At 43.8% G+C, this 57,671-nt stretch carries 52 protein-coding genes and 1 tRNA gene (2 of these 53 only partly in view); 18 read left to right on the top strand and 35 right to left on the bottom strand.

Annotated elements, in window-relative coordinates; all coding sequences use genetic code 11:
- The 7 genes from cysE to FTU87_RS01465 form a co-directional block, all read left to right on the top strand.
- Positions 1-523: the 3' portion of a serine O-acetyltransferase gene (gene cysE / locus FTU87_RS01495; protein WP_180096560.1), read on the top strand. Its footprint begins 287 nt before the window's first position; 523 of the gene's 810 nt are visible here — the last part of the coding sequence; the start codon falls outside the window, past its left edge; its stop codon occupies positions 521-523.
- Between the two features lie 120 nt (positions 524-643).
- Positions 644-1,585, top strand: coding sequence for an ABUW_2363 family tetratricopeptide repeat lipoprotein (locus tag FTU87_RS01490; protein ID WP_005171266.1), 942 nt, complete (start codon positions 644-646; stop codon positions 1,583-1,585).
- A 123-nt stretch (positions 1,586-1,708) separates the two neighbouring features.
- Positions 1,709-3,715 (top strand): triacylglycerol lipase, encoded by a 2,007-nt coding sequence (locus tag FTU87_RS01485; RefSeq protein ID WP_180096559.1) that lies wholly within the window; start codon positions 1,709-1,711, stop codon positions 3,713-3,715.
- Between the two features lie 336 nt (positions 3,716-4,051).
- Positions 4,052-6,694 (top strand): DNA mismatch repair protein MutS, encoded by a 2,643-nt coding sequence (gene mutS / locus FTU87_RS01480; RefSeq protein WP_180096558.1) that lies wholly within the window; start codon positions 4,052-4,054, stop codon positions 6,692-6,694.
- A gap of 196 nt (positions 6,695-6,890) precedes the next feature.
- Entirely contained in the window at positions 6,891-7,214 is a 324-nt protein-coding gene (fdxA, locus tag FTU87_RS01475) for a ferredoxin FdxA (RefSeq protein WP_004279936.1), read from the top strand.
- Between the two features lie 136 nt (positions 7,215-7,350).
- Complete coding sequence (locus FTU87_RS01470; RefSeq protein ID WP_074382876.1) at positions 7,351-8,067, top strand: D-Ala-D-Ala carboxypeptidase family metallohydrolase; 717 nt, start codon at positions 7,351-7,353, stop codon at positions 8,065-8,067.
- 133 nt (positions 8,068-8,200) lie between these two features.
- Entirely contained in the window at positions 8,201-8,866 is a 666-nt protein-coding gene (locus FTU87_RS01465; RefSeq protein ID WP_005096677.1) for an O-methyltransferase, read from the top strand.
- Between the two features lie 170 nt (positions 8,867-9,036).
- Here the strand turns inward: FTU87_RS01465 and FTU87_RS01460 are convergent, their stop codons facing one another.
- The 11 genes from FTU87_RS01460 to FTU87_RS01410 all read right to left on the bottom strand — a co-directional run bounded on the left by FTU87_RS01460 (position 9,037) and on the right by FTU87_RS01410 (position 20,030).
- Positions 9,037-9,879, bottom strand: a complete 843-nt coding sequence (locus FTU87_RS01460) for a universal stress protein (protein WP_159515871.1) — start codon at positions 9,877-9,879, stop codon at positions 9,037-9,039.
- A 410-nt stretch (positions 9,880-10,289) separates the two neighbouring features.
- Positions 10,290-10,907 carry an acyltransferase gene (locus FTU87_RS01455; protein ID WP_100328714.1) on the bottom strand — a complete coding sequence of 206 codons (618 nt, stop codon included), beginning with the start codon at positions 10,905-10,907 and terminating at the stop codon, positions 10,290-10,292.
- Positions 10,900-11,499, bottom strand: coding sequence for a YigZ family protein (locus FTU87_RS01450; protein ID WP_100357109.1), 600 nt, complete (start codon positions 11,497-11,499; stop codon positions 10,900-10,902). Before FTU87_RS01450 ends, FTU87_RS01455 begins: the two co-directional genes overlap by 8 nt.
- Before the next feature lie 118 nt (positions 11,500-11,617).
- Positions 11,618-12,805, bottom strand: coding sequence for an HlyD family efflux transporter periplasmic adaptor subunit (locus tag FTU87_RS01445; RefSeq protein WP_005096673.1), 1,188 nt, complete (start codon positions 12,803-12,805; stop codon positions 11,618-11,620).
- Positions 12,802-14,940, bottom strand: coding sequence for a type I secretion system permease/ATPase (locus tag FTU87_RS01440; RefSeq protein WP_005096672.1), 2,139 nt, complete (start codon positions 14,938-14,940; stop codon positions 12,802-12,804). Before FTU87_RS01440 ends, FTU87_RS01445 begins: the two co-directional genes overlap by 4 nt.
- The gene (locus FTU87_RS01435; RefSeq protein WP_253134782.1) at positions 14,937-16,412 is read right to left on the bottom strand and encodes a TolC family protein; all 1,476 of its coding nucleotides are present in this window, start codon (positions 16,410-16,412) and stop codon (positions 14,937-14,939) included. Before FTU87_RS01435 ends, FTU87_RS01440 begins: the two co-directional genes overlap by 4 nt.
- Before the next feature lie 207 nt (positions 16,413-16,619).
- Entirely contained in the window at positions 16,620-17,363 is a 744-nt protein-coding gene (gene lptB, locus FTU87_RS01430; protein ID WP_005096670.1) for an LPS export ABC transporter ATP-binding protein, read from the bottom strand.
- On the bottom strand, positions 17,363-17,929 hold the full coding sequence (gene lptA / locus FTU87_RS01425; protein ID WP_180096557.1) for a lipopolysaccharide transport periplasmic protein LptA: 567 nt from the start codon (positions 17,927-17,929) through the stop codon (positions 17,363-17,365). Before lptA ends, lptB begins: the two co-directional genes overlap by 1 nt.
- Positions 17,913-18,461: an LPS export ABC transporter periplasmic protein LptC gene (lptC, locus tag FTU87_RS01420; protein WP_180096556.1), complete on the bottom strand. Its 549-nt coding sequence runs from the start codon at positions 18,459-18,461 to the stop codon at positions 17,913-17,915. The genes lptA and lptC overlap by 17 nt, the downstream gene beginning before the upstream one ends.
- Positions 18,462-18,494: 33 nt before the next feature.
- Positions 18,495-19,034, bottom strand: a complete 540-nt coding sequence (locus tag FTU87_RS01415) for an HAD family hydrolase (RefSeq protein WP_005096667.1) — start codon at positions 19,032-19,034, stop codon at positions 18,495-18,497.
- A gap of 3 nt (positions 19,035-19,037) precedes the next feature.
- Entirely contained in the window at positions 19,038-20,030 is a 993-nt protein-coding gene (locus FTU87_RS01410; protein ID WP_005171296.1) for a KpsF/GutQ family sugar-phosphate isomerase, read from the bottom strand.
- Between the two features lie 484 nt (positions 20,031-20,514).
- Between FTU87_RS01410 and cysS the strand changes: the two genes are divergently transcribed.
- The 4 genes from cysS to FTU87_RS01390 all read left to right on the top strand — a co-directional run bounded on the left by cysS (position 20,515) and on the right by FTU87_RS01390 (position 24,124).
- On the top strand, positions 20,515-21,936 hold the full coding sequence (gene cysS, locus FTU87_RS01405; protein WP_005171297.1) for a cysteine--tRNA ligase: 1,422 nt from the start codon (positions 20,515-20,517) through the stop codon (positions 21,934-21,936).
- A gap of 62 nt (positions 21,937-21,998) precedes the next feature.
- Positions 21,999-22,074: transfer RNA gene (locus tag FTU87_RS01400), tRNA-Gly, on the top strand.
- A 189-nt stretch (positions 22,075-22,263) separates the two neighbouring features.
- The gene (locus FTU87_RS01395) at positions 22,264-23,052 is read left to right on the top strand and encodes a PaaX family transcriptional regulator C-terminal domain-containing protein (protein WP_159138181.1); all 789 of its coding nucleotides are present in this window, start codon (positions 22,264-22,266) and stop codon (positions 23,050-23,052) included.
- 91 nt (positions 23,053-23,143) lie between these two features.
- Positions 23,144-24,124 carry a fatty acid desaturase family protein gene (locus tag FTU87_RS01390; protein WP_180096555.1) on the top strand — a complete coding sequence of 327 codons (981 nt, stop codon included), beginning with the start codon at positions 23,144-23,146 and terminating at the stop codon, positions 24,122-24,124.
- Positions 24,125-24,151: 27 nt separating this feature from the next.
- On the opposite strand, the gene FTU87_RS01385 is transcribed toward FTU87_RS01390, so the two are convergent.
- Together FTU87_RS01385 and yfcF are read right to left on the bottom strand one after the other, a co-directional pair.
- Complete coding sequence (locus FTU87_RS01385; protein ID WP_180096554.1) at positions 24,152-25,069, bottom strand: cation diffusion facilitator family transporter; 918 nt, start codon at positions 25,067-25,069, stop codon at positions 24,152-24,154.
- A 133-nt stretch (positions 25,070-25,202) separates the two neighbouring features.
- Positions 25,203-25,838, bottom strand: a complete 636-nt coding sequence (yfcF, locus tag FTU87_RS01380) for a glutathione transferase (protein WP_180096553.1) — start codon at positions 25,836-25,838, stop codon at positions 25,203-25,205.
- A gap of 227 nt (positions 25,839-26,065) precedes the next feature.
- Between yfcF and FTU87_RS01375 the strand changes: the two genes are divergently transcribed.
- On the top strand, positions 26,066-26,785 hold the full coding sequence (locus FTU87_RS01375; protein WP_180096552.1) for a glutamine amidotransferase: 720 nt from the start codon (positions 26,066-26,068) through the stop codon (positions 26,783-26,785).
- A 50-nt stretch (positions 26,786-26,835) separates the two neighbouring features.
- Positions 26,836-27,468: a LysE family transporter gene (locus FTU87_RS01370; protein ID WP_100357102.1), complete on the top strand. Its 633-nt coding sequence runs from the start codon at positions 26,836-26,838 to the stop codon at positions 27,466-27,468.
- Between the two features lie 71 nt (positions 27,469-27,539).
- On the opposite strand, the gene FTU87_RS01365 is transcribed toward FTU87_RS01370, so the two are convergent.
- The 5 genes from FTU87_RS01365 to FTU87_RS01345 all read right to left on the bottom strand — a co-directional run bounded on the left by FTU87_RS01365 (position 27,540) and on the right by FTU87_RS01345 (position 32,062).
- Positions 27,540-28,130 (bottom strand): YceI family protein, encoded by a 591-nt coding sequence (locus tag FTU87_RS01365; RefSeq protein WP_005171307.1) that lies wholly within the window; start codon positions 28,128-28,130, stop codon positions 27,540-27,542.
- 128 nt (positions 28,131-28,258) lie between these two features.
- Positions 28,259-28,714, bottom strand: coding sequence for a GNAT family N-acetyltransferase (locus FTU87_RS01360; protein ID WP_005171309.1), 456 nt, complete (start codon positions 28,712-28,714; stop codon positions 28,259-28,261).
- Positions 28,715-28,888: 174 nt separating this feature from the next.
- Complete coding sequence (locus FTU87_RS01355) at positions 28,889-29,104, bottom strand: hypothetical protein (RefSeq protein WP_005096650.1); 216 nt, start codon at positions 29,102-29,104, stop codon at positions 28,889-28,891.
- A 134-nt stretch (positions 29,105-29,238) separates the two neighbouring features.
- Complete coding sequence (gene tkt / locus FTU87_RS01350; protein ID WP_074382885.1) at positions 29,239-31,227, bottom strand: transketolase; 1,989 nt, start codon at positions 31,225-31,227, stop codon at positions 29,239-29,241.
- 451 nt (positions 31,228-31,678) lie between these two features.
- On the bottom strand, positions 31,679-32,062 hold the full coding sequence (locus tag FTU87_RS01345) for a prepilin-type N-terminal cleavage/methylation domain-containing protein (RefSeq protein WP_035337922.1): 384 nt from the start codon (positions 32,060-32,062) through the stop codon (positions 31,679-31,681).
- A gap of 472 nt (positions 32,063-32,534) precedes the next feature.
- Here FTU87_RS01345 and metK point away from each other — a divergent pair, with 472 nt between their 5' ends.
- From metK to FTU87_RS01330, 3 genes are all read left to right on the top strand, one after another.
- Entirely contained in the window at positions 32,535-33,701 is a 1,167-nt protein-coding gene (gene metK, locus FTU87_RS01340; protein ID WP_005096646.1) for a methionine adenosyltransferase, read from the top strand.
- Between the two features lie 353 nt (positions 33,702-34,054).
- Positions 34,055-34,399, top strand: coding sequence for a hypothetical protein (locus tag FTU87_RS01335; RefSeq protein ID WP_159515885.1), 345 nt, complete (start codon positions 34,055-34,057; stop codon positions 34,397-34,399).
- 347 nt (positions 34,400-34,746) lie between these two features.
- Positions 34,747-35,958: a YeeE/YedE family protein gene (locus FTU87_RS01330; protein ID WP_074382887.1), complete on the top strand. Its 1,212-nt coding sequence runs from the start codon at positions 34,747-34,749 to the stop codon at positions 35,956-35,958.
- A 52-nt stretch (positions 35,959-36,010) separates the two neighbouring features.
- On the opposite strand, the gene FTU87_RS01325 is transcribed toward FTU87_RS01330, so the two are convergent.
- The 3 genes from FTU87_RS01325 to FTU87_RS01315 all read right to left on the bottom strand — a co-directional run bounded on the left by FTU87_RS01325 (position 36,011) and on the right by FTU87_RS01315 (position 38,620).
- The gene (locus FTU87_RS01325) at positions 36,011-36,520 is read right to left on the bottom strand and encodes a hypothetical protein (RefSeq protein ID WP_005096639.1); all 510 of its coding nucleotides are present in this window, start codon (positions 36,518-36,520) and stop codon (positions 36,011-36,013) included.
- A gap of 61 nt (positions 36,521-36,581) precedes the next feature.
- Positions 36,582-37,361 carry a TIGR03915 family putative DNA repair protein gene (locus tag FTU87_RS01320; RefSeq protein ID WP_100328722.1) on the bottom strand — a complete coding sequence of 260 codons (780 nt, stop codon included), beginning with the start codon at positions 37,359-37,361 and terminating at the stop codon, positions 36,582-36,584.
- The gene (locus FTU87_RS01315; protein WP_180096551.1) at positions 37,361-38,620 is read right to left on the bottom strand and encodes a putative DNA modification/repair radical SAM protein; all 1,260 of its coding nucleotides are present in this window, start codon (positions 38,618-38,620) and stop codon (positions 37,361-37,363) included. Before FTU87_RS01315 ends, FTU87_RS01320 begins: the two co-directional genes overlap by 1 nt.
- 206 nt (positions 38,621-38,826) lie before the next feature.
- Between FTU87_RS01315 and FTU87_RS01310 the strand changes: the two genes are divergently transcribed.
- A complete protein-coding gene (locus tag FTU87_RS01310) occupies positions 38,827-39,870 on the top strand; it encodes a nitronate monooxygenase family protein (RefSeq protein WP_180096550.1) in 1,044 nt (347 codons plus the stop codon).
- A gap of 55 nt (positions 39,871-39,925) precedes the next feature.
- Here FTU87_RS01310 and FTU87_RS01305 read toward each other — a convergent pair whose 3' ends face one another.
- Both FTU87_RS01305 and dusB read right to left on the bottom strand, forming a co-directional pair.
- Entirely contained in the window at positions 39,926-40,603 is a 678-nt protein-coding gene (locus FTU87_RS01305; RefSeq protein WP_005171321.1) for a hypothetical protein, read from the bottom strand.
- Positions 40,604-40,851: 248 nt separating this feature from the next.
- A complete protein-coding gene (gene dusB / locus FTU87_RS01300) occupies positions 40,852-41,871 on the bottom strand; it encodes a tRNA dihydrouridine synthase DusB (RefSeq protein ID WP_034609040.1) in 1,020 nt (339 codons plus the stop codon).
- Between the two features lie 129 nt (positions 41,872-42,000).
- Between dusB and FTU87_RS01295 the strand changes: the two genes are divergently transcribed.
- Complete coding sequence (locus FTU87_RS01295; RefSeq protein WP_074382893.1) at positions 42,001-43,596, top strand: tyrosine-type recombinase/integrase; 1,596 nt, start codon at positions 42,001-42,003, stop codon at positions 43,594-43,596.
- A 161-nt stretch (positions 43,597-43,757) separates the two neighbouring features.
- Here FTU87_RS01295 and FTU87_RS01290 read toward each other — a convergent pair whose 3' ends face one another.
- The 12 genes in view from FTU87_RS01290 to FTU87_RS01235 are tightly spaced (at most 58 nt apart) and all read right to left on the bottom strand, a layout consistent with a single transcriptional unit that may run on beyond the window.
- Complete coding sequence (locus tag FTU87_RS01290; protein WP_180096549.1) at positions 43,758-44,054, bottom strand: DUF6527 family protein; 297 nt, start codon at positions 44,052-44,054, stop codon at positions 43,758-43,760.
- On the bottom strand, positions 44,051-44,797 hold the full coding sequence (locus FTU87_RS01285) for an N-acetylmuramoyl-L-alanine amidase (RefSeq protein ID WP_180096548.1): 747 nt from the start codon (positions 44,795-44,797) through the stop codon (positions 44,051-44,053). The genes FTU87_RS01290 and FTU87_RS01285 overlap by 4 nt, the downstream gene beginning before the upstream one ends.
- A complete protein-coding gene (locus tag FTU87_RS01280; protein ID WP_180096547.1) occupies positions 44,794-45,153 on the bottom strand; it encodes a hypothetical protein in 360 nt (119 codons plus the stop codon). The genes FTU87_RS01285 and FTU87_RS01280 overlap by 4 nt, the downstream gene beginning before the upstream one ends.
- Before the next feature lie 58 nt (positions 45,154-45,211).
- On the bottom strand, positions 45,212-45,445 hold the full coding sequence (locus tag FTU87_RS01275; protein ID WP_180096657.1) for a hypothetical protein: 234 nt from the start codon (positions 45,443-45,445) through the stop codon (positions 45,212-45,214).
- Positions 45,438-47,525, bottom strand: a complete 2,088-nt coding sequence (locus FTU87_RS01270; protein ID WP_180096546.1) for a hypothetical protein — start codon at positions 47,523-47,525, stop codon at positions 45,438-45,440. Before FTU87_RS01270 ends, FTU87_RS01275 begins: the two co-directional genes overlap by 8 nt.
- A 17-nt stretch (positions 47,526-47,542) precedes the next feature.
- Positions 47,543-47,929 (bottom strand): hypothetical protein, encoded by a 387-nt coding sequence (locus FTU87_RS01265; RefSeq protein WP_180096545.1) that lies wholly within the window; start codon positions 47,927-47,929, stop codon positions 47,543-47,545.
- Entirely contained in the window at positions 47,926-48,186 is a 261-nt protein-coding gene (locus FTU87_RS01260) for a hypothetical protein (RefSeq protein ID WP_180096544.1), read from the bottom strand. The genes FTU87_RS01265 and FTU87_RS01260 overlap by 4 nt, the downstream gene beginning before the upstream one ends.
- Positions 48,183-49,436, bottom strand: a complete 1,254-nt coding sequence (locus FTU87_RS01255; protein WP_180096543.1) for a hypothetical protein — start codon at positions 49,434-49,436, stop codon at positions 48,183-48,185. Before FTU87_RS01255 ends, FTU87_RS01260 begins: the two co-directional genes overlap by 4 nt.
- 53 nt (positions 49,437-49,489) lie before the next feature.
- Entirely contained in the window at positions 49,490-51,103 is a 1,614-nt protein-coding gene (locus FTU87_RS01250; RefSeq protein WP_180096542.1) for a hypothetical protein, read from the bottom strand.
- A gap of 9 nt (positions 51,104-51,112) precedes the next feature.
- On the bottom strand, positions 51,113-53,074 hold the full coding sequence (locus tag FTU87_RS01245) for a hypothetical protein (RefSeq protein ID WP_180096541.1): 1,962 nt from the start codon (positions 53,072-53,074) through the stop codon (positions 51,113-51,115).
- Positions 53,064-53,483: a hypothetical protein gene (locus tag FTU87_RS01240; protein ID WP_180096540.1), complete on the bottom strand. Its 420-nt coding sequence runs from the start codon at positions 53,481-53,483 to the stop codon at positions 53,064-53,066. Before FTU87_RS01240 ends, FTU87_RS01245 begins: the two co-directional genes overlap by 11 nt.
- Positions 53,480-57,671 carry the 3' portion of a tape measure protein gene (locus tag FTU87_RS01235; protein WP_180096539.1) on the bottom strand. The gene runs 92 nt beyond the window's last position, so 4,192 of the gene's 4,284 nt are visible here — the last part of the coding sequence; the start codon falls outside the window, past its right edge; its stop codon occupies positions 53,480-53,482. Before FTU87_RS01235 ends, FTU87_RS01240 begins: the two co-directional genes overlap by 4 nt.

Raw genomic sequence — 57,671 nt, 5'->3', positions numbered from 1 at the left:
TGATGTTACCCTCTATCATGGGGTGACTTTGGGTGGAACGACCTGGAATAAAGGCAAACGCCATCCAACTTTAGAAGATGGCGTGGTGGTTGGCGCTGGTGCCAAGATTTTAGGGCCATTTACTGTCGGTAAAAATGCCAAGGTCGGTTCTAATGCGGTCGTGACTAAAGCAGTTCCTGAAAACACGACGGCTGTGGGTAACCCTGCACGCTTTATTACCAAAAATAAACCGAAGGATGATGCAGAAACCCGTCGTCGTGATTATGCAGAAAGTATCGGCTTCCAGCCCTATGCTGCAACTGAAGACCAGTCTGATCCAATTCTGGAGGGTATGCGCATTCTGCTGGACCGTATTCAGCAAAATGAAAAACGCATGAACAACTTGTGCAACCGTCTTTCTTTGCTGGATCCGACCTTTAATAAACAGCAACAAGATGGTCAGCCTTTAAGCAAAAAAGAATTACAGATTCTGGAAGAAGCGCGCCGTGAATGTGAAGCTCAAACCAGTCAGTCTAAAGCCTGAATAGAGCGTTCAATTCTGTAACATGCATTTACTTGCATGATCGTTAGAGTTTTCATAGACTGACGGTCATGTGATTTTTGTACTAGCTGTTTTAAAAAATAACACGAATGGATGAATATTATGACCTTTAAGCCCTTGGCACTTGCTTGTTTAGCATTCACAATGACTGCATGTTCGACCGTCTCTCAGAAGTCTGCTGAGAAACCTGTGGATCAAGTGGTTTTTGTAGAACCTGAATTAAGTCCGCCATTTTATGCATTAAATCCATTCAATTATAATGAACCACCTCCGTTTGAGGTGCATTTGCAAAAAGCTGCGGCTCAACCCGTGACCAAAATGGTCGTGACTCATCCAAATGATCCATCCAAGCAATTGACCCTGGATGTCAATAAACTGATTATTCCCATTGTAGACAGCAATACACGTTCAATGCGTTATGCGGCTCTGGCAAATACCAATGAAATCGACATCACCGAGATTGATGATTTCCTGCAAATGGTGGAAGGTAAAGCACGTCATTATCCACCACGTTTTAGCGATCGTCAGGAACGTCGTGGCTTTGAAGCCAAACTGCGTGAAGTCACTCAACAGCTGGATACTTTAGCTGCACGTGAAAATGCCTCTTTCGATGTTCTGGTACGTGCATTTAAAGCCAGTGTCATGGCACGTAATCTGGATCTGGGTTCAGTCTATACCACCAAATCCCTGACCTATGCACAACGGATTCTTAAGATCAACCAAGATGATCCTGAAGTGAACTTCTGGTTCGGCTTTGGCCTGTCCGAAGGTGGCGGTCAACGTGAAGCGATCCCTTATCTGGACAAAGCCATGAAAGCTGGCGTTCAGGAAGCCTATCTTGCTGCAGCCAATAATTATATTGCGCTGGAACAGAAAAAAAATGCGGCTCAAACCTTGGCAAACTATAAAGTGAAATACCCGCAAGAAGCTGAAGTGGCAGACCGTCTGATTCAGGAAATTGAGAAACAAGGTCGCTGGAATGTTTGGCAAGTTCTGCAAACCGCAAATCAAGCTCCAGCTGCTGCAACGCCTAAAACGCCATAATCAAAATTTATCTTCTTTCTCTGATTACAAATAGACTGCTACGGCGGTCTATTTTTATGAGAAAAAATTAGTAAAATACAAACCATTATCCAAACTTACAACTTAAATTCAGTGAAAGGTTTTATGCACGAAAAAATAAATAAAAGATTAATACTGTGCACTTTAGTCATCACCAGCGTGCTGAGCGGCTGTCAGGTGGTCAGTGTTAAGGAACAGGCACTTAATGTCACACTCAGCAATGAGCGTGACAGTATTTTGACGCGCGACAAACTGAGCGAAGCCAGTCTGAATGTGTTGTCCATGACGGGGCGTGAAGCCCAGATCTGTATTGACCAGCCCGAAGAATGTGTAAAGGATCTTAAAAAGATTCCCCAGATTTTAGATGAACAATTACTTTCTACAGCAAGTGAGTTGTATCTCGCCAATTCTTTACAGAATGCCAAGTCAGCCGAGTGCAACACCAGTGTTTTGAGCAAGACCCAATCTCAGGAAAAGCAACAGCTGCAAAAACAGAATATCCAGAAATGTCTGGATCAGCAGCTCAGCATGCTGGATAAAAGCATTCGTTATAGTTATGCCTACCTGTTTAAAACCGAGCGTGCCCCGCAAGACCGTATTTTCGACAACCGTCAGGTTCAGATTCGTGATTTTTACAACCTGGCGATTGCTCATCTGATTCAACGCTATGCTGAACGTTATGAAACCAAGCGTTCCGGCCAACGGATTCAGGTGGGTAACAGTGTATATAGTATTGATCTGGAAAATTTTCCGCAGCTGAAAAACCAGCCCATTGAGCAACTATTATCCACCTACAACATGAACTTCTCTGGGCTTCGTTCAATTACCCGTCGTGACGGTTTTGGTTCAGAGTTTTTAGTGGTTCTACCGGAGCAGCAACCATCCGAAAAAGATAAAAAATATGTTACTGACCCACTCAATCACAAATATCCGAATGGTATCAATCCCAATATCCACGCAGCACGATATCTGGCCACCACGATCACCGCTGTACCTAAATCAGCCAATAGTACTGAACAGATTTTATCGACCTCCGAATTTCATCTGAAACTCTATGATCCCTATAAATATGAAAAAATTAAGGTCGCTTCTAAGGAATATGCTCTGGCAGCCAATTTTTCAGCACCTTATGGTTTATGGCTGGCCGAGAACAATCTGGGGCGTCTGGCCTATCTGACCCTGATTGATCGGGATGATAGTCTGAGCATGCCCCACCTGTATATGCTGGAACCTTATAATCCGAACAAGAAGATCCTGGTATTGGTCCATGGTCTGGCCAGCAGCCCCGAAGCCTGGATTCGTATGACCAACGATATTATGGGTGATCCGGTTCTAAGAGAAAACTTTCAGGTCTGGCAGGTGTTTTATTCTACCAACATGCCGATTCTGGAAAGCCGTTTTCAAATCAATGCACTGGTTCAGCAAGGATTTGCCCAGGTCGCGAACAATGCCGCAGCTAAAAAAGATGCAGTACTGGTCGGACATAGTATGGGCGGCGTGATTGCCCGTTTGATGGTCAGCAATGCCGATATCAGCCAAGATGCTTTTAAACTGGTACAAAATACCCGTATTGAACAGTTTAAGGATAAACCGCTGTTTCAAGCACGCCTGCAAATGCAGCCGATTCCAAATTTTAGTCGGGCGATTTTCTTGGCCACACCGCATCGTGGCACAGAATATGCCAATCGCTGGCATACCAAACTGGCGCGTAAAATTATTCGGGTTCCAGGTGCATTTTTAGGTGCCTTTGCTGATACTTTACAAGGCGAAATCGGATTAAAAGAATTTGTCAAAGAACTGGGACATGACCTGATTCAAAATGGCCCGAGTGATTTGAGTGAAAATTCGAAATTCAATGTGCTGACTAAAAACATTCAGCCCTATACCGGCTTCAAATTTCACTCCATCATCGGTAATACCGTAGATACTACAGAACCTCAACTGATGAGTGATGGGATTGTTTCCTACGAAAGTGCTTATTTGCAAGGTGCGGTATCCAGTAAAGTGATCAAGGGTGGCCATTCCATTCAGGAAACCCCTGAGGCTGTACTGGAATTGCGCCGGATTCTCAGATTACACCTGTCTGACCTTGGTCTTTATGATCCCGAATAAACAATTCCCTTAATTTAAATCAACCACTGCATGTTCACATCCAGTGGTTTGTTTTTTAAAATTGGAAATCATGCTGAATAAAAACTCAGACCGACAGATCTGTCGCATGACTTAAACATTCATCTGGAATTTCATTTCTTTCTAAAAATTAAATTTGATAGACTTGTTTCAATCTTGATTTAAAGCACCCTAAGATAAGCGACCTCATTCACTATGCTCCTGAGCAGATCCTCGATAAAATATTTTTATAGATCTGTTTAGATGTGCTTTAATTTTTTGTGCATACGCTGCTTATCAGTATTTGCATTTCTCTCTTGTTGAAAGGATTTATTTTTAATGACCAGTTCGGAAATTATGGCTGATCTTTCTACCTTAACGCCCATGATGCAGCAATACATGTCGGTGAAAGTGCAGCATCCACACTCATTGATGTTTTATCGTATGGGTGATTTTTATGAACTGTTCTTTGAAGATGCACACAAGGCAGCCAAAATTTTAGGCATTACCCTGACCCATCGCGGTAAAGCCAATGGTCAGCCGATCCCGATGGCAGGTGTGCCTTACCATGCAGCCGAAGGCTATCTGGCCCGTCTGGTCAAAAAAGGCGAAACGGTGGTGATCTGTGAGCAGATTGGTGAGGGCGAGAGCACTCGCGGTAAGGCTCCCATGGAGCGCGGCGTGGTAAGGATTATCACCCCGGGCACCCTGACCGATGATGCCATGCTCGGTGCACATCAAAGCTCTAATCTGGTGGCTTTATGTATTCAGCAAAATCAGATCGGGATTGCACTGCTCGATCTCAGTGCCGGCTTATTTAAAGTACAGCAGCAGGATTATGATCTTAACCAGCTCATGATTGAACTGGCGCGCTTAATGCCAAGCGAAATTTTGCTGGATGAAAATACCGCTGATCCGATGCTGACCGAGCAACTCAAGCAGCAACTTGATATTTCCGTGACGAAGCGTCCCAATGTGGACTTTAGCCTGAACAATGCACAAAAAACCTTGTGCGACCAGTTTGCCGTCAGCACACTTTCCGGTTTCGGGATTGATCATTTGCCGTTGGCAAAAGCTGCCGCTGCGGCACTAATTCACTATGCCAAAGAAACCCAGAAAACCGCTTTACCACATATTCGTTCGATTCAGCTAGAACAGAGTTCCGACTTTATTGCCCTAGATCCAGTGACACGTCGCAATCTGGAACTGATTGAGCCTTTATTTGAGCATGGTACTTCACTGTTTCAGTTAATTAATGATTGCCAGACGGCTATGGGTGGACGCTTGCTGAGTCGCACCCTGATGCAGCCTTTGCGTGACACTGCCTTGCTGGATGAACGTTTAGATGCCATCCAGGCCCTGCTACAAGGTTTCCATGAAGCACCTGTACGTTTGGTACTTAAGGAAATTAGCGATATTGAACGTGTCCTGAGCCGAATTGCTTTGGGCAGTGCCCGACCGCGGGATCTGGTACAACTACGTCAGGCCTGTGCGCAAATTCCATTTTTACGCCATGCCCTACAGCCGATTGTCAGTCAACAACAGTCTGAGCTATTAATCCAGCTAAATGAAGAACTCGGAGATTTCCATGGCCTGCATCAACGCTTGATGTCTGCCATCGTAGAAAATCCGCCGGTATTGCTGCGTGATGGGAATGTGATTGCCGAAGGCTTTGATAGTGAACTGGATGAATTACGTCAGATTCGTGATCACGCCAGCCAGTTCCTGATTGATCTGGAAATTAAAGAACGTGAAGCCAGCGGAATTCCGGGACTGAAAATTGGTTATAACCGAGTGAGTGGTTATTATATTGAACTCTCACGTGCTCAGGCCGAACAGGCACCCGAGCACTATATCCGCCGTCAGACTCTGAAAAATGCCGAACGCTATATCACACCTGAACTGAAAGCCTTTGAAGATAAGGTTTTATCCAGTGAATCCCGTGCTCTGGCGCGTGAAAAAATGCTGTTTGAAATGTTGCTGGATGAATTACGTCAGGATATCGGCAATTTACAGATGATGAGCAGTGCCATTGCCCAGATTGATCTGGTGGCAAACTTTGCCCATCAGGCACGTTTACGCAACTGGTCACGTCCAAAATTCAGCCCTGAAGTCGGTGTAAGTATCACTGCTGGCCGTCATCCGGTGGTGGAAGCTTTAAGCAAAACTGCTTTTACACCGAACGATACGCGACTGGACTTTTCCCATCGCATGGCGATTATTACCGGACCCAATATGGGCGGTAAATCGACCTTTATGCGCCAGACCGCATTGATCGTCTTGCTGGCGTATTGCGGGGCTTATGTACCTGCACAAGCTGCGACTTTAGGGCCTATTGACCGGGTTTTCACCCGTATTGGTTCTGCCGATGATTTATCAACTGGCAAATCGACCTTTATGGTGGAAATGACCGAGACTTCGCAAATTCTGCATCATGCCACCAGTCAGTCGCTGGTACTAATGGATGAAGTCGGTCGTGGCACCAGTACCTATGATGGCCTGTCTCTGGCCTGGGCCTGTGTGCTGGATCTGAGCAAACGCATTCAATGCCTGTGTCTATTCGCAACCCATTATTTTGAGCTGACCGAACTCGATAAAGAAAGCGGCATTGATAACTACCATGTCACGGCTAAAGAACTGAATGGCAATCTGATTTTGTTACATAAGGTACAACATGGCCCTGCCAGCCAGAGTCATGGCTTACAGGTGGCGAAACTTGCCGGTATTCCGGCATCAGTCATTAAAGAAGCACAAAACCGCTTAAAGATTCTGGAAAAGCAACAACTGGTCAAACCAAAGAGTCTACAACATGATCTATTTGCACTGCCGGAAATTGTAGAGCCAGTGGAACGTATTGTCGAAATTGAGAAAGAATCTCCAGCTCTCGAATTACTTGAGGACATCGATGTAGACAACCTGAGTCCACGCGAAGCCTTAGCACAATTATATGCACTAAAAGATTTACTCAAACAGCCGGGGTAATTCTCTGAGCCATAGACCTCATCCCGTATGGGGTCTAGCACTGATTTATACTTGAATTTAGCCCTATTCCGGCTTTTTTCAAATTTAACAGCCCTATATATAACAAATATCAATAAAAGGAATTGTTAGTTCCCCCTGTTTTTGCCTAAAATACAGTATTCGTAAATAGAACCATATTTTTTAGGTAGCTGTCGCCATGACCTTCGTTGTCACTGAAAATTGTATTAAATGTAAATATCAAGACTGTGTTGAAGTTTGCCCTGTAGACTGTTTCTATGAAGGTCCTAACTTCCTGGTGATTAACCCGGACGAGTGCATCGATTGTGCCTTATGCGAACCTGAATGTCCGGCGAATGCAATTTTCTCTGAAGATGAATTACCAGAAGGCCAAGAAGTATTTATTGAATTGAATGCTGACCTGTCGCAAAAATGGCCAAATATCACACAAATTGGTGACCAGCCAGCAGATCGTGAAGAATGGAATGGTAAAGCTGACAAATTACAATATCTTGAAAAGTAATTAATTTCAGTTAAAAAAGATCAGCACATGCTGATCTTTTTTATACTCAATCCACACATTTTATTGCAATATTCTCCAAATTTCTCCGTATATTTAGTCTAAAATGGCGCTATTTATAAATATCTGATTTCTATAAATGAAGAATTTTGCAAAGGGATTATTGAGTCTGTGTGTAATCCCTCTCGTTTTTGTGGGTTGTACCACGACCACAAAACCACCGGGACAGACCGTGCCCGATGGAAAGCGGATTTATATTCCCCAAGAACGTGTTCAATACGACCGCAAAGTCCAACCCAAAACTGTACCTTATCTGTATACCCACTGGGTCTCTGCGCTGGATAATTTATCACGTGTACGTGAGTACGAAGTGTTTCTGGAACGCAATGGCGTAGGTAATATTATTCCCAGTTTTGAATTAATGCGCACCGCGCGAGACTGGGCCAAATGTGGTCGTTCACAGTACATGATTCCAAGCCGTGAATTATGGGCCAATCAGGTTCCAACCTTGCGTGTATTTAAATATTTAGTAGCCGCCAATGTCCTGACTGATTTTGAAGTCACTTCCGTCTATCGTGACCTGCCTTTAAACCAGTGTGCCGGTGGCGCCAATTCTTCACGCCATCTGTATAATTCTGCCATCGATTTTCGTATTGGCCCAGAATATCCACAAGCGCAAGACTATAGTTATATTGAAAATACCAAGTTCAAACTGTGCCAGTTCTGGGCGCAACATGGTCAAAGTCTGAATATGGGACTCGGCATGTATGCTTCTGGTCAGATCCACATCGATACCCAAGGTTACCGTACCTGGGGGCCAAGTCTGGGGCGAAACTCCTCAATGTGTAATTACTAAGTCATGACAACGGCTATACAAAGTTCATTTAGGACTTTATGTAGCCTAAAAAAACAGCAGCTATAGCACAATAAATTGCGCTATGCCGCGAAAAGTTTAAAATGCACCCATCGCAATTGATGGTGCTAAAACTATGCAACACATGTGGACAGACATTGACAACTACATTGAGTCACATTTAATTCCTGAAGATCCCATCCTGAACCAGACGCTGGAAAATACTGCTGCGCATGGTCTGCCAGATCATCTGGCTGTAGCAGCAAATCAAGGCATGTTGTTGCAGATGCTGATCCAGATGAATCAATGTAAACGTGTACTGGAACTCGGAACATTTGCCGCATACAGCACCATGTGGTTGGCACGTGCTTTGCCCGATGATGGCTATATCCTCACAATTGAAGGACGTGATACCCACGCGGCAATGGGTCAGGAAAATATTGACCGTGCCCAGCTCAAGCAAACTGTTGAACTGAAATGTGGTCGTGCAGCAGATGTACTCAAAGCTCTACCCGCAGAGACCGAGGCTTTTGATTTTATCTTCATTGATGCAGACAAACAGAGTTATCCGGAATATCTGGAACTCAGTTTAAATCTGTCGCATTCAGGTACACTTATTTTTCTGGACAATGTAATCCGTGCAGGCGAGATTATCAATCCGGACAATCACAAGCCAAGTATTGAAGGCATCCGTGCCATGTTTAAAGCGCTGCAAAATCATCCACGTATCTTGTCTTGTACCGCTTTACAGACTGTAGGCAGTAAAGGACATGATGGTTTTGCACTTGCGATTGTCAAATAAAATCAGAAGAACAAAAATTACCCAGCGCCATATTTATTATATATAACATTAACTTAAAAACATTAACCACAGAGTTATCCACAATATATGAGGATAACTCTGATCATTTTTAAATCAAGCTGTAACAATTTACGTTTAAATTTTAATTTTGTTTGCTTTTTAGGCAATCCTCACTTTGCGACCAGTAAAGGCACCTTGGAATTACGGAAAATTGTGGTGGCAATACTACCGAGGAAAAACTGATGGATTTTGCTGTGACTAAATGCGCCCAGAACAATCAGTTGAATACCCATCTCCTGTTGATAGGTCAAAATATTCTCGGCGACATCGCCATAGCGATATTGCGGCACTACATCTAGACCCGCTTGAGTCAGATATTGCAGCGGCTCAGTTAAAATTTCGGCATGATCGCCAATATATAACAGGTGACATTGTAATAAACGCAGCAGATCACTTTCCGCAATCCGTCTCATCATTTTGATACAGGTCGGAGAATATTCATAGGCAAAAATAAATCGTGTTGGCGGTTTAAACTGCTCCCCAACGGTCATCACGGTACAATTGGCGCCACGAATAAAGTTTTCGACATTGGTGCCGATCGGTTTGTTTTTTTCCGCTGAGCGTTCACCGAGCAATCCGATGACGGCGATATCATCAGGCTGCAGAATCTGGAAACTTTGCTCCAGAAAATCCCCTTTTTCCTGAATATGTGTGGTTTGAATACCATGTTCGGCTAAAATCCGCTCGGAAATATGTTGCAGCAGATTATTGCTATAATCCAAGGCAATTTCGCTTTGTTTTTGTTCAAGCTCGGCCAATTCCTTCAGCAACATGGCATTGCTTTCAAACCCGATTACCCCACTGATCTCGCCCAGATGATAACTGGCCGGGTAATAATCCAAGACCTGTAACAAAACCAGTTCACGTCCAGTCTGTTTGGCAATCCATGCAGCCGCGTCTGCCAGCGCGTTTATACATGGTGAAGAGTCGATGCAGGCGATGACACGTTTCATGTTTAGCCTCTCTATTTATGATAAAAATTTCTTTGTTATTTTTAACTTAGCATAAGCTTTATAAAATGTGCAGCAAAATCTGTAAGGCTTGAATTGAAATATGTTAACTTTTATGTGATTGACCGATAATTAGAAGAATAATTCAGCCATTAGGCCAAACACTTAAATTCAGATCATTAAAATACTTTTAAAATCATTTTCTAATTCATATCAGCGAAATTCCCTCTTGCTGTTAGGAAGTCAGCAATACTGTTGCACAAGAAAGAGGTCTTTATAAAATCCGCTCATGCCCTTGCGACGCACTGCTTCTCATCCGAAAGAGAGAAAGGGCTTTTAATATCTCGTGGATTTAAATATCAATAGAACCATCATTTTTTGATTGATGAAAGAGATCTACTGAGTGTAAAGCTTTATTTGCGGTATCGAATAAAGCTTGCAGGATTCCCAGCAACGATAGCCCGTGCTTCGACATCTTTGGTGACCATACTGTCCATTCCGACAATGGCCTGATCTGCGATTTTAACGCCATCTTTAATACCGACATGTGCACCGAGCCAGACATCCCGGCCAATTTCGATGCCTTGTGAGCGTACCGCTTGCTGATAAATTGGCTGTTCTAGCTGCATACCGTGATCAAATGCATACAGATGACAATACGCTGCGATACGCACCTGATCATGCAGTTTAATCCCCAGCCGGCCACCATCCAGAATACAGTGATGATTGATCGCCACTTCATTGCCAATGTCCAGTGGGCCATGCAGGGTGCAATCTGCGGCGATAAAGGTATTATCGCCAATGACGATCTTGCGTCCCGGTTCCGCAAAAATATGTGCCAGTGGTGAAATAAAACAGTTTTCACCAATCTCGACGGTTTCCATTTCCATCAGATAAGCCTGATATTCTTTTTGCCAAGCTTCTGCCCAGCCACGGTTTTTCGGCTTTAAGGACCAGTATAGCCAAGGCATATAGTTCAGGCGATGTTTATGCTGCTCACGATATTTCAGTAATGGATCTGCTTCAGTCATCTGTTGCTTCTTCTATGATTTTGAGCTGTTCACGGCCACGAGTCACATCCTGAATTTTTAAAGCAAAAGCTTCAATCTGATGCTTCTGCAACTGCGCCTGAACCTGAACGCCTTCGGCACTATAGTCTTCCTGATAATCGATTTGCTGCTGATTCAGTTCATACTGAAAAATGGCCCATTCATTAAACTGACAGAAAAATTGCACTTTTTTCTTTTCAATCAGTTCAATTTTGTCTGCCAGCAGCAAGCATTGTCCAGCGCAGCCGCCATAGGCACGAACCAAACCTCCGGTGCCGAGTTTAATCCCGCCATACCAGCGATTGACCAGCACCAGTACATTAGTCAATTCATTACCTTCAATGGTGGCGAGAATCGGGCGCCCCGCAGTGCCTGAAGGTTCACCATCATCATTAAAGCGCACCTGATGGCCAATTTTCCAGGCCCAGCATTGATGCGTGGTACTTGGATCACGATAAACGTCCAGAAAATCTTTGACCTGCTGTTCATTTTCTACAGGGGTCGCAAATGCCTGAAATCGGCTTTTTTTGATGTCTTCCTCAAAACTGACCAGGCTGGCAAGCGTATATGGCATAACTTCAGGCTTTAAAATCGAACCCTGGCAGTATACCTGCTTTACCTCAACAAATAAAAAGCCTCTCCATGGAGAGGCCCGATTTGACTCGATTGTTTGACTCAATGGCCTGAAAAGATTAGCGTTCCCGCAAGGCTTCTTTGGCCTTGTTGAATGGCTTGATCAGATAATCCATGACAGTTTTTGAACCGGTGCGAATGTCTACCGTGGCCACCATACCTGGGGTGATATTAAACTCCTGACCCGCATTATTATTCAGTTTGTCACTCTCCGTGCGAATATAGACCCGGTAATAGAACTGATCCTGCTTGACTTCATCACGGATGGTGTCTGGTGAAATCATCGCAACTTTACCATTCAACCCACCATAGATTGAATAATCATATGCTGTAATTTTAACCAGTGCCTCCTGATCTGGACGAATAAAGGCAATATCACGTGGTGAAATCCGCGCTTCAACCAGTAGTTTTTCGTCGAGTGGCACGATGGTCATCAACTTGCCATTTTGTGGAATCACGCCGCCCAAGGTCATCACATCAATTTCTTTTACGATACCGCGTACCGGTGATTTAAAAATAGTCCGGCTCAAGGTATCTGACTTGCCGCGTACCACCTGCTGCTGAGTTTCCACATCGGTATTGGCTTTGGACAGCTCTTCCCGCGCACTCACATAATATTGATTACGAATATCATTCATTTGATTACGCAGGTCGTTGGCTTCACGTTTTAAGCGCAGCACTTCAACCTCACTGGCTGCCCCTTTAGCCACCAGTGGTGCTGTCATTTCCAGCTCTTGCTGTACCAGTACCAAGGCCTGTTCTAGACCGGCCACGGATTCCTCCAGATTGGCACGACGTGACTGATACAGTGCCGTTTCTTCTTTCACCAGTTTTGGGTATTTCAAGACTTCTTCGGGAAATACCAATGGCGTACCGCTCACTTCCGCGCGTAAGCGAGCTGAGGTCGCACGTGATGAAATCAGTAAGGATTCAGATTCACCGACATTGGATTCAAAACGGGTCGGGTCAAGCTGAGCCAACACTTGGCCGCGCTCTACAATTTCACCTTCTCTAACATTGAGTGTGGTCAAAATACCGCCTTCTAAAGACTGAACCACCTGCTCTTTAGAAGATGGAATCACTTTACCCGTACCGGTAGAGACTTCTTCCAGGCTAAATAACCAGGCCCAGATCAGCAATACCAATAAACCAATGCCGACAATCCAGATAATGACACTCGATTTAGGTAAAGGTGGTTCCTGAAAGCTGACTTTGCTTGAACGTTTTAGTTCTTTGAGTTCACTCATGCACTTGCTCCAACAACCCGCTTATTACCACCCTGTGACTGATTCAGGATCTGATCTCGTGGACCATCCATGACAATTTTCCCATCATTCACCACAATAATACGATCCACCAGCTCCAGTACCGCACGGCGATGCGTCGCAACCACCATGGTACGATGGCTCAAATAACTTTTAAGATGATCAATCAACTGCTTTTCTGACACATCATCAATCGCAGCAGTAGGCTCATCTAGCAGTAGAATTTTCGGTTGACGGATCAATAACCGTGTTAACAACAGCGCCTGACGCTGACCGCCAGAAAAACCAACACCACCTTCCAGAATGATATGATCCAGACCTTCTTTTTTCTCCTGCACAAAAGCGAATGCACCCGTGATTTGCAGCGCTTCCAGAATTTGCTGATCGGTGGCCAAGGGCGCACCCAAGCTGAGATTTTCACGAATCGAACCATAAAATAGCTGCGAATTCTGGTTCAGCAAGCCCATATCACGACGTACATCTGAAGGATCGATCAGGGTCAGGTCAATACCATCCAGCTTGACCTTGCCCTGTAATGGCGTCTGCATCCCGGACAAGAGCTGCAACAAGGTCGATTTACCGGCACCATTACGCCCCAGAATCGCAATTTTTTCACCGGGTTTGATTTCCAGTTTTGGAATCATCAGGCTTGGTTTTGGATCATCTTCGCCGTACTTGAATACCACACCACTGAGTTCATAATGACCATCCAGAGCTGGGCGATGAATCAGATGAGAATAATCCGGCTGATCGACCGATTTTTTCATCAACTCATCCAGACCGGCTTTGGCCACTTTGGCCTGTTGCAGACGACCCAACACGCCAGTAATTTGTGAAATGGGTGCCAGCATTCGTGAAGACAGAATCGAACAGGCCACCAATGCACCTGTGGTCATCTCGCCATCCATCACCGCAAAAGCACCGACCAATACCACAATGGCAAAGGTCAAGCCTTGGATTTTTTGCGTCCAGGCCGTCATCAAACCCACAATCTTACGTTGCTGCATGCTGACATCGGCTGAAACTTCATTCATATGGTTCCACTGATTCTGGAAGCGTGTTTCAGCTCTGAGCAGCTTGATGTCTTCAATCCCTTGCACGGCTTCTACCAGCAAAGCATTGCGGATGGCAGATTCACGCATGCCCAGCTGAGCCAGTTCTGCCAGTTTTTTCTGCGCCAGAATGCCAGGCAGGATCATCAGTGGCACCACCAGCAGCATCACCCAGAACAGGTTGCCGCCAATCACCCAGAAAATCCCTAAGAACAGGAAGAAAAATGGCAGGTCGGCAATCGCAGTCACTGTGGTTGAAGTGACCAGTTCGCGTACCCCTTCCAGTTCCCGAATCTGCGAGATAAAGGTACCAGTCGATTTGGAACGTTCACTATTTTTGATGCGCAAAGAATGGCCAAATACCCGATCCGAAATTTTCAGATCAGCACGTTTACCAATAATGTCTGATAGATAGATTCGGGAGACGCGTAAAACAAACTCGAAAATTGCCGCAATCAGCACACCGCCAGCCAAAACCCATAAGGTAGGAATCGATTGTGATGGAATCACGCGGTCATACACGTTCATCGAGAAAACAATCGTGGCCAGTGCCAGAATATTCGCGATTAAAGAGGCGAACATGACATCGATATAACGTTTCCAGTCATTCAAGACAATTGACCAGAACCAGTTTTTCTCGAACGGCTTGATATATTCATCCACCCGCGCATCCGGCACAGAAGATTCGGGACGCAGAACATACAGATGCTTTACGCCCGTCTCTAACTGTTCAACCGTGAAACTTTGAGACAAGCCTTCATCGCCACTGAGCTGTATACTGACGTTAGCTTGGGTGTCGATGCGTTCAATCACACCCACATCCCCACTCTCAAACTCCACCAGCAAAGGCAAACGCCACGGATTCAGCAAGCTGCTGTCAAATTTATTTTTACGGACATTTAAACCAATCTGCCGGCTGACAATTTTGAGCATCTCGTCGATGTCATGATGCTGGTTCCAGTCCAGTTGCAGACGAATCCGCTCCTCAGAAGGTTCAATCCGGTAATGTCTGGCAATATTCAAAACCGCTTTAAGCCACGGTTGATAATTTATTGTAGTACTCATGGCTGAACTTCAAACCCCTGAATAGAAATACGGTTAAGCGCGTAAATATCCCGTGTACGGCCGGTAACCTGAATATATTGCACAATCGCCGAATAGATGTCATAGCGCGCAGATTCAATTTCCTGTGCTGCACTATGAATCGCCTGTTCTGCGTTGAGCAAATCCACCACGGTTCGGGTACCCAATTTATATTGTTCTTGATACAGCTCTTTGGTTCGTACCGTGGTTGCACGACGTTGGGATAAAACTCCCATTTGTTTTTGCTTATTCTCAATCTGCTCACGAATCAAGCGAACCTGATCCAGTACATCCAGATAAACCGTATTGACCTGTGCACGTGCAGCTTCTTCGGCATAACTGGCAGAACGTGCCTGAGAGCGTGCTGCGCCACCCTGATAAAAATTACTGCTGGCTTCAATCATGATTGAATTATAAAAGCCGTCATCTTCATTATTATTCGGATTCCGCCCATTAACAGCCTGACTTAAACTGCCTTTCAGATGAATGCTTGGATAACGACTTAAACGTGCCTGATCTTTTTGAAAGCGTGCAACCTCTACACCCGATTGTGCCAGAATCATATTGGGAATCTGGGTAAATTCCGGATCCTGATACAGATCGGCCTGCGCCACAATACGTTCTGGAATCTCCCATTCCACCGCAGACACATCAAACCCCAGCAAAGTGCGTAAACGTTGCTGATATTGTCTGAGCTGGGTCTGCTGCACCAGCAGGTTCGATTGTGCCGCTTCCAGATTGGACTGAGCCTGAATTGGATCGGCCTGACTGCTGATACCGGCACGGGCACGCAAATTGGCAATTTCTGCAATCCGTCCAATGCCCTGAATCTGTTGCTGGGCAATTTTGGTAATTTCCTGATAACGCTTGATATTGACAATCGCATCTGCCACTTCAAAAGCCACCTGATCCAGACTGACCAGCACCCTTGCCTGCTCTTCTGCCAATCTGGCTTCCTCGATACTGACATTGGTTTTGATCTTGCCAAAGTCATACAGCATCTGTGTCGCATTTAAGGAAATCACTTGACGTCCACGCTCACCCGAGGTCAGATCACCGGTCCCCAATCCGCCCGATAACTGCGGATAATAGGCTGCTTTTGCCACATCAATATTGGCCGCCTGTGCAGACAGGGTGGAAATACTCTGGCTAATTTCAGGACGTCGCTGAACTGCGGTATGGATCGCTTCCACCACATTCATCTTTTGTGGAATAGGAGCCACGATAGGGCCGGTAGCAGACTGTCCCTGTTGTGGCCGGGTAATCTGTGGCAGTTCAGCTACCTGAGAAGTGTCTAATGAGTAGCGACTGAGTGACGTAATATCAACTGAATGCGCTGACCGTGTTGGCTCTGGTGCAATCAGTTTACTTAAACCGTTTTTAATATTTGCAAAATGGTTTTGCGAAGTTTCTGCATGTGCCAAGGAAATAGATAAAGGCAAAAGAAGACTCATGAAGATCCCCCTTTTTTTATCGGTTTTCCCCCTGAACATTTTTTATGTGCTGTACCCTAAATCGCATAATAATTAATGTTTCGTGTTTTAGCCTAACAATATATCAAATCGTTGTAAAAGATACTTTTTTAACGTTGATTTGATGAAAAAAACCCTCATCCGACAATTGGTGTCGTGATGTGGGTATCTTACAGACATAAAAGCTGTTTATACGGTAAAATCATCACCTAAATAAACTTTTCTTACTGTTTCATTGGCCAGAATTTCTGCTGGCGTACCTTCAGCAAGCAATGCTCCCTCACTCACAATATAAGCATGTTCACAAATCGCCAGCGTTTCACGCACATTATGATCGGTAATCAATACCCCAATCCCACGATCTTTCAAAGTGGTGATGATATCTTTAATATCACCAACCGAGATCGGGTCGACACCAGCAAAAGGCTCATCGAGTAGCATAAATTTTGGATCTGCCGCCAATGCACGTGCAATCTCGGCACGGCGTCGCTCACCACCGGAGACACTCATTCCTAAAGAATCTTTGATATGAGTGATTTTAAAGTCGGCCAAAAGTTCCGCCAGACGTTGCTGACGTTGGGCCTTGGTCAAATCCTTGCGGGTTTCCAGAATCGCCATAATATTTTGTGAAATTGTCAGCTTGCGGAAAATCGATGCTTCTTGCGGCAAATAGCCAATTCCCTTGCGTGCCCGTTCATGCATGGCCAGATCAGAAAGATCCAGATCATCCAGATAGATTTCACCTTTATCCATACGTACCAGACCGACGACCATATAGAAGCTGGTGGTTTTACCTGCACCATTAGGTCCGAGCAATCCGACAATCTGGCCACTTTCCATACTAAAAGACACATCTTTCACCACCCAGCGCTTATTATAATTTTTCGCCAGATGTTTGATGGTCAAGGTTTGAACCTGCTGCGATTGTTCCATTAATCACGTGCTCCTGGAAAGGATTGTGAAGCCGATGGTGGAATCACAATTTTTACGCGACCTTCAGCTGAACCGGTTTTATTCGGTGTACCAATCGCTTCAACATCACCTTTATTCATACTATATTTTAAAGTCGCACCACGAATACTGGCCCCATCCTGCTGCAATAAGGCATTACCAGACAGGGTAATAATTCCGGTTTCAGCATTGTAGACAATTTTCTGAGCCTGACCTTTGGTCAGACCTTTGGAGGCATCTACTTTTTGCTGGAACTGTGTCGGGCTACCGGTAGCCGTGATCAGGCTAATCTGGCGCTTATTGTTCAGATTGGCCACAATCGAATTGGCTTGCAGCTTCATGGTGCCCTGTTCAATGATGACATTGCCAGAATACGTCGTTACACCAGTACGCTCATTAAAAGTCGCGCGATCCGCCAGCAAGGTGATTGGCTGGTTACGGTCAGATGGCAGGGCAAAAGCAGCGATTGAACCGAGTCCAACCACAGTCGCCAGCGTCATACGCTTCAGGAAAGTGTGCATCATTTTGGCTTTAGGAGTTTGGTTCATACTTTCCTCGAATATTAAAGAATTCGTATTGACCATCATTAAGATTGGCTTTAAGACCCTGGCTGACAAATTCAGCCTGTGGTGAAGTCACCATGACTGTCTTGTCTGTTTCAATTTCACGTGTTTTTGGAAAAGCCGTCAGCTCCTCAGTACGGAACTCTAACTGTCCATTTTGCATGATTTTGGTGGCAAGCACTTCTTGAGAGAGTACAACTTTTGTATTGTCATCATAGCCATGCGCCATTTTAGCAGAGAAAGTCGCATCGACTTGAGCATTGTCATAGGTCGAAGCTTGCAGATTTTCCAGCTTGGAGGTCTGTTGCTGCAAGTTCTGCTCAAGTCGATCCACCTGGGCGCGAACCGATAACATGCCTGATTCATCTGTCTGGGTTAAGTTAATATCTTGAGCGGAATAGGTCATGCTGCGCGCGGAGTCCGTCTGCAGCTTATTGCCCTTGCCACTGTAATAATAATAACCACCACTTATTGCGGCAATCATCACAGCCGTAATATATAAAACTTTAGTATCCATAAGCGGTGTACTTAATCCAAAAGATATGACTTATTAATAAGGCGCACGAGTATATTTTTCAAGTAACTCTTGGTATACGCCTTTGGACATCAGCAGCATATCGCAGATTTCACGTACTGCACCACGGCCACCCAGCGCCTGAGTCACCAGGTCTGCACGGCGACGAACTTCGACATGACCATTCGGTACGGTCACTTTCATGCCAGCAATGGCAAAAGCAGATAAGTCAGGCCAGTCATCGCCCATATATAAGCAATCTTCAGGGTCGATATTGAGCTGTGCACATGCTTCACGTAGTGCTGTGCCTTTATCTTCACGGCCCTGATAGACCAGATCCACACCCAGGTCAGACATCCGTTTTTCGACAATATTACTTTTACGGCCAGTGATAATAATCACCTTGATTCCAGCCTGCTGAACCAGTTTCATACCCAGACCATCGCGGATATCGAATGATTTGATTTCATCACCAGTATTGGTCAGCGTTACAAAGCCGTCACTTAAAATACCATCTACATCAAGCACTAATGCTGCAATATGACGTGCCTGCTCTAATAATACATAAGATGCCATTTATTAATTTACCCCAGCCTGAATCAGGTCATGCATACTAATCACACCAATCACTTTATTGGCCTCATCAACCACTACAAACTGGTTAATTTTACGTTCATTCATACGTTCCAGCGCCACGACTGCACGTGCTTCCTGAGAAATCGTAAGCGGATTCTTGGTCATCACGTCCTGAATTGCCAGATTGACATCAAAACCTTGCTGTTTATCAATTAAACGACGCAAGTCACCATCGGTAAAAATTCCCAGCAAGACATCATTTGCATCTACGACCGTGGTCAATCCCAGACGTTTGTTGGAAATTTCATACAATACTTTGTTCATGGCGGTATCTGGTGAAACTTTAGGTAAATCATTACCCGTACGCATCAGGTGTTTTACATGTAATAACAGGCGCTTACCCAAAGCTCCGGCGGGATGCGAGCGGGCGAAATCATCTGAAGTAAAACCACGCGCATCCAGTAACGCCACCGCCAAAGCATCGCCTAAGGCCAAGGTGGCAGTCGTTGATGAGGTGGGTGCCAACCCGAGCGGACAGGCTTCCTGAATATTGCCCAGGGTCAAAGCCACATCGGCATTTTGTGGCATTGGGCCACGCTCATCGCCGCTAATGGTAATTAAAGGAATTTCAAGATGTTTGATGAGTGGCATCAGCATCATGATCTCATCACTCTTGCCTGAGTTTGAAATCGCAATCAGCACATCACCCGCGACCAGCATGCCCAAGTCGCCATGACCGGCTTCACCCGGATGCATAAAGAATGAGGGTGTTCCGGTCGAAGCAAAGGTCGCCGCCATTTTACGGCCAATATGACCTGACTTGCCCATTCCGGTAATTACCAGACGGCCAGTACACTGTAGAATAATTTCACAGGCCCGGCTAAAACGGCCATCAATCTGTGTGGCTAAAATCTGTAATGCATTTTCTTCGATGCGCAGTGTTTCAAGTGCGACTTTCTGAAAATCGAGTTGATTCGCTGTTTTTTGTGAATTCAAAGCCTGTTTACCTACGTTAAGGACAGAGAAAAACTCTCATTTGATGGGCACAATTTTCGCAATTTTAGCATAGCTATGCAATTGCAAGCTTTCTAAATGTAGAAGATTCGACAGATTTTTAATATATCTTGATTGTATGTGACTTACGCAGTCTGGTATCTCCATCTCTACATTTACTCCATTTTTGACGCTGTAAAATATGCTTGTTTTTTATTTTCTATCGACACACGCCTACTCTCTCCTCAATAAGCTGGATTCGAATAAGATCATACTCATCCCAATATCACCTAATCTCCCTGGCAAACACTAGTTCTGTAAAGCTGAGCTCAATATTCTGACTTCCGTCCAAGAATCACCTTTTTATCAATCAGTATCTCTGCCTAACTATGCTAAATATCTGAGGCTTTTTACGCTTTTGTCTTTATGAATAATTATGCTTAGGTTAAGATGATTCATCCTTTTATTTGAAGTCTTTTGAACAGCTATGCAACCATTTGTTCTATATAACTCAGAGCAACGCAAAAAAGTAGAATTCGTACCTCGTGTTGAAGGTCAAATTGATTTGTATGTCTGTGGTATGACCGTCTATGACTACTGTCATATTGGACACGCACGTACAGTGGTTGCATTTGACTATATTATCCGTTTCCTGCGCAGCCAAGGCTGGAAAGTCAAATACGTGCGCAATATTACCGATATTGATGACAAAATTATTAAACGTGCCAATGAAAATGGCGAAAGTATCTCTGAGTTGACCGGCCGCTTTATTGATGCGATGAATGAAGACTTTGCCAAACTAGGCTGTCTCCCGCCTGATGCTGCGCCTAAAGCCACAGACTATATTGACCAAATGCAAGATATGATTGGCAATCTGGTCGACAAAGGCACGGCATATCCATCTAATAATGGCGATGTCTATTTTGAAGTCGAGAAATTTGCCAAATATGGCCGTCTTTCTGGTCGCAAGTTAGAAGATATGCAAGCTGGAGCTTCTGAACGTGTTGATGTCGAAGTTCAAAAGAAACATCCATTTGACTTTGTCCTCTGGAAACACGCCAAAGAAAATGAACCTGCATGGCCTTCACCTTGGGGTAATGGCCGCCCGGGTTGGCATATTGAATGTTCAGCGATGTCGACCTGCTGCCTGGGCAATCATTTCGACATTCATGGCGGCGGTGCCGATTTGACCTTCCCGCATCATGAAAATGAGATTGCACAATCTGAAGCAGCAACCGGTGAACAATATGTGAATTACTGGATGCATGCCGGATTCATTAATGTCGATGGCGAGAAAATGTCGAAGTCTTTAGGCAATTTCTTCACCATTCGCGACGTGATCGAAAAGTTCCATCCGGAAGTGGTGCGTTACTTTATTGTGTCTTCACACTATCGCAGTCCGGTGAACTATTCGGATGTTGCCTTAAAAGAAGCGAAAAATACTTTGTCTCGTTTCTACCATTCATTTAAAACCTATCAGGCGGTTTATGGCGATCATCTGGTGGAAACCTTGGATGATGCTTTGGTTGAACGTTTTAATGCCGCCATGCGTGATGATTTCAATACACCTGAAGCGATTGCAGTGCTATTTGAAATTAACAAAGAACTGAATCGTGCCGTGAAAGAAGAAAATGCGGAACAGGCAGCAATCTACTACGCAACTTTACGCCATCTGACCAATATTCTCGGTCTGGTACAACAAGATGCAGATGAATTTCTCAAATCTGATATTGGTCAGGAAGCCCTAGGATTATCACCTGAACAAATTGAAGGTTTAATTCAACAGCGTCAAGATGCCAAAAAAGCCAAAGAATTTTCGCGTGCGGATGAAATCCGCCAATCTTTACTTGATCAAGGTGTTGTTCTTGAAGATACCCGTCAAGGTACGGTTTGGCGCCGTGCTGATTAATTAATCAAACAGATTTATAGAGAGTTGACACTGCTGTGGAATTCTCTATAATTCATCTCATTGCGGGAATAGCTCAGTTGGTAGAGCATAACCTTGCCAAGGTTGGGGTCGGGAGTTCGAGTCTCCTTTCCCGCTCCAGAATACGAAAAGCCCTTATCGAAAGATAAGGGCTTTTTTATTGTGTTTAAAAAAATTCATTAATAAAAAGCATATCTCAAATCACTTATTCATCCTCTTTCACCCTGACATTTTTTGGGTTATTCACAACAAAGTGCTATTGTAAAAAAACTTCAAAACTTTCAATTCCTTTAATTACGATATCATTTCATGACTTATAAATTGAATGCCCGTCATCTGGTTTTAGACTTGTTATATGCGTCTCAAAATTCTACTGCCAGCATTAAACAGATGCTATGTGCAGCAGACTTATTAAGCATTTCTCACAATAGTTTGCGAGTTGCTGTAGCCCGATTGAATCAGGAAAATATCATTCAAGCTGTAGAGCGCGGCGTGTATCAATTGCTAGAAAAAAAATTTGATACTTCTTTTATCAGTTTAAACAAGCATCCCAATATGCAAATGGCGACCGCGTGGAATGGAAAATATGTACTGGTTTATACCGGTGCTTTGGGACGTGTAGATCGCACTGCATTATCCAAACGGGAAAAAGCACTAGGTTATTATGGCTTTCAGGAAATGGAGCAGAATGTTTTTATTCGTCCAGACAACTTAATGCTGAGCTTAACCGAATTAAAAACGGCTGCAATCCAGTTTGGATTAGATCCAGATGCACGTTTTTTTCAAGTCAGTGAGATAGATCAGGAAATAGATGTCAGTGCACTTTGGGATGTTCAAGCCTTACATCAAACTTATCTGGAGGTGAATCAAGACATTCATCAATGGTTTGATTACTCTCAAAGCTTGCCTTTATCTGATGCAGCAAAAACCGCCTTCTATCTCGGTAAATCTGCCTTATTTAGTTTACGTGCCGATCCCCTACTTCCTGCAGAATGGATAGAAGCCGAAGCTCGGCAACAATTTGAGCGGGCGGTTCGTAAAATAGAAAAACAGGGGCAATTTTTATGGCAGCAATATTTTAACAATCAGGGTGTATAATTTATTTCATATTTATTCACAAAAATAAATTGACTGTAATATTTAGGACAAATATATTGAAAGTAATGATAAGAACGCTATAGGCAAAACAATGAACACTAAGCTCAGTGTCACCGAATTTTTTAGCCGCGAAGAAATTAAAGAACTCACCACGACTTCTGACTTACATGGTGCTTGGTCTATAGCTTCAACTTGGGCTGTGATTGTGATGACCTTCGGTACAGTGGCCTATAGCTGGGAATATTTGCCCATTTGGGGAAAGGTTTTAATGTGTGCAGTGGCATTGGCGATTTTGGCAGGTCGTCAGCTGGCCATGGCGATTTTGATGCACGATGCCTCACACCATAGCCTGTTTAAAACCAAATGGCTAAATACACATTTGACCGATTGGCTGTGTGCACGCCCAATCTGGAATGAGGTCAGCAAATATCGTCCTTATCACTTGAAACATCATGCTAAAACCTCTCAACCAGACGACCCAGATTTAGGCCTAGTGAAAAACTTCCCCATTACTCAAAGCTCATTATTCCGAAAATTCTTTCGCGACTTAAACGGGCAATCTGGACTTAAATTTCTGGCAGGTCGGGTATTGATGGATTTGGAGCTTCTGGAATGGAGTGTGTCGAACGATCCCAAACCTATTCCACGTGGCGATCGTAGCAAGGTAGATTTGGCCAAAAATCTGCTGAAAAACAGTTCCGGTATGCTGCTCGCGAATGCCACGATTTTCTCTGTGTTTTGGGCCAGTGGCCATCCTAAGCTGTATTTGCTATGGCCTTTGGCTTATATCACACCATTCCCTTTATTTATCCGTATTCGCGCAATGGCTGAACATGCGGGTCTGGAAACCAGTTATTCTGCCCTCAGCAATACCCGTACAACCCGCGCAGGTTATCTGGCACGGGCTTTTGTGGCACCGATTCATGTGAACTATCATATTGAACATCATTTAATGGCCGCTGTTCCGCATCAAAAGCTGGCGAAAATGCATCAAATGTTAAGAGAGCGTCAGTATGGCGATGCTCCACCAAGTTATTTGGATGTCATCCGTTCACTTCTAAAAAACAATTAAGCCCTGCGATGCTCAGATGATTATATTTCAGTGCTGATGGGTCGAATGCCCTCGTTGTTCCGGTGGACAATTTTCTGCCTCAATCTGTAAAGTCATTTCAGTAATATGATGCTGATGGCTCAACATTTCAAAAGCCTGATGACGCAGTTTCTGATAATCTACATTCGGTGCAACCAGATGTACCGTCAACATGACTTTTTTGGAAGTAATCGCCCAGACTTTAAGCTGATGAATATCTTGTACGCCTTCGAGTGCTAAAAGATCATGACGCAGTTTTTCAATATCAATTTCATCTGGCACTCCTTCTAGCAGAATATTGATACTTTGTTTGAGCAAAATCCAGGTGCGTGGCAAAACCCAAAATCCGATCAATACGGCAATCAGTGTATCTACCCACATCCAGCCAGTAAAATAAATCAGCAGCGCCCCGATCATCACGCCGACTGACCCCAATGCATCACTCAGCACCTCCAGATAAGCCCCTTTGATATTTAGACTTTCCTGACTACTCGACACCAGAATTTTCATCGAAATCAGGTTAATGATGAGTCCTAAGCTCGCCACAACCATCATCCCCAGACTCTGGATTTCTGGAGGATTGCTTAAACGTTGATAGGCTTCAAATAAAATATAAATCGCCACCATAAAGAGCATCAAGGCATTAAATAAGGCAGCCAGAATTTCAAAGCGTTGATAGCCAAACGTGCGTTTGTTATCTGCCGGTTTTTGCCCAACCTTGATGGCCGCCAGCGCAATGGCCAGTGCCGCAGCATCGATAAACATATGTGCTGCATCAGAAAGCAAGGCCAGACTTTGCGTCATAAAGCCGGCGATCACTTCCACAATTAAAAAACTGGTCGTGAGTGCCAGAGCAATCGATAATTTTTTGATATTTTTCGCAGTCACAGTGACATGACTATGCTCATGATGATGTGAATTCCCCACCCCGCACTCCTTAATAATGATGCAACAAGGACATTATTTCTCGTAATTTTCCACACAGTTCTGATTTATATTACGCTTGATTTTTATCTATTTCAGTCTTTTTTGTATCCTCTAGTTGATAAGTTTTGGCAGCTTAAAGCTTGAGCTTTTCATTTTCTGTTAGCCACGCCTGAACTGAAGCACGCTGGAAATTTCGCTGGATATATACCTGAATTTTATCAGGCAGTTCAATCTGCTGGCTAAGCAGGCGGTGCAGCATAAAGGCCAGATCAAAATCTGCAATTGACCACTGTTCAGTCAGCCAGCATTCACTGAGCAAACTCTCTGTGACTGCCAATAAACGCTGAATATCTTGCAAGACTTCGGCTGATGCAATAAAAAGTCCTTTAGGTGGAACAAAGATTGAGTCTGAAGGCATGGCCTGGCGGATTGCCATAAAATCAGTTTTGACTAAAGCCTGAACTGCACGGCATTTTGCTCTGGCCTGACTCTCTCTGGGGTATAAAGCTGGATAATCTGGCGCTGGAAAAGCATCTTCCAGATATTCTGTAATCGCCCAAGATTCAAATAAATGAAAATCATCCATCACCAGACAAGGGACTTTTCTACTGGGGCAAATTCTGCGATATGCCATGCTTTGTTGTTCCAGTTGATCTAGGTCAACTGTTTTTTTCTGAAAATTCAGGCCTTTTTCTTTTAAAGCGACGTAAACTGACATGACATAGGGACTGATACGTTTTTTATCGATATAGAGACAGATATTGTGCATTTTTTCTTCCTCAGTCTTTTTATTCTATATTCACCTCTACTCTACTGCCTTTCTAGTGGGAAATGAAATTGGGCTGCATAATGATACAAAGCCGGTTCAGAGCCCTGCACCAGGATTCACTATTCAGATTGAGAATATCTTGCTTCATAAATTACGGGATTAAAAAGACTTCTATTTTTTTACAGAATGACGTTAAATAAATATTTCCCGTTTTAGATTAAATGACCATGCTGAACCTGGACCATTTCCCCGATACTGTATATGCAATCCAACATCTCGCTTTTGAAGACCTCGGTGCTTGGGAAGATGTATTTTATCAGCTGGGGCTACGTGTCCGCTATTTTGAAGCCGGGATTGATGACCTGCGTAAGGCTTATGAACATCCTGGTTTAACCGTAATTCTCGGTGGCCCAATTGGGGTTTATGAAACAGAAAACTTTCCTTTCTTACAAGCAGAAATAGACCTGCTTAAAGTACGTTTGGATAAGAATTTACCCACTTTAGGAATCTGTCTGGGTGCTCAATTGATTGCGCATGCGCTTGGTGCCAAAGTCTATGCAGGACAGAGTAAAGAAATGGGCTGGTCTAAGCTCAGTCTTGCAGCTATCGAGAATAATCCACTGCGAAATCTGGAAAATATTGAAGTGCTACATTGGCACGGTGATACCTTTGACCTACCTGAACAGGCTGAATTACTGGCAAGTACTGAGCTTTATGCAAATCAGGCCTTTCGTATAGGCAGTAATATTCTGGCACTACAATTCCATCCTGAAGTCGCCAGTGATAGTCTGGAAAAATGGCTGATTGGCCATAGCTGTGAATTGAGTCAGGCTAAAATTGATATTCCTGCACTACGCGCTGCCAATCTTCAGTTTGCGCCTGTACTGGAAACCACCTCGCAAACTGTACTAAAGCAATATCTGGCGCAATTAAATATCGTATCCTAGTCTCAAGATGCATTCCAGACTAAACTCTTCCTCTCGACTGTAGAAACATTATGAGCGCATTATTCGGCATTGCCGTGATTCATTTTTTTGCCCTGATTAGTCCAGGACCGGACTTTTTCTTTGTCACACAAAGTGCCATCCGGCAGTCCAGAAAGCATGCTTTATGTGCAGCCCTCGGTATTTCATTGAGCATTCTGGTCTGGTCAATTTGTGCACTTGGCGGCCTGCATTTTTTATTTCAGAAAATGGTCTGGTTACAGCAGATCTTAATGCTATTGGGTGGATTATATCTGCTCTATCTGGGCAGTTTGATGTTGAAGTCGAGCTTTAAGACACCTCTACCTTTAACAAATTCGAAAGCAGAAGCTCTTTCTATCGTTCAGCCGTCGTATCTTAAATTATTGCTGCAAGGTTTTTTCACCAACATGGCCAACCCCAAAGCCCTGATTTACTTTAGCAGTGTATTTGCATTGGCGATTAGCCCTAATGCAAAACTATCAGAACAATCTTCTCTTTTAGCTCTGGTCTTTATCGAAAGTTTGCTCTGGTTTACGGTTGTAGCCATTATTTTTTCAATGCCGAAGATGACGACTTATTATCAAAAATTTGCCAAATGGATTGATGGAGTTACAGGCGGGATCTTTATCAGTTTTGGCTGTCTGCTGATTCTGAATCGTGATTAGATCTAAGTCATTTTATTTGATAAAAAAGCACCTAAATCAGGTGCTTTTTCATACTACCCATACAGAGAATCTTATTTCTTTGTAGGCGCAGGTACAGTGGCTTCAGTGGTAATCTGAACAGTAATTTTATCACCCACACTCGGTACGTTTGCTCCTAAACCAAATGCAGAGCGGTCAAATGAAGTGGTTGCATTGAAACCAATTGCTGGAACTTTCATCATTGGATGTTCAGCCTGTTTGTTTAAAACAGCATCCAATACCACAGGTTTGGTCACGCCTTTAATAGTTAAGTCACCAGTAATTTTGAAGTTCTTTTTGTTCTGCGTTTCTACTTTGGTACTTTTAAAGCTGATGTTTGGATATTTTGCTGCATCAAAGAAATCGGCTTTCTTTAAGTGATCATCTAAAGCTGTCACGTTGGTATTAATACTGGATACTGGAATTGTCACATGCACAGCTGACTTTGCCGGTTGTTCATTGTCCACCACGATTTTGCCCTGAATATCAGAGAAATTACCAGATGGCGTAGAAAAACCGAAATGATCCCAGCTAAATACGGCTGCAGTATGGGTCGGGTCAATTGTATAGGTTACTGGTTTTGCAATAGAAAATGTTGCTACAGATGAAACCGCTAAGCCTAATGCTAATGTTTTGAAATTCATGTTTTTATCTCTCGTTTTGGATGTTATTCAGTGTATAGAATTCAGAAATATTTACAGCTCTAAAGATAAAACGTTTTGTTGCAGCGATGAAACGATAAATTTGTAAGTTATTTTTTAAATTTCTATTATTAATCCATACGGTACTGGATAAATCCGGTCTTTTTGGCCACTTTATCATAGAGCATTTGTGCCTGACGATTTGATTCATGCGTGAGCCAGTAAACGCGGTCACAATTACGCTGTTCTGCCACCTGATAAACCTGTTCAATCAACTTGCAAGCGATACCTTGACCTCGATACTGCGAAGGCACAAATAAATCCTGCAAATAAGCATAAGGCCGTAGCGTCCAACTGCTGTCATGCTCGACCACATGTACAATGCCCACCACTTTTTCATCAAGCAATGCAGCAAATCCATACATCGAATCTAGCTCAGTACTGTGTAATTTCGCCCAGGTATTTTCACTGACCTCGTCACAGATCTTCGCATGATAAAAAGCCTGATATTCTTGCCATAAAGGCAGCCATTGGTACTGTGATATTTGCTCTAAAGATTTGATCTGAATCTGGGAATTTATTTTCATGTTTACCAACTTCTTTTGCCTATTTCATCAATATAAGCCGTTTCGATAGGATGCTGAGTTCTATAGTGAGTTACAAGCTTATCTTTATCTCATCTGGTTTTGATAAGCAACTTCCAGACAAAAATCATCTGGCATAAAAAAAGCCCCAATCAGGGACTTTTTAGTATTTTAGCTTTACAGTTTTTCAACCAGAATACGATCAACCTGTTTTAGGCCAGTCGTCTTTTCATGGTTTTTACGGCGGACTTTGATGACTTTTTCTTCCGCGAGTTCTTGCAGCATTAACTCAACCGCCATCATGGCCTCAAGAGGTAGATCCTGCCCGATCCATTTCTGTTCGCCTGCATCCATCAGAGTAATTTCTTCGCTAATTTGCTCGTACAAGCTCATGTTCATCTCACTTTTTGCATTCAATTATCAAGAGAACTCTTCAACTCTTGTCACATGAAAACAGAGCTAAAAAGACCAAAAAACAAAAAGACGTCCCAAAACTGGGACGCCATTTTAAACTTTTAAAGGGCTGATTAAGCAGTAATTTCTTTTACTGCTGCAACAACGGCTTCAGTGGTAATACCAAAGTGCTGGAACAAGTCTTTTGCAGGTGCAGATTCACCATAAGTACTCATACCAATCACGCGACCATCTAGACCAACGAATTTCCACCAATAATCTACATGCGCTGCTTCAACCGCAACACGCGCACGAATATTGGATGGAAGAACCGCTTCACGGTACGCTGCATCTTGCTTCATGAATTCTTCAGCACATGGCATAGACACGACACGCACGCCCTCAAGCTGTGCATAAGCTTCCATTGCCAAAGCAACCTCTGAACCTGTTGCAATAATAATCGCTTTTAATTCGCCTTTTTCTTCAGCCAATACATAACCACCTTTCGCAGCGTTCTCAATTTGTGTTTGAGTACGAGTTTGGAAAGCTAAGTTTTGACGAGAGAAGATTAACGCTGTCGGACCCTCAGAACGAGTCAATGCAGACTTCCAAGAAATTGCAGCTTCAACGGTGTCACATGGACGCCAGGTATTCAGGTTTGGTGTACCACGTAAAGATGCAATTTGCTCGATTGGCTGATGCGTAGGACCATCTTCACCGAGACCAATAGAGTCATGTGTGTACACATGAATCACACGTTGCTTCATCAAGGCAGACATACGTACTGCATTACGTGCATATTCCATAAACATCAGGAATGTAGCCACATAAGGAATGAAACCGCCATGCAGCGCAACACCATTGGCGATTGCAGTCATACCGAATTCACGCACGCCATAATGTACGTAGTTACCCGCTGCATTGTCTTGTACACCTTGCGCACCTTTCCACAGCGTCAGGTTAGAACCAGCCAAGTCCGCAGAACCGCCTAGAACTTCTGGCAATAATGGAACCAGTGCTTGCAATGCATTTTGGCTTGCTTTACGTGTCGCGATGGTTTCAGCTTTAGCATTCACTTCAGCGATATAAGCATCTGCTTTTGCAACGAAGTCCGCTGGCAAATCACCTGACATACGGCGTTTTAGCTCTGCCGCTTCAGTCGGATATTTTGCAGCATAGGCAGCAAATGTTTCATTCCACGCTGCTTCAGTTTTAGCGCCCTTGTCTTTGGCATCCCAAGCTGCATACACATCTTCAGGAATAACAAATGCTTCGTCAGTCCAGCCTAATGCTGCACGCGTCAAGACAATTTCATCATGCCCGAGTGGCGCACCATGGCTGTCTTCTTTACCTTGCTTGTTTGGTGAACCCAAACCAATCACTGTTTTACAAATAATGATGGTTGGCTTAGCAGTTTCAGCTTTAGCTGCTAAAGTTGCAGCACGAAGTGCTTCGCTATCATGACCATCTACTTTAAGTACTTGCCAGCCGTAAGCCAAGAAGCGTTGTTCGGTATCGTCAGAGAACCAGCCTTCAACTTCACCATCAATCGAGATACCATTGTCGTCATAATAAGCAATTAACTTACCAAGACCTAAGGTACCTGCCAATGAACACACTTCATGTGAAATACCTTCCATCAGGCAGCCATCGCCCAGGAAGCAGTAAGTAAAGTGATCCACAACCTGGAGGTCATCTTTATTAAATTGTGCGGCTAAGGTTTTTTCAGCCAGCGCAAAACCAACAGCATTGGCGATCCCTTGACCTAGAGGACCAGTCGTCGTTTCAATCCCGGGTGCATAACCCAATTCTGGGTGACCAGGTGTTTTAGAATGAAGTTGACGGAATGCTTTTAGATCTTCAATCGAAAGATCGTAGCCCGTTAAATGAAGCAGTGCATATTGAAGCATAGAGCCATGGCCATTTGACAATACAAAACGGTCACGGTTAGCCCAATTCGGGTTGGTCGGGTTGTGGTTCAGGAATTCACGCCAAACCACATCAGCGATATCTGCCATCCCCATTGGAGCACCTGGATGTCCTGAGTTTGCTTTTTGCACAGCATCCATTGCCAATACACGAATTGCGTTTGCAATACGACGTTCATTAAGCGGGGTTGTCATAAATCAGAGTCCAAAATATTCAGAAATAGGAAATGATGAAAAGACTTTCAAAACTATGGTCTATTGTCTTAAAAAAACAGCGAGGGGTAAAGACTAAGCAACAACATTTATCAGTTTATTAGTCTTGTATTTCCTTATCGGGTAATTATTCCACATTTTTCTCTCTAGTTCTGTTTTCTCTGGTCATTTTTGCGAGGGATTTATTAGACATGATAGTTAGCATATTGTTGTCTGATTGAGCTTTTCAACCCTGCATTTTTTAGAATTGACTGTTATTTCGTTTTTAATCTAAAGTCGGCTCCATCCGTTTAAAGAGAGATGTGTCATATAATTTTCTCGTCGATGATGAAGAGCATTGATGATTCATTCTTATCAATAGATCGATCAACTATGTATTTTTTAGATGAAAAGCTTACATCTATTTAGGCTCAATCATAAGCAGCAAGCGTGCTTAGCGCCCCTGGCAGCTTTTAGGTAAATAGCGCTGATAAATATCAGTCGAGAAGCATTTTCCCGTATAGACATCAAATGCAATTGATTTACCCCGAATCGCTGCATCTAGGCCTTGCTGTCGCAGCTTAAACTCAATTCGGCATGTCGCATTAATCACCACTTTTTCGATATATCGTGTATTCCCTCCAATCTCGCGTCCAGCATCACAATGCTGACCTGAGGCAATGAACTGAGTTCGATATGTGCCAGCCTGCTCAAACACTTCAGCCAGTTGAGCACGTACCACATAGCCCTGATAGCTCATAAACGCCATGGTGGCTAAAATCGCTATCATCGTCAGTACAATCATCACCTCAATTAAGGTAAATGCCTTTTGATACATCATGACTTACTCCGTACAGCCTTACTTCAAGAAGCCCATACAAAAAGAATCTTGGCCATGCTTAACCGGCCAGTAGTGAAACCTTAGGCCTAATATGCAGAGAAGCCGATGCAACCACAATACAGCTAGTCGAATCATGTTGAATCACATACGAGCGTATTAATGTAATGATCACTTTCCTGAAAATTGCTCAGATTTTAGCTTTATATTTTTCCAATCAGCGATCTTTTAAAATTTATTCGAGAATATAACTGTTTAATTTTGCTACATCTGGGAAAATCCGGATTAATTTGTCGCTCCTTGCCAAATCAGCAATGACGGTTAAATCGACATATCAATTTTTTTAATTCTATTAATCAATTAAAAACACAATAATTTGAAACAATTTCGACCAATTTTGTCGTGTTAAGCTAGTCCTAGAGCGCAACTCGATGTAACATATCGGGTCTTTAAAATTAACTGTGATAGGACTATGCGCGAGTACGCTGTATTTACTTCGGAATCTGTAAGCGAAGGCCATCCAGATAAAATGGCTGACCAAATCAGTGACGCTATTTTGGATGCAATCTTAAAAGAAGACCCTTATGCACGGGTTGCTTGTGAAACGCTTGTAAAAACAGGTGCGGTTGTACTTGCCGGTGAAATCACAACGACGGCCAATATCGATTTTGAAGCGGTAGTACGCCATACCGTGAACGGTATTGGTTATCACCATTCTGATCTGGGTTTTGATGGTTCGACCTGTGCCGTAATCAACATGATTGGCAAACAGTCACCTGAAATTGCTCAGGGTGTAGACCGTCAGAAACCTGAAGATCAAGGTGCCGGTGACCAAGGTTTAATGTTTGGTTATGCCAGCCGTGAAACTGACGTTTTAATGCCTGCGCCAATTACCTATGCACATCGCTTAATGGAAAAACAAGCAGAGCTTCGTCGTAATGGAACTTTGCCTTGGTTACGCCCAGATGCGAAAAGCCAAGTGACCTTTGCTTATGAAAATGGCAAACCTGTTCGTTTAGATGCTGTGGTTTTGTCGACTCAACACGATCCTGAAATTTCACAAGCCAATCTTAAAGAAGCTGTGATTGAAGAAATCGTGAAGAAAATCATTCCTGCCGATATGTTCCATGCAGAGACCAAATTCCACATCAACCCAACGGGTATGTTCGTGATTGGCGGCCCTGTCGGTGACTGTGGTTTGACTGGTCGTAAAATTATCGTAGATACCTACGGTGGTATGGCGCGTCATGGCGGTGGTGCTTTCTCTGGTAAAGATCCATCTAAGGTTGACCGTTCTGCTGCCTATGCAGGGCGTTATGTAGCAAAAAATATCGTTGCGGCTGGTCTTGCAGACAAGTGTGAAATCCAGGTGTCTTATGCAATTGGTGTTGCTGAACCCACTTCAATTTCAATCAACACTTTTAATACTGCAAAAGTATCTGAAGAATTGATTATTGCCTTGGTTCGTGAGCACTTTGACCTACGCCCATATGGCATTACCCGCATGCTGGATCTGATTCAGCCAATGTATAAGCAGACTGCGGCTTATGGTCATTTTGGCCGTGAAGGCTCTGATACGGCCTTTACTTGGGAAAAAACCGACAAAGTGGAAGCGCTTAAAGCCTCTGCTGGTCTCTAATTTTCTCTTTAAAAAGCCCGCACCCTGCGGGCTTTTTTTATGACTGGGATTTTATTGCTTAAAATCATCTTTTTTATACGACTGACAACTTAAATCGCAAGATTAATAATATACCCTGTTCACCTCCATCATCCTTGAATGCTTATTAAATTAGAAATTTCTTAGTTTCTGGATCTGACTCATCTAATACACTTAAAACAACTTATTAAATAAGTTATGAGCGAGTTAAAGCAGCATAAGTATTGAAAAAAATTACAGTTAATCAACAAATTTTGATCTATTTTCTAGCATAAACTTTAAGAAATGACTGTTAAATTAGTTGGCAGCTATACAACAACAAGGGATATTACTCGATGAATAAATTAATGATTGCTTTAGGTTTAGCGGCAACTGTTGCCTTGGTCGGCTGTAACAAAGATAAAGCACCTGAAACCGGGGCAACGACAGGTGAGCATTTAGAAAATGCAGCAGATCAAGCCGGTCATGATATGCAGGATGCCAGCCGTGAAGCTGCGGTAGACACTGAAAGAGCCTTGGATAATGCAGCGGAAAATACAGCTCAGGCAGCTGACGAAGCTGCTGCTGCAACGTCTCGAGCAGCAGATGCTACTGCTGAAGCAGCACGAAAAGCCACTGCGGCCACTGCAGCTGCGGTTGAAGAAGGTGCTGGCAATGTTCGAGAAAAAGCTGAAAACTGATTTTAGCTCTCAGTTTAATGCTTAAAAAGCCTGCGATTCAATTTGCAGGCTTTTTTATGTACTTCATTTGAAAACCCAGAAACTCAAAAATGCTCGATACTGATCTATCAGCATAAAACCATACGATTAAATCTGCAATTTATTTAAGCTGCTTAAGTGTAGAGAATTACAGAATAATGAGATGTTCCATTAGATTTATTTTTATAATTCACTCCCACAAATCAGATAAAGTGATAAAACTTATCAACTATAAGAATGACTTAATACTCACTCATTGGCCAAAATGGGCTGCATTTAAGCTGAAATTCAGTAGAATACCAGCCTTTATTTTTAAAATTTAATCTCCCATGTCAGTCATTGCTGCTGCTTCCCAACGGTCGAATATTTCGGTCTGGGTGGCTTTTATTTTACTTGTAATCGGTACAATCGGTGCCTATCAGATCGTTGGCTTAAATCAGGCTCTGTTATTTTTAATCGGTGGTGCGCTAGGCATGACCCTGTACCATGCCTCATTTGGTTTTACCTCGAGTTGGCGCGTCTTTATCAAGGAACGTCGCGGTCGTGGTCTGCGTGCACAAATGATTATGCTCGCTCTAGCAGTATTGTTATTCTTCCCCGCTTTAGGTGCGGGTGAATTGTTTGGCAACCCGGTCACAGGTAACGTCAGTCCTGTTTCCATGTCAGTCATGATTGGTGCCTTTATTTTCGGCATCGGCATGCAGCTCGGTGGCGGTTGTGCATCGGGTACGCTGTATACCGTGGGTGGTGGTAGTGCACGTATGCTGGTAACACTCTTGTTCTTCTGTATCGGCTCTGTGATTGCAACCTCACACTTAGACTGGTGGTTTGCTTTGCCGCATCTGGAACCTATTTCTCTGGTACAGAGTTTAGGGGTGATGCCTGGATTGCTGCTGAGCTTTGTTATTTTTGCACTGATTGCTGCGGCGACTGTTTATTTCGAAAAGAAACGTCATGGTCGTCTGGAAGTAGAACCAAGCAGTGAGCATCAAGGCTGGAAACGCTTTATTCGTGGTCCATGGCCTCTGATTTGGGGCGGGATTATTCTGACCCTGCTCAACTTTGCGACGTTGGCACTTGCAGGTCGTCCTTGGGGCGTGACTTCTGCCCTGGCAGTTTGGGGTGCAAAAGGCGCCACTTTAGTGGGTGTTGATGTAACTGCATGGGATTATTGGCAGAAAGCTGGCAATGCCAAAGCACTTACAGAGTCGTTGTGGTTTGATATTACCTCGATGATGAACTTTGGCATCATGCTCGGTGCTTTGCTGGCAGCCAGTCTGGCAGGTAAGTTTGCCCCGAATTTCAACATTCCGAAACGCTCGCTCATTGCTGCTGTTGTCGGTGGCATCATGCTCGGCTATGGTGCACGCTTGGCCTATGGTTGTAATATTGGTGCGTATTTCAGTGGCATCGCTTCAGGCAGTTTACATGGCTGGTTATGGCTGGTGTTTGCCTTTATCGGTAATGGTATTGGGGTGAAACTTCGTCCAATCTTCTTCCCGGAAGAAAAACCACAAGCTGAAAAAATTACAGGTTGTTAATTATTTAAACTAAAAAGCCCATCTTAATGATAGGCTTTTTTATCTTTAAGATTTAAAGCGCGGCTTTTAAATTACAACCATAACCCATGGTCTGCTGAACCTGACGATAAGTGGTATAGCGATCCAGAATAAAAGTATAGAAGTGATCGGCATTCGAAAAATTGTCTTTTAGATTTTCATTGGCAGCATTCGGCAATTGGATGTCATCGACCAGTTCCAGATTATAATGCCCCAAACGATACATATCGGCAAAATAAGCATTCATCATATCGCAATAGGCAATTTTACTTGGTTTTAATGCCGTACTGCTGACCAAATGACGGTTTAAAGTTTGCAGATTATTCACATCTAAAGGAAACTGGTGTGAGAAAGCAATACTTTCTAGTTTTTTAAATTTCTGAAAATCCTGAGCCAATTGGCTATTGAGTGCATCAAAACGTTGCTGCAATTCCTGCGCTGTCTGAACCTGATATTTGACTGGATCGACGACCGGTTTTTGTGGCTCTTTCGAGCATGCGGTTAATCCAATGAGCAGCGCCAATGACGTTAGCCATACCTTCATATCTATGCACTCAATCTAAATATAAACGCTTATTATGCCTGAAAGATGCCAGATGTACTGTTTAAAGTGTTTTCTCATTCATATAACGCCAGTAGCGTTTCGGTACATATTGAATATGCAGTTTCATATTGTTACGTGTCTGAATATTCACACTATTAAAATAATCTTTCCAGAGCTGATCATACAACCATTCATCATCATCCAGTTCGATACTGAATGACTGACTGTGCCCAATCTGGATTTGTGAATCAATTGCTTCAGCATTCATCTCGACCTGATGTACCTGCTCTAAATCATAATAAATCCCGTAATTGCGCAGCTCATCATAAATCAGCCAGGATTGATCCTGATAGCGCTCCTGAAAATGTCGGGAAATAATCGGTAGAACATTAAAGTCTGGCTTAACCAGACTCAGGAATAGTCCATCCTTGGCCTTTTTAAAGCGTACAAATGCCTCCATACGGTGCTTTTCCCGTCCGACTTGCTTGGCCCATTGCGACATACCGATAACCGCATGATGACCATAATCTTTATCGACAGGTCGCTGGTTTTTAAATACATAAACCGCGAAATCAAATAGAATCTGAAACGCTGCTTCTTGTTCCGACAGAAAAGTATAGTAAAAGGCACGCAAGCTGCTGGAGGAGACTTTTTGCTTGAGCCCCTGCCAGACCCGCTGTCCATGCTCATCATTAGAGCTAACATAAATAAATTCATCAAACAGGCCATTTTGTGCTTGTGGATTGGCAGTGATGCGGGCATTCAATTCCTTAAACTCAAAAGCCCGAAATACACAACTGAGCAAGCCGGTCATGCTGCCATCAAAACAGTAACAGGCCATCAGAATGCCAGTCCAAGCTGTGGTGAAAGCTGCTGCTGATATTTAGATTGGCCAGACTGTAAAATTTGCTGACGGATCTGATGCGATTGCTGATCTTTCTTAAATTTTGGCGTATCAGCACAGCGGATAAAATGCTGTGCGCGGTTATATGCCACACCCATGCGTTTTAGCTGATCGATATGAATCTGACCAAAACGGCGTGCCTGTACAATTTTTTTGGCCGAACGTACCCCAATACCCGGTACACGCAAAATCATTTTATAGTCGGCATGGTTAATATCAACTGGAAAAGCTTCAGGATGTCGCAAGGCCCAGCTGAGTTTGGGATCAATATCCAGATCCAGATTCGGATGCTGGTCATCGACAATTTCATCGGCAGAAAATTCATAAAAACGCATTAACCAGTCGGATTGATATAGACGGTTTTCTCTTAATAATGGCGGCGCTGAACCAACAGCCGGTAAGGCTTTTTCTTCAGGGTTAATCGGAATATAGCCGGAAAAATACACCCGTTTCAGCTTAAATTCCTTGTAATGCCGATCGGCCATTAAAATAATGTCTTGGTCAGTTTCGCTATGTGCGCCTACCACCATCTGTGTGGTTTGTCCGGCAGGTACAAATTTTGGCACCGTTTTAATCAATTTGCGTTCATCTTTGAGCTGGATCAGTCGATCCCGCACAATCCCCAAATCTTTTTGTACTTCGGCATGGGTTTTTTCAGGCGCAAACTTCTGTAATCCGGCTTCAGTCGGCATTTCCAGATTAATACTCATGCGGTCTACGTATAGTCCGGCTTCGGTAATGATTTCCTGAGATGCACCCGGAATGGTTTTCAAATGAATATAGCCATTAAAGTTTTCTTCTAGTCGCAGTTTTTTCACCACCTGTAGCATCCGCTCCATGGTGTGATCCGCCGATTTGAAAATACCCGAGCTTAAAAACAGACCTTCAATATAATTACGGCGGTAAAAGTTCATGGTCAAATCCACCACTTCCTGCACGGTAAATGCTGCTCGCTTGACGTCATTGGAACGGCGCGAAACACAATAAGAGCAATCAAAAATACAGACATTGGAAAATAGAATTTTCAGCAAGGAAACGCAGCGGCCATCTTCGGTATAGCTATGACAAATACCATTGCCGGTATTTCCTACCCCTTTGTCTTTATTTTTACGATTGCTTCCACTGGATGAACAGGACACATCATACTTGGCAGCATCGGCTAAAATTTGCAGTTTTTCACGGATACGATCAGACATGAGCTCAGAAAGATTTGACCAAAATGTTATTATAAAGTCTTCAATTGCAGCGCTATAGTTGATCTGTCTGGCTAGCGACATAGCGTGTCGTGAGAAGTGTAAACACTACATCAACAAAGTTTAAGTATTTCAAAATAAAATAACCAATATGATTTGCTTAATTTTGAACTCAAGGGCAAAGTAAAAACATAACAAGGAGCAAATCTATGTCTTTATTAGAAAATCTCGGAATTAAACATCCTATTTTCTTGGCGCCGATGGCAGGTGTCTCTACAGCTGAACTTGCAGCTGAAGTGTCCAATCAAGGCGGCTTGGGTTCACTCGGTTTGGGAGCCAGCAGTATCGAGGCAGCACGACAACAGATTTTAAAAACTCAGGAATTGACAGACTGCCCTTTTCAGGTGAATTTTTTCTGTCATGACAGTGTACCCCTAGATGAAGCTGTCGCGCAGGCATGGATCGCACAGTTTAAAAATAAATTTATTGAATATGGGGCGCAGCCACCCGAGCATTTAAACTGTATTTATCCGAGCTTTAAAGACAATGATGACTTCCTGAATCTGGTGCTGGAAACCAAACCATGGGCGGTCAGTTTTCATTTTGGCATTCCGCATCCACATCAGATTCAAGCCTTAAAACAGGCGAGAATTTTAACCATGGTTTCTGCGACCAATTTTGCCGAAGCCAAAGCCATTGAAGCTGCCGGAATTGATATTATTATTGCCCAAGGTATTGAAGCCGGTGGTCATCGTGGAATTTTCAGTACCAAATTCGATGCTTCGGTCAAAACCTCTAATCTGGTGAAACTGATCAAACAGCATTGTTCCCTGCCGATTGTGGCCGCAGGCGGGATTATGGACGGCCAACAGGCAAGACAAATGCTGGATTTCGGTGCCGATGCCGTGCAACTTGGCACTGCATTTGTACAGTGCAAATCGTCCAATGCCAATGAGGCTTATCGTAAAGCCCTGCTTTCCAAGCCACTCACTCAAGTCAGTGCCAGTATTTCCGGCCGCCCTGCTCGCGGAATCATCAACCACTGGCATATGGATGTCGACACACCCGATCGTCTGGATGTGCCGGCTTATCCTTATACCTATGATCTGGCCAAGCAATTACATGCTGCTGCAGCCAAACAAGGCGATCAGGGTTATGGCGCGTTCTGGGCAGGCTCAAATGTGGCACAAATTCGTGAAATGGAAGCGTCTGATCTGATCAATCAGCTGGTGCTGGAAATGAAACATCTCTAAAATTTATCAGCATAAAAAACCTCTCTAATTAGAGAGGTTTTTTATTCAGTCGGACTTAGCGGGTAAGTCGATGCCAGGCATCTTTGACTGCAAACTTGGCTTCTTCCCAATTTAAACGGGATTCACCTTTCACCTGTTCCCACTTGGTCCGTAGTTCAGGTTCCGCATGGTCAAAATCTGTATCACGATCATACATGGCACGGTTTTCATAACCTACGCGATAAGCGCCGCGATAGTCACGATCATAATCTAGATCGCTGTAGCTATTCCGCGTTTCATTAAAATACGGGCGATTATGATACTCATCGCGCCAGTAATTATCTTCGGCAATCAACTGGTCAGGATGCTGATAATTATCTGCCTCACTTCGAACTTCTGGATGCTGGTAGTTATCTGCCTGTTTTTGGCGATCTGATGTTGCAATATCATTACCGGCAATGCCACCAACCACACCACCGATAATGCCGCCCACCACTGCACCTGGAGGACCACCGACCAGACCTGCAACGGCCCCTACAGCAGCACCACCTACTGTACCCGCACCGGTCGCGGCCAGATTATCTTTGCCTTCATTCATATCTGGCACATTCGGATTATCTTTTTCAGGAGTATTTAAATCCGGACGTGCATTGGCATCAGTAGGATCTATATTTAAGCCTTCACTGCGTTCTTGTGGCAATTCCGTTGACGTTTTATGGCTAAATTCTGTGACTGGACGATTGGTATTTGTCATTACAGATCTCCCTTGGTGATGACTACAAACAAGAAGGATCACCTCCTGTTCATATTAGATGAATCCATCATAGAACAAGTTTAAGTAAGCAATGTCCAAGTCCTGTCCGGTTTAAGTCAACAAAATGTTGTGCTATGTATTTGACCGGCTTAAGTGTAAACAGCGTGCTAAAATCGACGCGCTCAAGATAAAAAAGGTAGTATTTCTACACAAAACATATTTCTTGATTATCTCCTACTAGCCTGCCATCATTTGGTCTCTAATAAATTGACCTGTTCGACCTGAACATCACTCATGGTTGAGCCATGTTCAAGTAAAGTATTAAAATAATCTTCTACTACACGATATTGATCAGCTGTATTTTCTACCTGATACATGCCCTGACGAAACTCGTTGCTTGAACGCAGACCTTTGGTATACCAGGCAATATGTTTCCGGGAAATTCGGCAACCGGAATACTCGCCATAAAACTCATATAGCTCAGCCAAATGTCCCAATAGAACATCCTTAACTTCTGTAATACTCGGCGCATCCAGATATTGGCCAGTTTTTAAATAATGGGCAATTTCACGAAAAATCCAGGGACGACCTTGTGCTGCACGTCCGATCATGATGGCATCTGCACCGGTATAATCCAGCACATATTTGGCTTTTTCAGGACTGTCGATATCTCCGTTAGCAATCACGGGAATATTCAACATATCTTTTACATCTTTAATGAGGGAATAGCGTGCGGTATTTAAATACATATCTTCACGGGTACGGCCATGTAAAGCCAGCGCCGCAATTCCGGCATCTTCCGCACGTTTTGCCACCCGCATGATATTTTCATGACCATTTAAATACCCCAGACGGGTTTTTAAAGTTACCGGCACATCGACTGCAGCCACGACAGTATCCAAGATACGGGCAACTAAATCTTCATCCTGTAGCAAGGCTGAACCGGCTAATCGATTGCAGACCTTTTTGGCTGGACAGCCCATATTAATATCAACAATTTGTGCACCATTGGCCACCTGATAACGCGCAGCCTCAGCGAGATCTTGTGGATCTGAACCGGCAATCTGGGCTGAGATTGGTGCCAGCTCCCCATCAAAATTGGCACGGTAAAGACTTTTTTTGCTCATACGCAAAGTTTTGTCTGAGGTCATCATTTCACTGACCGCATGACCTGCACCAAAATACTTGCACAAGGTTCTAAACGGACGGTCAGTCACACCTGCCATGGGGGCCACCCAAAGCTTCCTATCTATTGATCTTCCAAACAATTCTTCAATTACATTGTTTTTGCTCAAAATCTTTAACCTCGTTTAACTTCGTTTAGTCGCTTCGTATTGACTTTTAGTGTCCTTTGATTGCACCCTACTTGCACCCCAATATTTTAATGGTGCAAATTCATGGGAACAGTCACTAAGCGACAAACAAAAGACGGCACAACCCGGTATAGAGCTCAAGTCCGTGTACAACGTCAAGGCTACCCTGAATTCAAACAATCAAAAACCTTCAGCAAAAAATCATTAGCTGAGGACTGGATCAAACGCACGGAAGCAGAAATCGAATTGCACCCTGAAAAAATGTTGAATCCGGCGGTGCAAATAAAGCACAAAACGCTCAGGGAGTTCATTTTTCAGTATTTGGAAGAAGCAGACAGCTTTGCCAGGACAAAAACAGGAGCACTACAGCACATCGCTAGTTTAGATATTTCTGAGAAGAATATCTATTCTTTAACACGACAAGACTTTTCTGATTATGCAATTATGCGAAGAAAAGGCGATCCAGTTAAAGGAACTGACGGTGTTGCACCTGCCACCATCTTAAAGGACTTAAGCCATATCAAGGCTGTTATCGTTCATGCAGAGTTTGTATGGGGCGAACCCTTAGAGACTGTGCTAATCGAATTTGAAAAAGCCATGATTGGTTTACAGAAGTCTCGCATCGTGACCAGATCCAAACAGCGTGACCGCTTGCCTACGGCGGAAGAACTTCAAATGCTGACCAACTATTTCTATAAAAGCTGGAAACGGGTCAAGAACTCAACGCCGATGCATCTGATTATGTGGTTTGCACTCTACACTGCCCGCCGTGAAGATGAGCTGTGTTCATTGCGCCTGGATGATTACGATGATCTGAATAGTCAGTGGTTAGTCAGAGATGCTAAAAATCCGAATGGATCCTTGGGTAATCATAAGTATGCTCACATGGAACCAAGAGCCATCAATATGATTGATGAGTTTATGAAGCCAGAAGTCCGGGATCGAATGCTTGCCTTGGGATATGACAAGAATATTTTAATTCCAGTGAATACCCGTACCGTGTCTACATACTTTACCCGGGCGTGTAATGCATGTGGTATTAGTGATTTAAGATTCCATGATTTACGCCATGAGGCTGCAACACGTTATGCAGAAGATGGCTTTACCATTCCCCAGTTGCAGACTATTACCCTTCATGAGTCATGGAATACCTTGAAGCGATATGTGAATCTTAAAAAACGTGGCATTCGATTGGAATTTGAGGAAGCAATCCGTGTTGCAGAAGATAACTATAATAGCTATTACAAGGAATGGAGTAAGAAACAGCGCTACATGGCATTGGTTGATAAGAGTGATGCTTTTGAAGATGAGGGCGTAATTAATGTTGAATTTGATTTCATCAAAAAACATTTAGATCTGTTTATTGAGATCCATCAGAACAATAAATATTTTAAACGTCTGCATGTGAATAAGTTGAATAGTAATAATCCATTCGCCTGGGATAATTCTAATAGTCGATTTGTGGCTCATGATATTCAATTAGCTTGGGAAGACTGGTTTACTGAGAATGGAAAGGTAGATTGGGATGAATTACCGGAAGGAAGTACGCATTTTGGAATTAGGGATCTTACCCTGGTGAAGAAACTTAAAACTCGTACTTATGTGTGGGAAGCATCTATTCAAGGCTGGATAGATAGTTTTGGACAGTATTTGATTGATGATAAGCATGTCGAGAAATAAAAATGATGCAGGATTGGGCTGATATTGTGGATGGGTGGAAGGATTAAATAACCCCAACACATATCCCCACACTCACATTCGTCGTAATCGAATGAGCTGTGCAACCAATAATTATTTATTTAAGTAAAAAAACAAAGCCCTCATGAGAGGGCTTTTCAACATTAGAATTCTTCCGCTGGTAGCAAGTCAACTGTCTGACCTGCCAAGCTATGGTGACAATCTGATAAGAATTGAATTCTTCCATCAGTGATGAAAGAGTGACATTGACTTGGGTGGCCTTGGTTCACCATTAATGATGGTGTGAATGTTGGAGCATCCACATTTCCATTAAAACCCCACCGGATACGATGCTGCTCACCAACATGGATGGGATGTAAGGTTTTACATCCCGGACACTCAATGAAGTAAATGCCTTGTGATTCAAGTAATACTTCGCTTACTTTTTTAAACTCGCTCATTTGCTAGCCTCATAATCAATCAGCACTTTAGCCACAGCCTTAGCAGCCAACCAGTAACGCGCATTAAATCGGGCAAGTTCATCTTCATTTGAGATAAAGCCAAGTTCTACAATCAAACCGCCAGCATTGATGTATGCCAGACGACCGCGCGCAGATTTACTTTGATCAATCCAACCATTGTCACCGCGTAATCGACTACCCAATGCATCGGCTACAGCTTTAGATAAGTCCTGTGCAAGTTTCTTATCTTTTAGCAAAGCAATCGTTTCAATGCCATTCGCCTGTTTTGATGTTGCAGCATTCATGTGGAATTCGACTGCCACACTTGAGCCTTGAATTAATTTTACCGCAGCAGACAGTGGATCGTTTTTGGTGCCAGTGCCATCCGTTTTGACTTGCAGCCCTGCTTCACGTAAATAATGAGTCACTGCATTGCGGAAGTTGACCACTAGATCTGCTTCTTTAATTTTTCCGTTTACAGCGCCCGGGTCGGTGTTGCTATGGCCGGCTGTAACTGTGACAAAGCCTAAAGTCTGATTATGTAATTGTGGCTGTGCAATTTTACGGCCTATCCAACTCAAAGCTGGCAAGACTGTACCAATAATAAAAGGCGCATATTGTTCAGGGATAAAATTAAAGTCTAATGCCCACTGAATAACTAAAACTGCAAGCATTAAAAAAGCCCCCAGTAGCGGGAGCTTTACGGATAGGTACTGAAGTGCACTTTCTTGAATCAGTTTCATTTTAAAGTTTCCTCAAGTCTTGTGACTTTCTCTTTCATTAATGATTGTGTTTGATTGATTTGAATGATTGATGCGCCAACCCAGATGCAGGCAGCTATAACTGTTCCACCACAAAGCCCAAGTAATCCTTTTAAAAAACCAAGTCCGCCATCCTGCCGTTCAGACTTGTTTTCAAGGCCCGATACCTTTAATTCAAGTGCATCAAGTTCTTTTTGGATTTTGGCAATTGCATTCTCATGGTGTTCGTTAATAAAGGTTTGGCGTGCAACATGTTCCAGGATCAATCGAATGTCTTTATGAATGGAATCAATTTTCCCCTCCCATCCATTATTGTTGTACGGCCTATTTTCGGGCATACATCCCCCTAAATTTTGGTAATAAAAAAGCCCCGAAGGTGCTGTTATTTGGTTAAGTTTAGACTTCTATTTCTGAATGCTGGCCAGTGGGTGCTGGCCTTAAAATCACTTGATTTGCAATAAATACCCTAGCACCTAAATTGTAGGCTGTACCAGAAGTACAAAGTACAGGACCAGATCCTCCATCAATCTGAACCCGGTATTCTGGATGCTTCACCGATGTAATGGTGCCAATATATTCAGCATGTGTGGGATTAAGCAGCTTACGCAGTTCAAATAAAGGATTATTCACGGCTGATACGCTCCACGGTAATAGTTTCATTCACCTTTTCATGTGAGAAACTGCCTGAAACTGAGTCAATCACACCCCACCATTGACCATTAAATGCAATCGATGTACCAGGTAGCATCTCACCAATTTCTTGACTGACCGGAATATCAGAAAAGGTGTGCAACTCCTGAATATTAGCTTTGACCAGTTCATTTTTGCCGAAACTCGCACCCGATACCACATTGAATAATGGACCAGTGATAGTTTCTAGCGGCACATCACCTGAAGTACCACGTTGCATTACTTTTAGGCTTTCGCCACTTCGACTATTCACTACAGTGATGGCATTAAAGTCTGCAATATATTCATCATTCTGTTTGATGTTTTGCTGCATCACTAGGCTTTCAGATAACAAAATATCGTAATCATCCACTGTCATCGTATCCCAGTAGCCTTTCTGGTACCGGGGTGAAATGGTCAGTGTATTGCCTGCTTTCTGGCTATAGATAAAGCCACCGCCTGCATCAACGACCTGTTTGATTGCATCGATGGGTGCAAGTTCTGCATAACTCAGGCTTTCAGTCGGTACAATCCAACCCAGCTCATCAATCAGTTTCCAGTCCAAACTGGTACCGCTATTTGCCCGATCAATTTCAGCCTGAACCAGCTGTACAGAGGTGCGCTCGTTATCTTGGATGAATGAGCGTGAAGGCCCGTATTTATCCGAGTTCAAAGCAGTAATGCTGCGCCCTGGGTAGGTGTATAAAACACTGGCAAAACGTCGAGTCTCCTCTGGATCTTCGAGCAGAATATGGTGCTCAAAACCATTGATCATAACTTTCAGAGTCACCGGCTGACCATTGATTGGTTGTAGCTTGTCTTTTTCCGTATGAGCCACGGTAATGGAATAGGTCCAGCACCATTGCGACCGACTGGTACTATAGGTGCCATCCATGACTTTAATTTTCTCGCCGGTATCCAATCGCTCGGCTGTTAATGTATTCACGATATACCACCAGTTCCTTTTTGGCAGTGCTGGAATACAGTCATCTGCACCAAAATTTAAAACAACATTGTGTGAATCAACGTCATGACATAAGCAGACAAAATTTAGATCGCCAGTGCCTTCATATTTGGGTAATTCAGGCTTTGGCCAAGGTAAAACCGGATGCTTGCGATAATGAATCGCTTTGGCTTTATCCCAGGGCATATCTGACTTGGTGACAATTTCAAGCCCCTTATCCCAGTCAAATGAAAAGCGATGCTCAAAGACTTGAGCCACTTCATGTGAATAAGTAAAAGCCTTACGCCGACGAATCATTTCCTGCCAGACCATTTCACGGTTATGGCACAGCCTGATCGTTTCTTCATGCACATAGCGCTGATGAATAAAGCGCTTACCACCCTCTTCCCAGATTACATACACATCAGAACTCAAACCAGTGGCTTGCTCATAAAAGGATCTAATCGCCCGGGTTAATGACCCTGCCTGCTCGTACCGAATATCTGCCTGATTGGAAATCACCAAGCCTTGCTCATAAAAAAGAGCCTCATTTGAGACTCTTAATATTGGCTTGGCCCACGGTATTTCTGTGGTGCTCAAGGCTGCGATAGCCTTCTGATATCGCATATCAAAACCATAAGACACTCCGACCAGATGATTGATATCGAATAACGCTATAACCTCAAATTGAAATTCAGTATCCAAAACCGTATCAATCGTGCACAGGTTTTCACTAAATACCGCTTCGACCTCAAAACTAAAGCTCGTATCTAAAACAGTATCGATCTGGCCAATGACATCAGTATTCTCATTAAATACAGCAACTACATCAAAGCTAAATCCAGTATCAAGTACTGTGTCGATGACTGCAGTATTTGCACCACTCTCCGCATACACTGCAGTGACTTCAAATGAGAATTCAGCATCGAGTACTGTATCGATTACTGCGGATACATCATCACCAAAATTGAGATTGGTCGATCCATCGGCCAGATGCTCAAAATTCAGAATGATGTTATGGCTGTCAGTATTATCAGGCTTAAAGTTCAGGTTTAGGTTGTGAGCATCAACGGTGCCGAGCTTATTCTTAAAATCCACATGAGCACCCTTTTAATTTAAGGTCTGAGTTTTATTGAAGTAACAGACAATGTGCCGCCAAGGGCTAGATTGGTATTGGCTAGGGTGATATCAGTCCCCACAGTTAAATCTGCAGCCACTTCACCAGCACCGTTGTAGATCCGCGCCCAGGTGGCGGTCCCGGTTTTAATGACGGTGGCGGTATCAGTAGGATGAAGTTCTATATAGGTAGCTGTAACTTCTTTAATGCAAGGCTCAGGAAATGTGAGTATGACCAAGGCATTATTCGAATCTGCTGCAATAGCAGGACTGGCCGGTTGCACACCCTCATAAAAAATAACGGTAGCACTTTGGCTACCGCTATCCATGAAATTTGCAAAGGCTTGAATCATGGCGAGCCTTGCTTTGACTGAAGTTTGACTCATTTTGGCACCACGTTGTCTTGAATGACTGCGTTAAATTTTCGGTTTGGATCTATAGCAACAAGTGTGTAGCAGCCTGGCGGCACATAAAGCTTATAGAACCCATTAATGTCAGTTTTTTGATTTGCCACTAAAACGCCTGTCTGTCTTATATAAGCACGCACGTTTGATTGGTGTGGTAGCCCTAGTTTTTTTACAAAACCTGTAATAATGGCTTGTTTTTCTGACGTTGGGCTTGGTAGCGTAATCAATATATTCATTTCTGCTCCAAACTTAACCCAATGATTTGCACACCGCGTTTACTATCAAAATAAGAGACATGTTTGCCACTTGTGTAAGTGTGGCGCCCACTAACCTTTCGTGTTGGTACTCGCAAAAAAGGCGCCACCCCCCGGATAAAGCCCTCGCTATCAGTTATGTAGTGCTGCATGAAACCTTGGTTTGTGGTGTCGTGATCCGCAGAAGAGATGCTAATTGTGGTGGAATTCGCAACGTGACCGATAACAAGGTGTTTTCCAGTTTGTTCAGGTGCGTGCACACCAAACTTACTGTTCCATATAAGACCATTTGCTGTATATATTGTTGATGATGAGAAGGAGTTAGCGTAGATAGTCATGTAGCCGGAGCTTGATTTTGCATATTTCTCTTGATCTTGCTGTACATTAAGCGATATGCCTGATGCCATAAAAAGTAAATTTTTCCCGCCGTAGCTAATGTCGTGAAATTCAACAACACCATAAAGCGCTGATGAATAACTATGCTCAACCAGTAGTGAAAAACCACAAGTATCGCCAACAATGTCAAAGCCGCGCTCTTTATCACTAGGCACCGTCACATCACTATAACGACCGTCACCTGATGATGAAATAATTGGTTGTGCGTAATACCATTTAGCCCAGCCATGATATGTACCATCCCACCCCCAATTAGCATTTTGGTTCGCCGGATCAAAAGGCATTTGACTACCCACAATCGTATCAATATCCGACATGCCTGACACGACGCCCACTTTCGCAAACTTTGCACCTGTTTCTGCTGCCCCAGGTGAACAAAAATCATGTACAAGTAAAATTAAACCAAGTGATTCAGGGTCTTTCGAGCGATATGCACGCTTTGGCTGTAAGGAGCCGGACGGCGTTTGGTGGACAATTTCGAAATCAAGTGGCGCCGTAAAACAAGTTGCCGTTCCACTGGATGCAGATGGCTGCTCCGGTAAGCACTCTACTAAAATTGATGCGCTATCTGCGCTTAAAACCTTATAATCACCATCCCAGCCATTGGTCGACCCAGCAATGCGGACTACTTGACGGTCAATAAAACCATGACCACTGCCTAGGTTAATTGTTGCGGTAATGGCTGTGGGTGTGGATTTATTTACGCTAATCACTGGCACCTGGTTAAAACCTGTGATTAAAACTGCATCGAGTAGTGCAATCATTGATCCCCAATTGTTAGTTAATTGCGGGATACCTTGCATCGTGCTTTGATAGTGTTTTACTAAACCTGCCATCTTTTTTTACCCATAAAAAAGACCGCATAAAGCGGTCATATTTGATTTAAATTTTAAACAATGCGATCAATATCGCCACGCAGCATGATCTGGAATTGATCTGACAGTACTGCTGGCTCTGACTGCTTCACGGTTCGAATCACCCAGACTGGAAAATTTGCAGCAATGGTGTTGAAGCGCAAGACATTACCATTTGCCCAACCTGCTCCCCAACCTTCCTTTTTGATGATGAAATATGGAACACCGGTGACCGGGTTGATCGGTGCGTAGTCTGCATTGGTGGTACCTGTGCCAATCTGACCGGAATACTCACCAACACAGCGGAATGACTGCGCATCGGTGAAGATCAATGCCCAGCGTTCCTGAATCGCACCTTTATTTGTCACTTGGAGTGGATAAAGTGAATCATTGTAGTTAGCCAAAATGCTTGAGCTTGGCTCATCTGTCCAGGCATTACTCCACGAACCTTGCACAAACTTTCGGGTGTAACGTGCCTGCATATCACCAATGACTAAAGCAGAACCGACAATGGTATCTACTGCATCATAGTTATGGGTTAAAGGCTTGGTGAAAGTCAGCTGACCATTAATCTGCACATCACGGATCAAACCCATATCCTGATAACGATATTTGACTGTCAGTGGTGCAACCAGATTACCCAGTACGAAGTCACCACCCAGCGTCACACGGCCATAATCATAATCGACCGCGTACAAATCGAAAGCGACTTTCGTTCCGTTGGCATCTTCAAGTTCTGCCCATGAAATGCGCTGATCACTCAGATCGTATGTGGTTCCAGCAATCGCACTTGGCAATTCCTGAGACTTGCTTGAGCTGACAATGCCGATCCCACCGACCCGGAAGATCGGCACCCGGCCATCAATCGGTAAACGTGTTGCTGATAAGCCTAAAATTTCAGAATCCAGAGGAATATAGGTATAAGCCACAGCGTTATAGCGTACTGAGGAGGCATCCACCCAAACCGGTACATTGATATAGCGACCATCTAGTTCATCATATTCGAGCAGCGGGTCATACCATTCGTTGGCTTCAATTTCCGCTCGGTTGGCTTCGGTGATTTTGGTTTTGGTATAGAAGTAAATCGTGACAAAGCCATTTTCCCAATTGACCTGACCATGCGCCCGACTGGTTTCAATTACGCCATTTTCATCAGCAGTCAGTGTGAGCTGGCCATATTCAAGCGTACCCACTACTACAGTTAAAGATTGTGGCCGGATCGGCATGATTGGTGTTCTAAAGCTGATCTTGTTGACCGGCAATAAGTCAGTTGTGGTGGTTAGGGATTCCAGAGTAATCGTGTTATCTGCATTCGGAGTCCAGGAATCAATTTCAACAATACCGGTGCCATACTGGATTAGACCAGACTGAATCCCGCTGTTATTCGCCGGATTCACATTGCGATACAGCAAGCCAGTACGATCCAGAAAGGTGTCTGCCCCCACTTTAAAGCGGGCTGAACTTGTCAGAATCTGCTCATCAAAACCGGAGGATAAATCCAATTTGAGCTTGTTTGCGGTCACTGTATGTGTGGCCGAATTGGAGCCCGAGGTATCGCGGTATTTAACTTGTACATCAACAGCATTAAGGGCTTTTAATTCAACCTGCTGACCTTGAATGTCTGACGTTTGTGGAGAATAAAAAGACATATTTCCTCGCTAGGCAGCCGCATAGGTAGCCATAGGTGTAAAGGTTTGCACAAATCTGCTCGCTGTACTTTTTGGTGTGACTTCAACTGCGCCAGTGGCATAGATAATGGTGCCTTGCACTTGACCGCGGCTATTCACCAGATTACCTATAGTTGCATTCACCGGCACATCTGTCAGAGTTACAGACCCTGCAATCCCCTCACTGCTTTGAAGTGGAATTTTTAGCTCAACACTATTTGGCTGAATTGCTGGTCCTGTACCAATGGTAAAGGTCAGCTTTTGATTTGCAGGGGTAACATCCATCTTGGTTTGTTCAAGTGATGATCCATAGTTATAGATCACCGAAAAGACCGTACCTTTTTGTGGCAACTTATTTGGAATGATTTTGCCAATACCGGTGGCATAGTTAATTTCACCGGTGGCATCCCCAGTAAACTTACCTTGAGCATTTGATGTTGCAGTTTTCGCCTCACCCTCAAGGGTCCAATTGATGGTGATACCCGGCAATACACCCGGTCGACCCAAATCAAACTCAAATGCAGCTTTTTCAACACTTAAATTAGATCGCACAAAAGTGATAATCGGTGTGCCCCAGTTCAGCAGAATCGGCGTATCCACATCCGGCAAGGCACCTGTGGTGAGTAACCATGACCCAGTTTCATAGTTGATCATGCCTGAACCAAAAGATGGACTGGCAGCCTTTAACTGGCCTGAACCATCATCTTTAAGCTCATAGAACTTGCCCTGTGACATGTAGGAAATTGATAAAGCTCCCGGTGCGGGGATTGGAATCAATACTCCGGTCCAGTTGGTGCTTTGGTTATTCTGAGTCACTGGAATCGCATGGCTTTGGTAATACTGATTTGGTGCAGCGGCTGGCTTGAACGTGATGTTTAAGCTCATGGTTCCAGCCGGTGCTGCCGCAGTCCACTGAATCAAGCCACGCTGATAATCAATCGTACCAACCTGTGTACCTTGCGTATTCTTAAGCAACCCACCCTGATCGGTAATCTGCTGGCCTTGTAATGTGAAAGCCACACTGGATGGAATCACTGCAGAACCGATATACAGGTTCTGACTCACTCCAATAGTCATGCCGGGATAATTGACGGTGATCGTACCTTCATTACCCGCCACCAGAACTACACTTTCACCTGCAGCGTTCACATCAATGATCGGTGTTTCGGTCTGGGCCGATGGAATCAGCTGGGCAAAGATACTTTTGGCATTGACCGTAAATTCACCCACATTGGCTTCAGAAGCCAACGCAGTCGATGAGTAATACAGACCAGTATCCGCAACAATGGTATCGCGGATGATGGTTTTGGATTTTTCACCGTTGTACCACTGACGCGCTGATAATCCGACAAAGTCAACTTCCAGAGCATCATTTAGAGAGTAAGTGGCAACCTTGTACTCAACATCCTTATTGTCGACCACCATGATCGCAGTGCGTGTTTCAACTTTAGTGATTCGCACATACTGCTCACGCTCTAATACCTTACCTTCATCACTAATCAGAACAATCGTGTCACCTACTGACGACTCAGTTTCTTGCGGAAACATGGCCACTTGCAGTGATGACATGCCCTGCCAATGGGTATCGAGTGGTGTACCGGCAATCTGACCACCTTTGGCCAAGTAGTTCTCTACCCGGTTTTGAGCAGACTGACGTTCATCCGTCCAGTTCTTGGTACTGAATAGCAGTGCTGATACGTTTGGATCCGCAGGCAGTTCAGATACAAAGACCGTTGCCCCCATCAATAGATCAGTGTCTTCAGTCGTAACCGCTGGAAAGACCTTGCGCATGGATACATCACCCATCGTCCGATCCATTTCCGACACGTCATTGAACAGGTTGTTACTGATGCCATCCTGAACCACCACACCTGAATATTTACCACCGCCATCCGAGTTATCCGTCAAGCGTTCAGACTTGTAGATTACTAAATCCTTGGTTTCAATCGCCATCGTCTAACTCCGTAAAGCGCAAGGTCACATTAAAATAATCATCCAGTGATACCGCTGGAATTCCTTTTACCGGTGCGGCCTCTAAAGCCCCATCCTGGTGGTTAAATTTGACGGTGAACTGCCGACTGTCATGTGGTTGTTCAAACTGTAGTCTGAAATTTTCTTCCTGCAGTTTCGACCATTCCAAAACAGTCCGTAGTTCACGCAGCTTGATCCAGCCCATTTGTGAATCTGCCGGTTGTAAGGTGATTGGCCGTCCAGACTTCTTTTTGCCTTCCTGAATGATCAAAGTGCCATCCATGGTATAGGCCTGATTCTGTTCAATAGCCTTCCATGAGAATTCATCAGGCCATAAAAAACCGTCCTCTAATGGGACGGTTTCGGATGTTGCTAAGCGAATGAGTTTCATGTTGAACCCTTAAGTGTTCCTAATTGTTTAAGGATCTGGGTTAATGGATTTACTTGATCAGCATTAACCTGTGCATCCACATACTGCCCATTAGCAGCTTCGATCCGAATTGTGGTCTTTGGAGTAGGGTCAATATCTCTAACTGACGGCGCTGAAGGAATAGACGGCGCATAGTCATTTAGGTTACTAGATCCGGTTGATCTACCATTCTTACCAACATACTGCTCCAGCCGCTCAATCTGCTCCATAACATACATCGCATTACCTAGAGCCTTTTGGTTGTCGTAAGCAGTGGTCCCATACTTTCTCTTCACCCACTCATTGGAAGCTGATTTATAATAACCACCTGCCACTGGTTCGGCATCTTGGAAGAGCTCTTTAGCTTTTTGCTTAATATCACCTTCATAATCAATATCCTTAAGTCTCTGTTCAATTTCTTCAACAGAAAGACCATGTTTGGCGGTTGTTCCAGTTTTGGATGCCTTCATCTTGCCCTGAGAAGCCATGGCAGCCTCCATTGCTTTGCGAGCCTCTTCCCACGCTTCAGTGGTATCATTACCCGCTCTAACACCTCTACGGCCTAGATCATCAAAGCCATCGCCAGCATTTCCTATGGCATTGCGAACACGGTGCAGGCTTTCTTCCACAGCATTATTGGCTTTCACTGAAACTTGGCCGGTTTCACTTACCTCCTTTGATAAGCCATGGTAAGCAAGTTTAGCTTCATAAGCTGCAATTTTAGCCGCATCACCAGAAGCATAAATCTTATCAGCCATATTAATTAAGGCTTGTCTTAATTCTTCGACCGAGGCAGTACCGCTTTGCTTTAACACATTGAATGCTTTCATTTGAGCATCTGCGGCTTCACCTGCCTCTTTTCTTGAGGTTATGCCAAGCAGCTTATAAGCTTTCTCTACTTCGGAAATATTCTGGGGCAACTTTCCGTTCACCTGATCCAGATGCTCCATACCCATCTGAACCTGTTTTGCAGAAAACACTCCTTGTTTTTCAAAGGAAAGGAGTTGGGCTTTTGCTGCATCAATCTCGGCTGGTGATTTGGCCTGTTCTGCCCACTTCTCCCATCCTTGGTAAATTAGCTCAGTTGCACGTGCGCCAGTGACACCCATTGCTTCCAGGCCACCCGCGTAACTATTCAAGTGATTTTGATCAGCAGCAAATTTTTCAGAAACCCGATTAAGAGCTACATCTAAATCAATACCAAGCGCAGCAGCAGCTTTACGGGCTTTGTCTGTCGCACTAACTTGACCGTCGGTGGCGATGGTTGCATCCTGCATCGCTTTCACAACTACCTTGCCGGTGTTGTCAAATTCAGCCTGTAAGCCTTGGGCAGCCAACTGGGCATTAAGAACTTTTAGTAGCGCCATCCCCGCAGCATCTGCAGATTGAATCATCGCACTTGCTACGATCTGAGCAGCCTGAATCTTAGCCTCAGTAATTTTCTGGCTTTCAGTCTGATAGGCTTTTTCCTTGGCATCCAATTCAGCAAGGCCTTTTACAGCCTGATCAATTGCAGCCTGATTTCCTGTTTTACGTGCTTCATGGAGTTGCTGCTCTAGTTGAATGCGCTCATCACTGATGGCCTTGTAGTCAGCCTTATGCTTTTCCTCTTGAAGTTTTAATTCATCAAGAGTTTTCTGGCTCTCAGTGATGCGTTCCTGGTTTGCCTCATTCTCAGTCTGACGAATCTCTCGAATTGCTTCTCTGGTAGCTGACTTGCTTTCAAGTGCCAGTCTGTTTGCTTCGGATGCATTCTTTTCGGCCTGCCTGAATAAAGCATCTGAAGCATTTTGTGCTTGAGCAGCCAGATCATCAAAACCAAGGAAATCTAATACTGATGCACTAAGCGCATGAATGCCACCGGAAATAAACTGGATACCTGAAAGAAGTAGCTTTAAGGCAATATTTAGCCCAGTTGCTGCATCAGAGACCACACCTAGAGCAACTTTAAAGACATTAAATAGAGTGGTTAATCCACTAACTTCTTCTTTACCATTAAGTATTGCATTGAATAAAGGAGCTATTGAATCCAGGACAGATGTAAAGGTACTCCATGCTGTTTCAGCAATTCCTGCCATACTGGATATGACATTTTTTATTGTGTCGTAGACAGCAGATAAGGTGCTTCTGATTGCCTCAATAGTAGATGGATCAATCTCAGATAATTTGCCTTGGAACCACCCAATACCTTCAGCAACATCATCAAACAATACTTTCAGGATTCCAAGATTGTCAGCAATGATTGATAGTGCATTAGCTACGGCGGCACTTGACCCATTAGCTTGATCCATCTCACCAATCAGAATTTGCCACTGTGTAGCTATTCGCTGCAAAGCGTTACCAATGGTAGTTGGGAACTTGGCATAATCAGCTTCAATTGCTGCTGATTGATCTTGCAAGGCCTTGATAACCTTCTCGGCTGACAGTTCGCCGTTTTCAGCCATCTTGCGGAGTTCACCGGTAGTTACGCCAAGTGACTGGGCCAGTGCTTTAGAGATGCCAGGAGCCTGCTCCATGATGGAGTTGAACTCATCACCACGTAATACTCCAGATTGTAATGCTTGAGTTAGCTGAACAATTGCTGCTTCGCTTGCTTGAGCAGATCCGCCGCCGGTCTGAATAGCCATATTAATGGTTTTAACCAGATCCAGACTTTGCTGCTGGGTCATCCCCATCTGTTTGCCCACATCATTCACTTTCGTGAATAGGCCTGCAGTAGCATCAAGGCTTGAATTAGTCATCAATGCGACTTGGTGCACCCCAGCCATTGCTTGCTGGAAGTTACCACCATCACTGGTTGCGATATTAATTCGAGCTGAAAGGTTGGTGTAAGAGTCTGCTGCCTGAGCAAGCTCTCGAAGCCCTAAGCCAACACCAATTGTAGCTAATGCCCCTACCAATGCGGTTACAGCAAACTTAGCACCATCCATACCTCTAGAGAAAACAGAAACTCCAGAATTTGCCTTTTGAGCAGCAGGCTCAACACCATTCAGTTCACTTTTAAGCTTTTCGATTTGCTGTTCTGTGATCTTGGTTACACGTTCTACTTCTTCAGCCGGCAATTTACTATTGGCCTTAAAGTTTTCGAGCTTTCTGGTCAGATCGGCAATAGCATCATTAATCACAGATGGTGGTTTAATGCCTAGTGCTTCATAAATTGCATGCCCAGCTTGTTTGGCGCTACCGGATGCCTTGTCTGTGCTTGTAGAAACGCCTTGCATTGCAGTAGTAGCTTTTACATTAAATTCTGAAAAAGCTGATTTGGTTAGATCTACTGCTTGCTCAAGACCTTTTACCTTGTCACCAGCTGCCTTAATCTCATTAAGTGTTACAGCTTCGCTACTTTTTTCTAATGCTGAAAATGCATTTCTTGCTGTCAGTAATTCACGCTCTAAGGCATTAATACTATTGGTGCCAATACTGCCAATACGCTCAATTTCTTTGGTGCTAAGACTTGCGCCGTCACCCATGCTTTCAATTGCACGGGTAGCAGTTTGAGCCTCTCCCACCACACCAGTTAAATCTACGGCGCTAAAACGTTGCACCTGATTAATAGCTGATTGAGTAGCGCCATCCACGCCCTTCATGGCATTGATAGCAACACCTTGATAATAATTGAAGGCACTGGAGGCTTCATTGATGGCGTCTTGAATACTCAGAACACGCTGTTTGGCAATTTCAATATCTTGCAGAGTACCATCAGTGCTTTGCAGTCGAACCAGTTCTGCCTGAGCAGCTTTAAGAGCTAAATTCAGCTCATTAAGGCCCTGTTCACCAGCACTCGACATTGCACGGAGTTCACCAGCGCTGATAGTCGACTTATCGCCCAGAGATTCAATTTCTTTTGCAGCAGAGAAGAACTTATTACCCAGCATTTCTGCCAGTTGAACAGCATCACCAGGAATGGCACCACCGATTTCAAAGCCGGCCTTATTGGCCTTATTTGCTGTGTCTTGAAGTTCACTTCCTAGACCATCAATCTTTCCAGCTGCCTGAACAGCCTGGCCTTGCAGTTCGCCAGCAGCTTGAGATACCTCACCTAGCTTGCCTTTAGCCTGATCAGCCTTCTTTTGAAGGTCATCTGGTACTATTTTGCTAACCTCTTTTCCTGTTTCTACGGAGGCCGCTTTAAGTCCATCCGCTTCCTTTTTCAAAAGAGAAATGAATGAC

It is taken from the genome of Acinetobacter sp. YH12156, from assembly GCF_013418235.1.
Taxonomy (GTDB): domain Bacteria; phylum Pseudomonadota; class Gammaproteobacteria; order Pseudomonadales; family Moraxellaceae; genus Acinetobacter; species Acinetobacter pseudolwoffii.
Note: the sequence above shows the minus strand (reverse complement) of the source record. Positions and strands in the feature narration are given on the sequence as shown.

Bases quoted from the DNA above. Each gene is read 5' to 3' on its own strand.
- FTU87_RS01335 (WP_159515885.1), top strand. From the start codon at position 34,055: ATGAATAAATTAATGATTGCTTTAGGTTTAGCGGCAACTGTTGCCTTG.
- FTU87_RS01330 (WP_074382887.1), top strand. From the start codon at position 34,747: ATGTCAGTCATTGCTGCTGCTTCCCAACGGTCGAATATTTCGGTCTGG.
- FTU87_RS01250 (WP_180096542.1), bottom strand. From the start codon at position 51,103: ATGTCTTTTTATTCTCCACAAACGTCAGACATTCAAGGTCAGCAGGTT.
- FTU87_RS01285 (WP_180096548.1), bottom strand. From the start codon at position 44,797: ATGAAACTGATTCAAGAAAGTGCACTTCAGTACCTATCCGTAAAGCTC.
- metK (WP_005096646.1), top strand. From the start codon at position 32,535: ATGCGCGAGTACGCTGTATTTACTTCGGAATCTGTAAGCGAAGGCCAT.
- FTU87_RS01345 (WP_035337922.1), bottom strand. From the start codon at position 32,062: ATGTATCAAAAGGCATTTACCTTAATTGAGGTGATGATTGTACTGACG.
- FTU87_RS01265 (WP_180096545.1), bottom strand. From the start codon at position 47,929: ATGAGTCAAACTTCAGTCAAAGCAAGGCTCGCCATGATTCAAGCCTTT.
- FTU87_RS01415 (WP_005096667.1), bottom strand. From the start codon at position 19,034: ATGGCATCTTATGTATTATTAGAGCAGGCACGTCATATTGCAGCATTA.
- FTU87_RS01445 (WP_005096673.1), bottom strand. From the start codon at position 12,805: ATGAGTGAACTCAAAGAACTAAAACGTTCAAGCAAAGTCAGCTTTCAG.
- lptA (WP_180096557.1), bottom strand. From the start codon at position 17,929: ATGAACCAAACTCCTAAAGCCAAAATGATGCACACTTTCCTGAAGCGT.
- yfcF (WP_180096553.1), bottom strand. From the start codon at position 25,838: ATGCACAATATCTGTCTCTATATCGATAAAAAACGTATCAGTCCCTAT.
- fdxA (WP_004279936.1), top strand. From the start codon at position 6,891: ATGACCTTCGTTGTCACTGAAAATTGTATTAAATGTAAATATCAAGAC.
- FTU87_RS01280 (WP_180096547.1), bottom strand. From the start codon at position 45,153: ATGCCCGAAAATAGGCCGTACAACAATAATGGATGGGAGGGGAAAATT.
- FTU87_RS01370 (WP_100357102.1), top strand. From the start codon at position 26,836: ATGAGCGCATTATTCGGCATTGCCGTGATTCATTTTTTTGCCCTGATT.
- cysS (WP_005171297.1), top strand. From the start codon at position 20,515: ATGCAACCATTTGTTCTATATAACTCAGAGCAACGCAAAAAAGTAGAA.
- mutS (WP_180096558.1), top strand. From the start codon at position 4,052: ATGACCAGTTCGGAAATTATGGCTGATCTTTCTACCTTAACGCCCATG.
- FTU87_RS01355 (WP_005096650.1), bottom strand. From the start codon at position 29,104: ATGAGCTTGTACGAGCAAATTAGCGAAGAAATTACTCTGATGGATGCA.
- FTU87_RS01435 (WP_253134782.1), bottom strand. From the start codon at position 16,412: ATGAGTCTTCTTTTGCCTTTATCTATTTCCTTGGCACATGCAGAAACT.
- FTU87_RS01295 (WP_074382893.1), top strand. From the start codon at position 42,001: ATGGGAACAGTCACTAAGCGACAAACAAAAGACGGCACAACCCGGTAT.
- lptB (WP_005096670.1), bottom strand. From the start codon at position 17,363: ATGGAACAATCGCAGCAGGTTCAAACCTTGACCATCAAACATCTGGCG.
- FTU87_RS01485 (WP_180096559.1), top strand. From the start codon at position 1,709: ATGCACGAAAAAATAAATAAAAGATTAATACTGTGCACTTTAGTCATC.
- FTU87_RS01450 (WP_100357109.1), bottom strand. From the start codon at position 11,499: ATGCCATATACGCTTGCCAGCCTGGTCAGTTTTGAGGAAGACATCAAA.
- FTU87_RS01395 (WP_159138181.1), top strand. From the start codon at position 22,264: ATGACTTATAAATTGAATGCCCGTCATCTGGTTTTAGACTTGTTATAT.
- FTU87_RS01325 (WP_005096639.1), bottom strand. From the start codon at position 36,520: ATGAAGGTATGGCTAACGTCATTGGCGCTGCTCATTGGATTAACCGCA.
- FTU87_RS01315 (WP_180096551.1), bottom strand. From the start codon at position 38,620: ATGTCTGATCGTATCCGTGAAAAACTGCAAATTTTAGCCGATGCTGCC.
- FTU87_RS01245 (WP_180096541.1), bottom strand. From the start codon at position 53,074: ATGGCGATTGAAACCAAGGATTTAGTAATCTACAAGTCTGAACGCTTG.
- FTU87_RS01260 (WP_180096544.1), bottom strand. From the start codon at position 48,186: ATGAATATATTGATTACGCTACCAAGCCCAACGTCAGAAAAACAAGCC.
- FTU87_RS01305 (WP_005171321.1), bottom strand. From the start codon at position 40,603: ATGACAAATACCAATCGTCCAGTCACAGAATTTAGCCATAAAACGTCA.
- lptC (WP_180096556.1), bottom strand. From the start codon at position 18,461: ATGGATACTAAAGTTTTATATATTACGGCTGTGATGATTGCCGCAATA.
- FTU87_RS01320 (WP_100328722.1), bottom strand. From the start codon at position 37,361: ATGGCCTGTTACTGTTTTGATGGCAGCATGACCGGCTTGCTCAGTTGT.
- FTU87_RS01465 (WP_005096677.1), top strand. From the start codon at position 8,201: ATGCAACACATGTGGACAGACATTGACAACTACATTGAGTCACATTTA.
- FTU87_RS01390 (WP_180096555.1), top strand. From the start codon at position 23,144: ATGAACACTAAGCTCAGTGTCACCGAATTTTTTAGCCGCGAAGAAATT.
- tkt (WP_074382885.1), bottom strand. From the start codon at position 31,227: ATGACAACCCCGCTTAATGAACGTCGTATTGCAAACGCAATTCGTGTA.
- FTU87_RS01240 (WP_180096540.1), bottom strand. From the start codon at position 53,483: ATGAAACTCATTCGCTTAGCAACATCCGAAACCGTCCCATTAGAGGAC.
- FTU87_RS01255 (WP_180096543.1), bottom strand. From the start codon at position 49,436: ATGGCAGGTTTAGTAAAACACTATCAAAGCACGATGCAAGGTATCCCG.
- FTU87_RS01290 (WP_180096549.1), bottom strand. From the start codon at position 44,054: ATGAGCGAGTTTAAAAAAGTAAGCGAAGTATTACTTGAATCACAAGGC.
- FTU87_RS01490 (WP_005171266.1), top strand. From the start codon at position 644: ATGACCTTTAAGCCCTTGGCACTTGCTTGTTTAGCATTCACAATGACT.
- FTU87_RS01310 (WP_180096550.1), top strand. From the start codon at position 38,827: ATGTCTTTATTAGAAAATCTCGGAATTAAACATCCTATTTTCTTGGCG.
- FTU87_RS01440 (WP_005096672.1), bottom strand. From the start codon at position 14,940: ATGAGTACTACAATAAATTATCAACCGTGGCTTAAAGCGGTTTTGAAT.
- FTU87_RS01460 (WP_159515871.1), bottom strand. From the start codon at position 9,879: ATGAAACGTGTCATCGCCTGCATCGACTCTTCACCATGTATAAACGCG.
- FTU87_RS01360 (WP_005171309.1), bottom strand. From the start codon at position 28,714: ATGAAAATAAATTCCCAGATTCAGATCAAATCTTTAGAGCAAATATCA.
- FTU87_RS01470 (WP_074382876.1), top strand. From the start codon at position 7,351: ATGAAGAATTTTGCAAAGGGATTATTGAGTCTGTGTGTAATCCCTCTC.
- FTU87_RS01365 (WP_005171307.1), bottom strand. From the start codon at position 28,130: ATGAATTTCAAAACATTAGCATTAGGCTTAGCGGTTTCATCTGTAGCA.
- FTU87_RS01375 (WP_180096552.1), top strand. From the start codon at position 26,066: ATGCTGAACCTGGACCATTTCCCCGATACTGTATATGCAATCCAACAT.
- FTU87_RS01455 (WP_100328714.1), bottom strand. From the start codon at position 10,907: ATGACTGAAGCAGATCCATTACTGAAATATCGTGAGCAGCATAAACAT.